Source organism: Enterobacter sp. RIT637, from assembly GCF_019718755.1.
GTDB lineage: Bacteria > Pseudomonadota > Gammaproteobacteria > Enterobacterales > Enterobacteriaceae > Enterobacter.
Genome location: NZ_JAIHAZ010000008.1, coordinates 115,343 through 159,146, shown reverse-complemented (window position 1 = coordinate 159,146; position 43,804 = coordinate 115,343). Strand labels below are relative to the sequence as shown.

Genomic DNA, 43,804 nt, shown 5'->3' with positions numbered 1-43,804 from the left:
AGGTCGCTTCTCTTTGTATGCGCCATTGTAGCACGTGTGTAGCCCTACTCGTAAGGGCCATGATGACTTGACGTCATCCCCACCTTCCTCCAGTTTATCACTGGCAGTCTCCTTTGAGTTCCCGGCCGGACCGCTGGCAACAAAGGATAAGGGTTGCGCTCGTTGCGGGACTTAACCCAACATTTCACAACACGAGCTGACGACAGCCATGCAGCACCTGTCTCAGAGTTCCCGAAGGCACCAATCCATCTCTGGAAAGTTCTCTGGATGTCAAGAGTAGGTAAGGTTCTTCGCGTTGCATCGAATTAAACCACATGCTCCACCGCTTGTGCGGGCCCCCGTCAATTCATTTGAGTTTTAACCTTGCGGCCGTACTCCCCAGGCGGTCGACTTAACGCGTTAGCTCCGGAAGCCACGCCTCAAGGGCACAACCTCCAAGTCGACATCGTTTACGGCGTGGACTACCAGGGTATCTAATCCTGTTTGCTCCCCACGCTTTCGCACCTGAGCGTCAGTCTTTGTCCAGGGGGCCGCCTTCGCCACCGGTATTCCTCCAGATCTCTACGCATTTCACCGCTACACCTGGAATTCTACCCCCCTCTACAAGACTCTAGCCTGCCAGTTTCGAATGCAGTTCCCAGGTTGAGCCCGGGGATTTCACATCCGACTTGACAGACCGCCTGCGTGCGCTTTACGCCCAGTAATTCCGATTAACGCTTGCACCCTCCGTATTACCGCGGCTGCTGGCACGGAGTTAGCCGGTGCTTCTTCTGCGGGTAACGTCAATCGACAAGGTTATTAACCTTATCGCCTTCCTCCCCGCTGAAAGTACTTTACAACCCGAAGGCCTTCTTCATACACGCGGCATGGCTGCATCAGGCTTGCGCCCATTGTGCAATATTCCCCACTGCTGCCTCCCGTAGGAGTCTGGACCGTGTCTCAGTTCCAGTGTGGCTGGTCATCCTCTCAGACCAGCTAGGGATCGTCGCCTAGGTGAGCCGTTACCCCACCTACTAGCTAATCCCATCTGGGCACATCTGATGGCAAGAGGCCCGAAGGTCCCCCTCTTTGGTCTTGCGACGTTATGCGGTATTAGCTACCGTTTCCAGTAGTTATCCCCCTCCATCAGGCAGTTTCCCAGACATTACTCACCCGTCCGCCGCTCGTCACCCGAGAGCAAGCTCTCTGTGTTACCGCTCGACTTGCATGTGTTAGGCCTGCCGCCAGCGTTCAATCTGAGCCATGATCAAACTCTTCAATTTAAGTTTGATGCTCGTGAATTAAACTTCGTAATGAATTACGTATGTTCACTCAGAGACTTGGTATTCATTTATTGTCCGAAGACATTAAGAATCCATGTCACTTTGAGTGCCCACACAGATTGTCTGATAAATTGTTAAAGAGCAGTGCAACGCGGCTTTCGCTCACCGTTGCGAGGTGGCGTATATTACGCTTTCCTCTTTCAGAGTCAACCCGTTATTTCAGGATTTTTCTCTTCAACCGAACCGCTTGTTGTGTGAAGTGATTCACATCCGCCGTGTCGATGGAGGCGCATTATAGGGAGCCGCCGAGGAATGACAAGCGGAAAAATGCATTTTTATTTCGACCGCTCACCTTTTCACCAAAAAGGCTATTTTTGGTGCTTTTTAATCTCTTCAGGCAGGTCTGCCAGACTATTAATTACCCAATCTGCTGCATTCTCTGCTTCTGGCGTCACTGGCTTACCGGTGCGAACTAATATTTTGGTCCCAACACCCGCAGCAGCAGCTGCCTGCATATCTTCCAGTTTATCGCCCACCATATAAGAGGCAGCCATATCAATGTGCAGAAATTCCTGCGCAGAGATGAACATCCCCGGATGCGGTTTACGGCAATCACAGGTCTGGCGATACTCTTCAACCGTTCCCTGCGGGTGATGCGGACAATAATAGATGCCGTCGAGATCCACACCGCGATCGGCCAGCGACCAGTCCATCCATTCCGTCAGCGTCTCGAACTGCGCTTCGGTGAATTTACCGCGTGCAATACCGGACTGGTTAGTCACGACCACCAGCGCATAACCCATCTCTTTCAGCTGGCGCATGGCATCTATTGCGCCCTCGATAAACTCGAACTCATCAATCTCATGGACGTAACCATGATCCACATTAATAGTGCCATCACGATCGAGAAAAATTGCGGGTACTGATTTTGCCACCGGTTTGCTCCTGAAAAAGGCATGTTCCGCTAGTATCTCATGAATCGCAGCGCAATAAAGTGCTCATCGCACAGAGTTGGATTGATTTAGACGTCTGGATGCCTTAACATCCGTTTTGTTTACGGTCATCACCCGTATCTGGCAGAAGAAAATGCCACGGCTAACTTACATACGATAAAAATAATCTAATGATTAAACTTTCCAATATCACCAAAGTGTTCCAGCAGGGGAACCGAACCATTCAGGCGCTGAACAACGTCAGCCTGCATGTTCCTGCTGGTCAAATTTATGGCGTCATTGGCGCATCGGGTGCTGGTAAAAGTACACTGATCCGTTGTGTTAACCTGCTAGAGCGTCCAACCCAGGGCAGCGTTGAAGTTGGCGGGCAAGAGCTTACCGCCCTCTCAGAGAAAGAACTCACTAAAGCACGCCGCCAGATTGGCATGATCTTCCAGCACTTCAACCTGCTGGCTTCCCGCACCGTGTTCGGTAACGTCGCATTGCCGCTGGAACTGGACAACACGCCGAAAGAAGAAGTTAAGCGTCGCGTCACCGAACTGCTCGACCTCGTGGGTCTGGGCGACAAACATGATAGCTACCCGGCGAATCTGTCCGGTGGGCAGAAACAGCGTGTGGCCATTGCCCGCGCGCTGGCAAGTAATCCTAAGGTACTGCTGTGTGATGAAGCCACCAGCGCACTGGATCCAGCAACCACGCGCTCGATTCTGGAACTGCTGAAAGACATTAACCGTCGCCTGGGCCTGACGATCCTCCTTATTACGCACGAGATGGATGTAGTGAAACGCATCTGTGACTGCGTGGCGGTCATCAGCAACGGTGAACTGATCGAGCAGGACACGGTAAGTGAAGTGTTCTCGCATCCGAAAACTCCGCTGGCGCAGCAGTTTATTCAGTCCACGCTGCATCTGGATATTCCGGAAGATTATCTGGAACGCCTGAAAACAGAACCAGCAGCAGACAGCGTCCCAATGCTGCGTATGGAATTCACCGGTCAGTCCGTTGACGCCCCGCTGCTTTCCGAAACTGCCCGTCGCTTTAACGTGAACAACAACATCATTAGCGCGCAGATGGATTACGCCGGTGGCGTGAAGTTCGGCATCATGCTGACGGAAATGCACGGCACACAAGAAGAAACCCAGGCGGCAATTGCCTGGCTGCAAGAACACCATGTAAAAGTAGAGGTACTGGGTTATGTCTGAGCCGATGATGTGGCTGCTGGTTCGCGGCGTTTGGGAAACGCTGGCAATGACCTTTGTATCGGGCTTCTTTGGTTTTGTGATTGGCCTGCCGGTCGGCGTGCTGCTGTACGTCACGCGTCCGGGTCAAATCATTGAGAACTCGAAGCTGTACCGTACGCTCTCTGCGCTGGTGAATATCTTCCGTTCCATCCCGTTCATTATTCTGCTGGTGTGGATGATTCCATTTACCCGCGTGATCGTCGGCACGTCTATCGGTCTGCAGGCGGCCATCGTTCCGCTGACCGTGGGTGCAGCGCCGTTTATCGCCCGTATGGTGGAAAACGCCCTGCTGGAGATCCCAACCGGTTTGATCGAAGCCTCACGAGCAATGGGCGCAACGCCAATGCAAATTGTACGCAAAGTGCTGCTGCCTGAAGCGTTGCCTGGCCTGGTGAACGCAGCGACCATTACGCTTATTACGCTGGTCGGCTATTCCGCGATGGGTGGCGCCGTGGGCGCTGGCGGTTTAGGCCAGATCGGCTATCAATATGGTTATATTGGTTATAACGCTACCGTAATGAATACCGTTCTGGTATTGCTGGTTGTGCTGGTTTACTTAATCCAATTCTCTGGCGATCGCATCGTCCGGGCTGTTACTCACAAATAACGTTACACACAACACAAACTCGACGAGTTAAGGATAAAACATGGCGTTTAAATTAAAGACCCTTGCAGCGGTAGGCGCGCTGATCGGCTCTCTGGCACTGGTGGGTTGCGGTCAGGACGAAAAAGATCCAAACCACATTAAAGTGGGCGTTATCGTGGGTGCTGAGCAGCAGGTTGCTGAAGTTGCGCAGAAAGTAGCGAAAGAAAAATATGGTCTGGACGTTGAGCTGGTGACCTTCAACGATTACGTGCTGCCGAACGAAGCGCTGAGCAAAGGCGATATCGACGCCAACGCCTTCCAGCACAAACCATACCTGGATCAGCAAATCAAAGATCGCGGCTATAAACTGGTTGCAGCCGGTAACACCTTCGTTTACCCGATTGCCGGTTACTCGAAAAAAATCAAATCGCTTGATGAACTGCAGCCTGGCTCCCAGGTCGCGATCCCTAACGACCCAACAAACCTTGGTCGCTCCCTGCTGCTGCTGCAGAAAGTGGGCCTGATTAAACTGAAAGACGGCGTGGGCCTGCTGCCGACTGCTCTGGACGTTATCGAGAATCCGAAAAATCTGAAACTGGTTGAACTGGAAGCGCCGCAGTTGCCGCGTTCACTGGACGATGCACAGATCGCGCTGGCGGTGATCAACACCACTTACGCCAGCCAGATCGGCCTGACCCCTGCGAAAGACGGCATCTTCGTTGAAGATAAAGACTCCCCGTACGTCAACCTGATCGTGACTCGCGAAGACAACAAAGACGCGGAAAACGTGAAGAAATTTGTTCAGGCTTATCAGTCTGACGAGGTTTACCAGGAAGCCAACAAGGTGTTTAACGGCGGTGCTGTTAAAGGCTGGTAATCTCCTCTCAGTGTAATATCATCAGGACGGGCTTATGCCCGTCTTGTCATTTATGCAGGCAACTGATTCAATATCTGTTGTTTTGATTATCCATTGAGGAACTATTATGCGTGCTTTACCGATCTGTCTCTTAGCACTCATGCTGAGCGGCTGTTCTATGCTAAGCAGATCTCCTGTTGAACCTGTTCAAAGCACAGCAACCCCGCCAAAAGCGGAGCCAGCAAAACCGAAAGCGCCTCGCCCTGCACCGGTACGCATTATTACTAAAGCCGACGATCTCGTGGGCAAGCCATTCCGTGAACTGGGTGAAGTGAGCGGCGAATCCTGCCAGGCGACCAATCAGGACTCTCCTCCAAACATTCCAACGGCCCGCAAGCGTATGCAGATTAACGCGTCAAAAATGAAAGCCAACGCGGTGCTGCTGCACAGCTGTGAAGTGACCAGCGGTACGCCAGGATGTTATCGTCAGGCAGTTTGTATCGGTTCTGCACTAAACATTACGGCGAAATGAGTGCATTTCAGTTTGAGCAAATAGGCGTTATCCACTCTCCTTATAAAGAGAAATTCGCCGTACCGCGCCAGCCAGGTCTGGTCACGCGGGGCGGCGGTGAGCTTCATCTGATCGCGCCCTACAATCAGGCCGATGCGGTACGCGGGCTCGACGCCTTCAGCCATCTGTGGGTTGTCTTTGTGTTTCACCAGACCATGGAAGGTGGCTGGCGCCCAACGGTGCGCCCTCCCCGTCTGGGAGGAAATGCCAGAATGGGCGTTTTCGCCACCCGTTCGACCTTTCGCCCCAACCCCATCGGCATGTCGCTGGTTGAACTGAAAGGTATACGCTGTCAGAAGGATCAGGTGATCCTCGAGTTAGGCAGCCTTGACCTGGTTGACGGCACGCCGGTTATTGACATCAAACCGTATTTGCCTTTCGCCGAAGCGCTGCCGGACGCCCGGGCAAGTTATGCTCAGGATGCACCACAGGCCGATATGCCGGTACACTTCACGCCTGAGCTCACCGTCCAGATGCATCAGCTCGAAAAGCGTTATCCCCATCTTCGGGACTTTATCGTTGAAGTGCTGGCGCAGGACCCTCGTCCCGCCTACCGTAAAGAAGAGGAAGCCGGGAAAACCTATGCCGTCTGGCTGTTGGATTTTAACGTGCGCTGGCGCGTTACCGGGGAAGGTTTTGAAGTGTTTGCCCTTGAACCCAGGTAATTTTAACCTCCTCTCTTTTGGCATCTTTGCCACACTGGTAAACTAAACCACTTTTTTTGTGTCAGGTTGGCCTTTCAGCCAGCCCTACTCGTCGAAACGGAACCGTAACAACATGCGTACTAGCCAATATCTGCTCTCCACTTTAAAGGAGACACCTGCCGACGCCGAGGTGATCAGCCACCAGCTGATGCTGCGCGCCGGGATGATCCGCAAGCTGGCCTCCGGGTTATACACCTGGCTGCCGACCGGCGTGCGCGTCCTGAAAAAAGTCGAAAACATCGTGCGTGAAGAGATGAACAACGCCGGTGCTATCGAGGTGTTAATGCCGGTCGTTCAGCCCTCTGAGCTGTGGCAGGAGAGCGGTCGCTGGGAGCAGTACGGTCCGGAGCTGCTGCGTATTGCCGATCGCGGCGATCGTCCGTTTGTTCTCGGCCCAACGCATGAAGAAGTCATTACCGATCTGATCCGTAATGAGCTGAGCTCATACAAACAGCTGCCGCTGAACTTCTTCCAGATCCAGACCAAGTTCCGTGACGAAGTGCGTCCACGCTTTGGCGTGATGCGCTCTCGCGAGTTCCTGATGAAAGATGCCTACTCTTTCCATACGTCTCAGGAATCGCTGCAAGAGACTTACGACGCCATGTACGCGGCATACAGCAAAATCTTCTCCCGCATGGGTCTGGATTTCCGTGCAGTGCAGGCTGATACCGGATCCATCGGCGGTAGCGCATCCCATGAGTTCCAGGTACTGGCGCAGAGCGGTGAAGACGATGTGATCTTCTCTGACTCTTCAGACTACGCGGCGAATATCGAATTTGCAGAAGCGCTGGCGCCAAAAGAGCCACGCGGTGCGGCAACGCAAGAGATGACGCTGGTTGATACGCCAAACGCGAAAACCATCGCCGAGCTGGTTGAGCAGTTCAACCTGCCGATTGAGAAAACGGTAAAAACCTTGCTGGTGAAATCCACCGAAGGTAGTGCATACCCGCTGGTTGCCCTGCTGGTCCGTGGCGATCACGAGCTGAACGAAGTGAAAGCCGAGAAGCTGCCGCAGGTTGCCAGCCCGCTGACCTTCGCCACGGAAGCGGAAATCCGCGCCGTTGTGAATGCGGGTCCAGGTTCTCTGGGTCCAGTTAATCTGCCGGTTCCGGTTGTTATTGACCGCACGGTTGCCGCGATGAGCGACTTCTCTGCTGGCGCAAACATCGACGGTAAGCACTACTTCGGCATCAACTGGGATCGCGACGTGGCGACGCCAGAAGTGGCAGACATCCGTAACGTGGTCGCAGGCGATCCAAGCCCGGACGGCCAGGGTACGCTGATGATCAAACGCGGTATCGAAGTGGGTCATATCTTCCAGTTGGGAGACAAATACTCCCGCGCGATGAACGCTGCCGTTCAGGGCGAAGATGGTCGTAACCAGGTTCTGACAATGGGCTGCTACGGTATCGGGGTAACGCGCGTGGTAGCTGCTGCTATCGAGCAAAACTACGACGAGCGCGGCATCGTCTGGCCTGACAACATCGCACCGTTCCAGGTTGCGATTCTGCCAATGAACATGCACAAGTCTTACCGCGTGCAGGAACTGGCCGAGAAGCTGTATGCCGAGCTGCGCGATCAGGGTATCGAAGTGCTGATGGATGACCGTAAAGAGCGTCCTGGCGTGATGTTTGCTGATATGGAACTGATCGGTATTCCGCACACCATTGTCATCGGCGACCGTAACCTCGACAGCGACGAGATTGAATACAAATACCGTCGCAGCGGCGAGAAACAGATGATCAAGACTGGCGACATTCTTGATTACCTGGTGAAAGCCATTAAAGGTTAAGAAACAAAAAACCCCGCTCCGGCGGGGTTTTTTAATGGCACTACGTCAGCTTATTTACTGTCGCAGTTTTTACCTGCAACAAATTTCGCGTCTTTATCGGCCACAAGCGTTTTCACCATCTCACCGCTGTCCGGATTCGGCTCCAGGGTAAAGTGACCATCCACCGTCAGCAGAACCGGCTTGCTGTCATTGCCGCGCGCCACGGCGTAATCACGCTCCAGCTGAGCGTTGTTTGCCACGCTGACTTTCTTACCGGTGGCGCAATCGGTGAAGATTGCCGCATCAGCCATATAGAAATACATACCCCGCATCGCCATAGGCGTGGCAGGCAGTGCCGCTTTTACCGGGGCGAGCGTGTAGTTGAACTGAGACTCAATCGGATTGCCTTCACGGTCAAGCATCTCCATGCTGTCACCTTTAGGGCGGAACCAGGTTTTCTCCCCGGTCGTATCCGTCAGGACCAGCTTCTCAGCCGTACGTGCCCAGGTTCCGTAAGTCGCAAACGAAGAAGGCTCTTTCGCGCCCTGATAGCGCTGGTTCATTACCCAGGTGCCATCTTTTTGCAGGAACAGGGATGTTTCGATGCCCTCGCAGTCTGCACAAGGCAATACGCCACGCCAGCTCTGCTGCATCGGCTTCAATTCTTCCGTTTGCGTAGGCTGTAGTACCTGCGTTTCCGAACGGTTGTTACACCCAAAAAGCGCAAACAGCGTACTCACTGCCAGCGCTGACCATAATGCTTTTTTCACAATGAATTCCTTATGAAAGGTGTGTTCCCTTTCGTCACTCTGTAGGGCGACGAACTTTACCGCGTAGTGCTTTCACTGTGGATTTCTGCGCCTTTGACGATAGCCGACGCTCTTTCGATGCACGCGTGGGCCGCGTTGCCCGGCGGCTTTTCTGCACGGTCGTTAATTCTTTAATCATCGCCACCAGCCTCGCTATCGCCGCTTCCCGGTTTAACTCCTGGCTGCGGTACTCCTGCGCTTTAATCACAATGACGCCATCGCTGGTGATCAGATGATGGCTGGCGGCAAGCAGGCTTTCTTTATAATACTCTGGCAGGCTGGAGGCCCGAATGTCAAAGCGCAAATGGATAGCCGTTGAGGCCTTGTTAACGTGCTGACCGCCCGCGCCCTGCGCCCGAATGGCGGTAATCTCCAGCTCGTTATCCGGAATGCTGACGTTTCGGGACAAAACAATCATGACGCCGGTTGCCACGCCACTAAATGGATTTCCAGATTATTCTGAGAATCAGAAAGCCAGATCGCACCGTCCTGAATCGTCGCCTGCAGGACCATCGTTCTGCCAGCAAACTCGCTCAGTTGCGCCAGCTGCTCATCATCCAGATACCAGACGGTGAGGTTTTTAAACTGTCCGCACTTGCTCTTGTTTTGCTGCCACCAGATCTCCGCAGCGCGTTGATTATACGCGAATAACGCCACCTCTGCGGACTGGGTGCATGCCTTTTTAATCCTGCGCTCATCCGGCAGGCCAAGCTCAATCCACAAATCGATACCGAGATGATCGTTGCGCAGCCAGGCTTCGGGTTCATCTTCCGCACTCAAACCACGCGTAAATTGCAAACGCTCGTCGGCGTATTTAATCCACGCCAGCAGGCGCAGCATCATGCGCTCCTGGGTTTCAGAGGGGTGACGCGCCAGCGTCAATGACGCATCGAGGAACTGGTTGCGGTCAAGATCCGCCACGTTGACCACAGCTTTATAAATTGTCGCTTTCAGCGCCATCAGAGAACTCCTTTCGATTCAGGCGGACATTGTAGCGAAAACCGCAGCAAAACGCTGTTACGAGGTGATGAATAGTGCGCTATCAAGGCGCTGATATTGCTTAAATGAGTATGGTATAGTCACCTTGCTAAACCGAGTTTATCTTCGTAGGCTTAATGATATCTCACAGTAAGTCAGTGCGCTGGCGGGAGGGGATGTGAATAATTATTGTGAGTTAATTCGCAAACGGTATGCGGAAATCGCCAGCGGCGATCTGGGATATGTCCCGGACGCGTTGGGCTGTGTATTGAAGGTGCTTAATGAAGTGGCCTCTGATGAGAGCCTTTCAGAGTCGGTCAGGGAAAAAGCAGCGTATGCTGCGGCGAATTTACTGGTGAGCGATTATGTCGATGAATGATACTTATCAACCCATCAATTGTGATGACTATGACAACCTCGAACTCGCCTGCCAGCATCATTTAATACTGACGCTGGAGCTAAAAGATGGCGAAGTGTTGAAGGCGAAAGCCAGCGATTTGGTTTCACGTAAGAATGTGGAATATCTGATAGTGGAAGATGCCGGCGCGACGCGCGAGCTTCGTCTGGACAAAATCGCCAGCTTCAGCCACCCGGAAATCGGTACTGTGGTGGTAAGCGAATCCTGATGAAATTCACGGGCAGCCCGGCTGCCCGTTACGCATTCCACTCAAACGAAACGCCCTTTTCTACCCACCCTTCTTCAGTGATGAACACGCCCACAGCGGCAATAAGCGTCTCACCATAAAACAGCAGCGGTGTGGTATCGCGCAGCCAGGGCGGCACATTGTTCTCCTGCCAGATTTTCTTCAGCTTTCGTCCGCCATTGCGCCCGACGATATGCAGCAAACCACAGGCTTTAAAACGCACCGTAACGGGCTCATCCGCTTCTGGCAGGCGTACGTGACCGGTATTCGTCAGGGATACGCTACCCGCGCCAGCGGGTAATGTCAGCGCTTCTCCCACGCAGGGCCAGTCGAGAACAACATCAGAAAGGGAAGAACGGGATTTTACCCACCACAGTTTGCCCTGATAGCGCCTGACCTCGAAGCCGTTCAGGTAGACGCTCGGTGTGGCATCTTCTCGCGCCTGCGCCACTTCATCCCATATTCTGCCGAGCATCGCTCGTGACGGCATGACGGCATGATGAGAGGCCAACCAGCGGCGTAAAACCGCAGCACGGCGTACTGCACTCATCGCTTCCAGCGGCGAAATTGCCAGCGCCCCCTCAGAGGAAATCAGCTCGGCCAGCTCTTCACTCAGCAACTCATCCAGCAGGCTCTCCTGCTCGGCACAGAGCGTGGCGCTCCTGGCCGTCGCTTCAGCAAAGTGCTCCCAGCGTTCGGTCAGCAGCGGCAAGACGCGCAGACGCAGGAAGTTACGATCGTAGCTGTCGTCTTGATTGCTCTCGTCCTCAATCCAGCTCAGCTGATGTTCATGCGCCCAGGATTCAAGAGAAGCACGTGTTTCACCCAGCAGCGGGCGGATTAATTCGGTTTCGGCAAAACGCGCGCGCTCAGGCATGGCCGATAACCCCGCCGGACCACTGCCCCGCTTTAGCGCGAGCAAAAAGGTTTCGCACTGATCGTCAAGATGCTGCGCCGTAACCAGCGCTTCACCGTTCTTAAGCGCGCGGGTAAAAGCGGCATAGCGGGCCTTGCGCGCCTGCGCCTCAATACCCAGCCCTTCGTCCTGGAGAGTCACGCGTTCAACTATCAACGGGATGTTCCACGCCTTACAGAGGGCTTCACAGTGCGCTACCCATGCATCAGCATGAGGACTTAACCCGTGATGGATATGCATCGCCCGGAGCTGGACGTCAGGCTCCTGGTCACGCCAGAGCTTAAGGCGATGGAGCAAAACGGTGGAATCCAGCCCACCGCTAAACCCCACCAGCAGTTGGCGGTACGGTGAAACGGCTTGTGCGATAGCGGGTAAGGTCATAGGAATTACACATAAAAAATGCCCGGACTAAGCGGGCATTATCACACATGACGGCGATTACTGCTGGTAAAGCTCCAGCGGCAGGCCATCAGGGTCATTGAAAAAGGTAAAACGCTTGTCGGTGAACGGATCGACGCGTATCGCTTCGCACATCACGCCGTGAGATTCCAGATGTTTGACCGCGCTATTCAGGTCATCAACGCTAAAGGCCAGATGGCGCAGGCCGCAGGCTTCCGGACGTGAAGGACGCGCAGGCGGAAAAGGAAATGAGAACAGCTCAATCACATATTGCCCGTTTAACGCCAGATCGCCCTTCCAGGAGTCGCGCTCCTCGCGGTAAGCCTCACTGAGCAGCGTAAAGCCAAGGATATCGCAGTAGAAGGACTTACTTTTCGCGTAATCGGTCGCAATAATCGCAATATGATGAACAGCTTTTAAACCCAGCATAGCTTCTCCTTTTTATGATGCCTGAACGTTACAACCGAAAACCCGAACCTTGCAAGCGGTCACCTTTATTTTAGGACTCGCACCCAGTACACGCCCTGCTCATCGCGCTTCGCACCGTGGATATCCGTCTCAAAACCGGGATAGTGACGCCCTACCGAACAGAGCATCAGCAGGAAATCGAGCACCGCCCGGCTCTCTTCGGTAATCATCTCTCCCGGCATCAGGAGCGGAACGCCCGGTGGATAAGGCAGGATCATGTTGGCCGACACCCGCCCGACCAAATTTTCCAACTCGATGGTTTCCACCTCACCTTTCACCTGCCTCTGCCACGCTTTGTGCGGCGTGAGTTTCATCTCCGGTAGGACATCAAACGCCTGCAGCATCAGGCGCGGCAGGTCGTGCTGGCGGATCAGCTTGTGGATCCCCTGAGCCAGATCCTGAATACGCATATTACGGTAGAAGTCAGGATCCTCTGCGTAGAGATCCGGGAGCATGTTCTTCACCCGCAGGTTGAGATCGTAGGCGCGCTTAAACTCCATCAGGCCGCGCAACAACCCCATCGCGCGGGTTTTGTCGATCCCGATGCTGAACAGGAACAGCAGGTTATACGGCCCGGTTTTCTCCACCACCACGCCGCGCTCGTCCAGGAACTTCGCCACCAGCGCGGCGGGGATCCCTTCATCACCCATAACGCCCTGCTCGTCCATGCCCGGCGTCAGGATCGTCACTTTGACCGGATCGAGGAACATGTGGTCGGCATCGGCATCCCGGAAACCATGCCAGCCTTCGCCGGGCAAGACGGGCCAGCATTCTGCTTCATCAATCTCTTCCGGCTGCCAGATATCAAAGAACCAGCCGTCGGCTTCATCTTTCAGCCGCTGAATTTCTTTGCGGAAATGCAGCGCGCGCTCCACCGAGCGGTTGATCAGGCGTTTGCCCGGATTGCCGCGCAGCATAGCTGCCGCCGTTTCAATCGAGGCAACCAGCGGATAGCTCGGCGAGGTGGTGGTGTGCATCATAAAGGCTTCGTTAAACGTATCTTCGTCATACTCACCTTTAATGTGGATCAACGAAGCCTGCGAAAACGCGGCCAGCATTTTATGCGTCGACTGCGTTTCGAAGAACACTTTGCCCGGCACGCGCTCACCGCTCATCCCACTTTTACCCGAATAAATCGGGTGGAAGTTGGTGTAGGGTACCCATGCGGAATCGAAGTGGATCGACGGCACGTCGAGCGTCTTTTTGATCCAGTTGGTGTTGTACAGCAGGCCGTCGTAGGTGGAGTTAGTGATCACCGCATGGACAGGCCAGCTTGCGCCAGGAATTGCCGCAACCTTACCTTCAATGGCTTCATGGGTGAACTCCCGGCGCGGAATGCCGCCAAGAATACCGAGCGCGTTGCGCGTGGGTGACAGCCAGAGCGGCACGACGTCGCTCATCATCAGCAGATGCGCCAGCGATTTATGGCAGTTACGGTCAATCAGCAAGGTACTGCCTGCAGGGGCTGCGTACATCCCGACGATTTTGTTCGAGGTCGAGGTGCCGTTGGTCACCATATAGCTCTGCTCTGCGCCAAAGGTACGGGCGATATACTCTTCAGCTTCAAGATGCGGGCCGGTGTGATCCAGCAGAGAGCCTAATTCGGTGACTGAAATCGACACGTCCGCTTTCAACGTGTTGCCGCCGAAGAAATCATAGAACAGACAGCCCACCGGGCTTTTTTGATAGGCCGTTCCCGCCATATGGCCGGGCGTACAGAAGGTATATTTGCCCTCTTTCACGTAGGTGAAGAGCGCGCGGGTAAACGGCGGCGTGATGTTATCAAGATATTCCCCCGTGTACTGCTGAATACGGGTTGCAATATCGTCCGCCACGCCGAGCGAATATTCGAAGAACCACAGCGCCATTCGCATATCATTGGCGCTAACGTCCATCGTTGAGTGGGTATTGATGAACGCATACAGCGGGAGATACTCGTTCAGCTTGTTGATATCGCTGCACAGTTCGAGGTCATATTCATCCCAGTCGAAGATCACGCCGCAGATACGCGGATTGTGCTCGATAAACTTCAGCAGGTCGGCACTGTTGTGCGGCCAGATCAGCTGATACCCGCGCGATTGCAGGGCTTGCTCCAGCTCCTTAATCGGCTCATCTTTATAAAAGACGCCATGTGGCCCCATAATGGCAATGATATTCATGGGCTTACTCCTTAAAAAACATTAGCTAAGCATAGATCGGCTAAACCGCAGGTATAAAAAAAGCCGCAACAGTGTGCGGCTTTTCAGATAATTGTGAAGCTTACGCGTAACCGTAGGTCATCAGACGCTGGTAGCGACGGTTGAGCAGATCGTCTTTGCTCAGCACGTCCAGATCCGCCAGGTCAGCCAGCAGCTGAGCTTTCAGGGAAGCGGCCATCACTTCCGGCTTACGATGCGCACCACCCAGCGGTTCCGGGATGATGGAGTCGATCAGCTTAAGCTCTTTCAGGCGCGGCGCAATGATGCCCATCGCTTCTGCAGCCAGCGGCGCTTTGTCGGCGCTTTTCCACAGAATGGACGCGCAGCCTTCCGGGGAGATAACGGAATAGGTGCTGTACTGCAGCATATTCACTTTATCGCCCACGCCAATCGCCAGCGCACCGCCGGAACCACCCTCGCCGATAACGGTACAGATGACCGGCACCTTCAGACGAGACATCTCGCGCAGGTTGCGCGCGATGGCTTCAGACTGACCGCGCTCTTCCGCGCCCACGCCAGGGTATGCACCTGGGGTGTCGATGAAGGTGATGATTGGCATGTTGAAACGCTCAGCCATCTCCATCAGACGCAGGGCCTTACGGTAGCCTTCTGGTGCTGGCATACCGAAGTTACGACGGATTTTCTCTTTGGTTTCACGGCCTTTCTGATGACCAATGATCATCACCGGACGTCCGTCCAGACGCGCGATACCGCCAACGATAGCTTTATCGTCAGCGTATGCGCGATCGCCTGCCAGTTCGTCAAATTCGTCAAACGCCAGGCGGACATAATCCAGGGTGTACGGACGCTGTGGATGGCGTGCCAGCTGGGCCACCTGCCATGCGCCGAGATCGGCAAAGATTTTGCGCGTCAGTTCTACGCTTTTCTCGCGGAGACGATGCACTTCTTCGTCGATGTTAATATCCAGTTTTTCATCCTGACGGCTTACCGCTGTCAGAGAATCGATTTTCGCTTCCAGCTCTGCAATCGGCTGTTCGAAATCAAGGAAATTCAGACTCATAGTATTCCTGTATTAGTCAAACTCCAGTTCCACCTGCTCCGAACCAATGAGGCCACGGAGATCGTTCAGTAAACGATCGCTCGGAGAGACACGCCACGTTGCACCAAAGCGCAACCGCGCACGTGCATCCGCCCTCTGATAGTAGAGATGTACTGGAATGGTCCCCGAGCGGTGGGGTTCCAGAGACTGACGGAGTCGGTTTAAAAGCTGGTCATCAATTTGCCTGTCCGTCAGCGAGATAGCAAGCCCGCGAGCATATTTTTCCCGGGCTTCGTCAATGTCCATCACTTCGCGGGCGGTCATTTTAAGCCCCCCGCTGAAGTCATCAAAGCTGACCTGTCCGCTGACGATAAGTATGCGGTCTTTTTCCAGCAATTGCTGGTATTTATCCAGCGCGTCGGTGAATAACATCACCTCCAGACGCCCGGAACGGTCATCCAGCGTACAGATGCCGATACGATTGCCGCGCTTGGTGACCATTACCCTTGCAGCAATCACAAGCCCCGCAGCCGTGGTGATTTTACCACGATCTGTCGGATGCATGTCTTTTAGCCTGTGGCCGCCGACATAGCGCTCAATTTCTTTGATGTACTGGTTGATCGGGTGCCCCGTCAGGTACAAGCCTAACGTTTCACGCTCCCCATCCAGTACCACCTGTTCTGGCCACGGCTGGCAGTTGGAATAAGACTGCTCGATCTGCTCTGGCTCTTCCGCCAGTACGCCAAACATATCCGCCTGACCAATGGCTTCCGCTTTTGCATGCTGGTCCGCCGCTTTCAGGGCGTCGCCCAGCGAGTTCATCAGCGCGGCGCGGTGCGGTCCCAGCCTGTCAAACGCCCCGGACATGATCAGTTTTTCCAGCACGCGGCGGTTCAGCTTTTTGGTATCGGTACGGGCGCAAAGATCGAACAGCTCGCGGAAATACCCGCCGTTGTTACGCGCTTCGATGATCGCCTCGATCGGGCCTTCACCCACGCCTTTGATCGCGCCGATCCCGTACACGATCTCCCCGTCGTCGTTGACGTGGAAATGGTAGAGCCCCGAGTTAATGTCCGGCGGCAGGATCTTCAGCCCCATGCGCCAGCATTCGTCCACCAGGCCAACCACCTTCTCGGTGTTGTCCATATCGGCCGTCATTACCGCCGCCATAAACTCAGCAGGATAGTGCGCTTTCAGCCACAGCGTTTGATACGACACCAAAGCATAGGCGGCGGAGTGGGATTTGTTAAATCCGTACCCGGCGAATTTCTCCACCAGGTCGAAGATTTTCATCGCCAGCTCGCCGTCTACGCCGTTTTTCTTCGCCCCGTCTTCAAAGATAGAGCGCTGCTTGGCCATCTCTTCCGGCTTTTTCTTACCCATCGCACGACGCAGCATGTCCGCGCCGCCGAGCGTATAGCCGGAAAGCACCTGGGCAATCTGCATCACCTGTTCCTGATACAGGATGATGCCGTAGGTTGGCTCCAGCACCGGCTTCAGGCTTTCGTGCTGCCACTGAACGTCCGGATAGGAAATCTCTTCGCGCCCGTGCTTACGGTCAATAAAGTTATCTACCATCCCCGACTGCAGCGGGCCCGGACGGAACAGGGCCACCAGTGCGATCATATCTTCGAAGCAGTCAGGCTGCAGACGTTTAATCAGATCTTTCATGCCGCGGGATTCAAGCTGGAAGACGGCGGTAGTCTCCGAGCGCTGCAGCATGTCGAAACTTTTTTTGTCATCCAGCGGGATGGCAGCGATGTCTATTGGCTCAAGGCCTTGCTTTTCCCGGCGCGGGTTGATCATCTTCAACGCCCAGTCGATGATCGTCAACGTACGCAGGCCAAGGAAGTCGAACTTCACCAGCCCGGCGTATTCTACGTCGTTCTTATCGAACTGGGTAACCGGGTGCTGGCCCGCTTCATCGCAGTAAAGCGGCGCGAAGTCGGTAATTTTGGTCGGGGCGATAACCACGCCCCCCGCATGCTTACCGGCGTTACGCGTGACGCCTTCCAGCTTGCGCGCCATGTCGATCAGGGCTTTGACTTCTTCGTCGGCTTCGTAAATCTCCGGCAACTGAGGCTCGGCCTCAAACGCTTTTGCCAGCGTCATGCCCGGATCGGGCGGCACCAGCTTAGAAATACGATCGACAAACCCGTACGGGTGGCCCAGCACGCGGCCGACGTCACGGATAACCGCTTTCGCCGCCATCGTACCGAAGGTAATAATCTGCGATACCGCATCACGGCCGTACATATCGGCGACGTGCTCGATCACCTGGTCACGTTTCTCCATGCAGAAGTCGACGTCAAAGTCGGGCATGGAAACACGTTCCGGGTTAAGGAAGCGTTCGAACAGCAGGTCAAATTCCAGAGGGTCGAGATCGGTAATTTTAAGCGCATAGGCCACAAGCGATCCCGCACCGGAACCACGGCCCGGGCCTACCGGCACGCCGTTATCCTTCGACCACTGGATAAACTCCATAACGATCAGGAAGTAGCCGGGGAAACCCATCTGGTTGATCACCTGGAGTTCAATATCCAGACGTTCATCGTACGGTGGGCGTTTCTCTTTGCGAACGGCTTCATCCGGGAACAGGAATTCCAGACGCTCTTCCAGACCTTCCTTCGATTTTACGACCAGGAAATCTTCCGTGGTCATATCACCCGTCGGGAACTGCGGCAGGAAGTACTCGCCGAGACGCACGGTGACGTTACAGCGCTTTGCTATTTCAACGCTGTTTTCCAGCGCTTCCGGGATGTCCGAGAAGAGCTCACACATCTCCTCTTCGTTGCGCATATACTGCTGAGAGGAGTAGTTACGCGGACGTTTAGGATCGTCGAGGGTGAAGCCATCATGGATTGCCACGCGAATTTCATGTGCGTCGAAATCGCCCGCTTCGAGGAAACGGACATCGTTGGTGGCCACCACAGGCAAACCACGCTCTTCGGCAAGCGCCACGGCGGCATGCAGATAGCTCTCTTCGTCCGCACGCCCGGTGCGGATCAGCTCGAGATAGTAGCGATCCGGGAAATACTCTTCGTAGAACGAGACGCACTGATCCACCAGCGCACTGTTGCCGCGCAGCAGACACTTGCCGACATCGCCCATGCGACCGCCGGAAATCAGCAGCAGGCCTTCGTTCAGCTCTGCCAGCCAGTCACGGTCGATCCACGGACCCATCGCACCATATCCACGCTGATAGGCTTTAGAGATAAGCAGGGTAAGGTTCTGATAACCGGTGTTGTTCATCGCCAACACGGAGATCTGCGTCATCTCATCGCCGAGCAGCTCGCTCTGGACATGAAAATCCGCGCCGACAATTGGCTTTAACCCGGCGCCATGCGCGGTTCCGTAGAACTTCACCAGGCCACACAGGTTGGTAAAATCGGTGATCGCCAGCGCAGGCATGCCAAGCGCGGCCGCCTTTTTTACCAGCGGTCCGGTCTTTGCCAGCCCATCGATCATGGAGTAGTCGCTATGCACCCGCAGGTGTACGAAACGTGGTTCAGCCATCTTCAGATTCCGCGTTACTTAATTGCTTGCGTATTGATTCAGGACACCCGTCCCAGCGCGCGTTTCACCGGGCCAAAGCTACGACGGTGGTGTTCGGTTGCGCCATGTTCAGCCAGCCTTTCCAGATGGAAAGGTGTGGGATACCCCTTATGCTGGGCAAAACCATACTGCGGGTAAGTGAGGTCCAGCGCGGCCATTTCGGCGTCGCGCGTCACTTTGGCAATAATAGAAGCTGCGCTAATTTCTGCGACCCGGCTATCGCCTTTGACGACCGCCATCGAAGGCATAGGCAATGCCGGACAGCGGTTGCCGTCAATCAGGACATATTCCGGGGAAATTTTCAGGCCCGCTACCGCACGCTGCATCGCCAGCATCGTGGCATGCAAAATATTCAGCTCGTCTATTTCATGCGGTTCAGCGCGCCCCAGGCTCCAGGCCAGCGCCTTCTCCTGAATCTCACTAAACAGCGCCAGCCGGCGCTTTTCAGACAATTTTTTAGAGTCGTTCAGTCCGATAATCGGACGAGCCGGATCGAGGATCACCGCGGCGGTCACCACAGCCCCCACTAACGGACCACGGCCCACTTCGTCGACGCCCGCCACAAGGCGAGTGTGAGGATAAACAAATTCCATCATTTTGCTAGCTCCAGCACCGCATCCGCCGCTTGCTCATCAGCATTACAGCGGATCAGTTGATGCAGTTCGCGGAAGGTATCGTGCATCTGGTGGCTGGTCTTGCCGTTTGCCAGCAGCGGCAGCAGTGCATCCGCGAGCGCCTGCGGCTGGCACTCATCCTGCAACAGCTCTTTCACCAGCTCGCGACCGGCAAGCAGGTTTGGCAGGGAGACATAATCCGTTTTCACCAGACGTTTTGCCAGCCAGAAGGTGAACGGCTTCATGCGATAACCGACCACCATCGGGCATTTCGCCAGCATACACTCCAGCGCCGCCGTACCGGAGGCCAGCAGCGCGGCATCGCTCGCATACATCGCTTCACGCCCTTTTCCGTCCAGAAGACGGACGTGAAGATCCGGGGCAACTTCCGCTTTGATGCGCTCAAACTGCTCGCGGCGTTTGGCATTCACCAGCGGCACGACCACTTCAAGATCGGGATAGGTATGGCGAAGAATTTGCGCTGTTTTGAGGAAATCGGCGCTCAGCATTTCAACTTCAGCGCCACGGCTACCCGGCAGCAGCGCCAGGCAGTGCACATCATGCGGGATGCCCAGCGCGTCGCGCGCCGCGTTTTTATCCGGATCCAATGGCATCGCATCCGCCATGGTATGACCGATAAAACGGCACGGAACATTAAATCTGTCGTAAAACGCTTTTTCGAAAGGCAGGAAAGCCAGCACCAGGTTGGTGGACCGTCCGATTTTGAAAACGCGTTTCTGTCGCCACGCCCAGACGGACGGACTGACGTAATGAATGGTTTTGATCCCCTGCTTTTTCAAATTCCCTTCAAGGGTTATGTTGAAATCAGGCGCATCGATACCGACAAACACATCAGGTTTGAGGTCGGTAAAACGGCGGGTGAGATCGGCACGAATATGCAGCAAACGGCGCAGACGCCCCAGGACCTCAACGATGCCCATCACGGCGAGCTCTTCCATCTCATACCAGGCTTCACAGCCTTCGGCCTGCATCAGTGGGCCAGCAACGCCGACAAAGCGCGCATTAGGTACACGAGCTTTTAGCGCGCGGATGAGACCGGCACCAAGAATATCGCCGGAGGTTTCTCCGGCGACCAGGGCTATCGTAAGCGGACGACTGTCGACCATTAACGAATCAGACCCCTTGTTGAACGGTCAAAGAATTCCATGAACGCGTTCACTTCCGGGTGCTTATTCGCCAGTTCGGCAATTTCCGGCTTCGCCTCTTCCAGCGTTTTCCCGCTACGGTACAGCAGTTTGTACGCGTTGCGGATGGCTGTAATCGCTTCGCGGCTAAAGCCACGACGCTTGAGGCCTTCGATGTTCACGCCAAACGGCGTGGCATGGTTACCCTGCGCAATAACGTAAGGTGGGACGTCTTGCGCCACACCTGAGCAGCCGCCGACCATCACGTGTGCACCAATGATGCAGAACTGATGAACTGCGGTCATGCCACCGATAATTGCGAAATCATCAACCGATACGTGTCCCGCCAGCGTTGCGTTGTTGGCGAGGATACAGCGGTCACCCACGGTACAGTCGTGCGCGATATGCGCATTAACCATAAACAGGTTGTCGCTGCCTACCTTCGTCAACCCACCGCCCTGTACTGTTCCACGATGAATGGTGACGCTTTCGCGAATACGGTTACGATCGCCAATTTCCAGACGGGTCGATTCACCAGCATATTTCAGATCCTGGTTAACTTCACCGATGGAAGCGAACTGATAAATCTCGTTATTGCAGCCGATGGTCGTGTGACCATTCACCACAACGTGAGATTTCAGTACTGTACCCTCACCAATTTCGACATGGGGTCCAACAATACAGAACGGGCCAACGTGGACGTTAGCACCAATGATGGCACCGGTTTCCACAATGGCAGTAGGATGAATAAAGGCAGATTTATCAATCACGTATCAGGACTCCCGGCTACGAGCACACATCATCGTCGCTTCGCAAACAACTTTGCCGTCAACCAGAGCTACGCCTTTGAAGCGAGTCAGGCCACGACGCGTTTTTTCAAAAGTGACTTCCATGATCATCTGATCACCAGGCACGACTGGACGCTTAAAGCGCGCTTCATCGATACCTGCGAAGTAATAGAGTTCACCCGGCTCCAGTTTACCTACGCTTTTAAACGCCAGAATACCGGTTGCCTGTGCCATTGCTTCCAGGATCAACACACCCGGGAAGATCGGCTTACCAGGGAAGTGTCCCTGGAAGAAAGGCTCGTTTACGGAGACATTTTTCACTGCGCGCAGAAAACGACCTTCTTCAAAATCCAGCACACGGTCTACCAGCAAAAACGGGTAGCGGTGCGGCAGAAGTTCTAAAATCTCTTCAATATGCAGAGTATGAGTGTCAGTAGTCAAAATACTCTTCCTGTCAAATGTACTAAGTAGCAATAATAACACGGCCTGCCGGTTTATAAAAAAGCCGACAGGCCGGGAAAATTAGCGTTAAACGGATGAACGCTTAGTCTTGTTGATCGATTTTGCGCTCAATCGCTTTGAGACGCTTGCTCATATCATCAATATTCATCACCAGAGCAGCTGTTTTACGCCAGACCTTGTTCGGTTGCAGCGGAATGCCTGAGGAATAGACGCCAGGTTCAGTGATAGGACGCATAACCATGCCCATACCTGTCACCGTCACTTTGTCGCATATTTCCATATGGCCGTTGATCACGCTGGCACCGCCAATCATGCAGTAACGGCCAATTTTGAGGCTGCCTGCCATGATCACGCCGCCTGCAACTGCGGTATTGTCGCCAATCACAACGTTATGTGCAATCTGGCACTGGTTATCAATGATAACACCATTGCCAATAATGGTGTCGTCAAGCGCACCGCGGTCAATAGTGGTACAGGCACCGATCTCAACACGATCGCCGATAATCACGCGACCCAACTGTGGGATCTTAACCCAGTTCCCCCGATCGTTGGCGTAACCAAAACCGTCGGAACCAATCACCGTACTGGATTGAACAAGGCAATTTTCGCCAATCTCAACCTCGTGGTAGACAGATACATTAGCCCATAAGCGGGACCCTGCACCAATCTTCGTATTTTTACCAACAAAGCAGCCTGGACCAATCACCACGTTGTCACCCAGCACAACGCCGGATTCAATGACAGCGTTTGCGCCAACTGCAACGTTGTTACCCAGCTGAGCCGTCGGATCAATTGAGGCGCTAGCCGCAATGTTCTGCGCCGGCTGCGGCGTGGTATCAAGAATTTGGGCCATGCGTGCATACGTCAGGTAGGGATTTTTCACTACCAGAGCAGCGCCTGTGGCAAACGGAAGATCGTCCTGCGTCAGAACAACGGCAGACGCCTGGCATTGAGCCAGGTGTTCACGGTACTTAGGACTTACCATGAAAGTGATGTTGCCAGCTTTAGCAGATTGCATGGACGCAACAGCGGTGATGACGATATCGCCATCACCGTGTAATTCTGCATCCAACTGCTGAGCTAAATCAGCCAGTCGAATTGAAGGCATTACTTATTTAACCTGTTTCAGAACATCAGCGGTGATGTCTTTAACATCGCTGCTGTTGAAAGCAACGGCATTCGCATCAACAACCAGATCGATGCTCTGATCGGCAGCAACAGCTTTAACTGCAGACTGAATGCGAGTAACCAGTTTACCGCGCTCTTCGTTAGAACGACGCTGGCGATCCTGCTCGAAAGCCTGCGCTTTCTGGGAGAAGGTCTGGCGCTGAGCCATTACGTCTTTTTCCAGCTTGCTGCGATCGCTTGCTTTCATGGTAGAACCATCGCGCTGCAGACGCTGCATTTTAGTCTGGAGGTCGCCTTCCATACGTTGCAGTTCGCTAGCACGGCCTTTGAATTCGTTCTCCAGCGTTGCAGAAACGCCCGTTTTCTGTGCAACTTGCTGGAACAAATTACCCATGTTGACGATTGCGATTTTGTCCGCTGCCTGAGCAGAAGTTGCCATCGCTAAACCGAGACCTGCAGCTAATAACCACTTTTTCACAATTAACTCCTTACCATCCCATTGGCACCTGAAGGTACCGTTCTTTGCGTGGCAAGGCGATCGTGTTACCGATCGCCAGTTGTCAGCGCTACACTGCCAACGCATTCCATTGCAGCGAATTATTACCAGGTTTTACCAATGTTAAACTGGAATTGCTCCGCTTTGTCTCCATCGTATTTCTTAAACGGCTGGGCGTAAGAGAAGACCAACGGCCCCAGCGGTGACATCCATTGTAATGCGATACCTGCGGACATGCGAATGTTGCCCGGATCGCTGTAGTCTGGAACACCTGCCGCACGCATCTGGGCGGTATTCTCCCAGTTGGTATCCCACACCGTACCCGCATCCATAAAGAAGGAGGTACGGACAGAGTTCGCGTACTTGTCGCTGATAAACGGCGTAGGCGTGATGAACTCAAGGCTCGCCACGGCCATAGCGTTACCGCCGACTGCATCATCAGAGCTACACACTTGTTTTGAATCACGGCTTGCGCAGTTATCTTCGTCATTACCGCCGTAGTAGACCGCTTTCGGACCAATGTTATTGGACTGGAAGCCACGCACGGTGCTGGAACCACCCGCATAGAAGTTCTCATAGAATGGCAGCTCTTTACTGCCAATCCCGTCACCGTAACCCCAACGCGTACGACCCAGGACAACCCACTTGTGGTCATCATCAATTGGGAAGTAAGACGCCGTGTCCAGCGTCAACTTGTAGAACTCGTTATCAGAGCCAGGAATGGTCACTTTACCGTTCAGGTTGACGCGAGAACCTTCCGTAGGGAAGTAGCCACGGTCAAGGCGGTTATATGTCCAGCCGTAGTTGAAGGTGAAGTCATCCGCCGCGAAGCCGTTGTCATCGCTGGACGTACTTGCCGACTGGCCAATGGAATCCAGATAACGCCACATCGCCACCTGCGGCTGCATGTTGGACAGGTCGTTATGCACATAACCTAAACCTGCACGCAGGGTGTTGTATTCGTTCACCGGGAAGCCGAGCGTACCGTCTACACCGTAACTCTTGTTGGTATAGGAGGACAGATCTGCGTCGTCTGCTTTAAAGTCGTTATAGAAGATACGACCGCCCAGGCTCACACCGTCAACGGTGAAGTATGGGTTTGTGACAGAAAACTCAGAGTAGGTCTGGTAGTCGTTTTTGGTACCGTTGATACCAACGGAGTACCCCGTGCCCAGCCAGTTATCCTGCTGAACACCGACCTGGAAGCTCACACCGCTTTCAGTACCGTAGCCCACACCGAAGTTGAAGCTACCGGTGTTACGCTCTTTTACTTTATAGACGACATCAACCTGATCCGGGCTGCCTGGTACACGCTGGGTATCCGTATCAACCGTCTCGAAGTAACCCAGACGATTCAGACGCTCTTTACCCTGGTCAACCAGGTCGCTACCCAACCACGCCCCTTCCATCTGGCGCATTTCGCGGCGCAGAACGGAATCTTTAGAAGTATCGTTACCTTCGAAGCGGATCTTACGCACGTAGAAACGGTTACCCGCATCAACGTTTACGTGCAGCTTAACGGTTTTCTCAGCGTCGTTGATTTCCGGCTGAGTTTGTACGCGCGGATAGGCGTAACCATAGCGGCCGAGCAGCTTTTTAATGCTGTCTTCCATTTTGGTGACTTTAGAACCGCTATACAGATCGCCCGGCTGAATTTTGGTCAGCGACTCGATCTCAGCAGAATGCCCCGCCAGGTTTCCACTTACTTCAACGCCAGAAAGCTTGTACTGATCGCCTTCTGTGATGTTAACCGTAATGTAGATCCCTTTCTTGTCCGGAGTCAGACTGACCTGAGTTGAATCAATGTTGAAACGGGCATAACCGCGATCCAGATAATAGCTGCGCAGGGTTTCAAGATCGCCTGCCAGTTTCTGTTTCTGGTATTTACGGTCACCCACCACGTTCCACCACGGCACTTCGTCACGCAGCTGGAACGTTGAGATCAGTTCGTCGGTGCTGAACGCGTGGTTGCCGACGATGTTGATCTGCTGGATCTTCGCAGAAACACCTTCCTGGAAGACCAGTTTCAGGTCAACACGGTTACGCGGCAGCGGCGTTACTACCGCTTTCACGCTGGCGCTGTATTTACCGACGCTGTAATAGAAATCTTCCAGACCTTTTTCAATGTCTGCAAGGGTTGTGCGGTCCAGGGACTCCCCCACACGAACACCGGATGCTTCAAGGTTTTGCTTGAGCATGTCATCTTTCACCGACTTGTTGCCGGAGAAGGTGATACTGGCGATCGTTGGACGTTCTTTTACCTGTACCAGCAGCGTATCACCATCGCGCAGGACGCGAACGTCCTCAAAGTTGCCGGTGGCAAACAGAGCACGGATGGTGTTACTGATATCATCATCATTAACCGTATCGCCGGGGCGTACAGGCATACTGAGGAGGGCCGCACCAACGGCGACACGCTGGAGGCCTTCGAAATGAATGTCTTTCACTACGAACCCGTCAGCACCGTATACGGTGGCGCTGCTAAACAGCAGCGACGCTATGAGCAACTTTTTCATCGCCATCGTTATTATGCGTTCTTCCTAACACTCTCTTACAACCGAGAGAAATCATTGAAAAGTGCAAGCCCCATTAACAGCACCAGCAAAATCGAGCCAATGCGATAACTAAAGTCTTGAACTCGCTCGGATACCGGTCCGCCTTTTAGCTTTTCAATGGCTAAAAACAGCAGATGGCCCCCGTCTAATACGGGAAGCGGGAACAGGTTGATTATCCCGAGGTTCACGCTAATGAGCGCGAGAAACATGAGATAGTAAATCACCCCGAACTCCGCTGACATCCCAGCCCCTTGGGCAATCGAAATAGGCCCACTGAGGTTGTTCAGTTTCACATCACCGGTTATCAATTTCCCCAACATGTTTACCGTTAGCTTCATCAGTTGCCATGTTTTATCCGTGGCTTCAAGGATGGCGCTGAACGGCCCATACTGGCGTATTGTCTTGTACTCATCTGGCAGTGGGATCACTTTCGGCACAACGCCTGCAAACCCTTCTGCCTTTCCGCTGCTCGATTTGGTATCCGGAATCAGCGTCAGTGAGAGCGGACTCCCCTGTCTTTCCACTTCCAGCGCGAGCGATGTACCCGGATTATCGCGTACCAGAGTAACAAAGGTCATCCATTGTGTTAATGGTTGACCATCGACTTTAACGATCCTGTCGCCCGCTTGCAAACCCGCTTTACTCGCTGCGGAGTTAGCCTGTACTTCGGCTAATACCGGTTCGATTTGCGCGCTGCGCGGCCGAATCCCCAGAGCGGAAACGGGATCTTCTTTGTCGGGCTCGAAACTCCAGTGGCGTAAATCCAGCACTTTTTCCTGCCGCTGGTCTGATCCAAAAGGCGACACGCTGACAGTCGTCTTCTTATCACCAATTTTCGCAACCAGCTGCAACCGCACGGCATCCCAATCAGGGGTTTCGATGCCATCAATCGCTTTAAGTTCCATCCCAGGTGCAATTTGCCCACTCGCCGCGATAGAGCCAGGGGCAATTTCACCGACAACCGGACGCACGCCAGGGACACCGATGATAAACACCAGCCAGTAAGCAAAGATAGCAAAGATGAAATTGGCTACCGGACCGGCAGCAATGATGGCAGCACGTTGCCCAACGGTTTTGTTGTTAAACGCGCTGTGTCTCAGTTCTGGCGCAACAGGCTCGACGCGTTCGTCGAGCATTTTGACATAGCCACCCAGCGGAATAAGGGCGATGACAAACTCGGTGCCATGGCGATCGGTACGCTTCCAGAGCGATTTACCAAACCCGATGGAGAATCTCTCCACCCGCACGCCACAGCGTCGAGCAACCCAGAAATGGCCAAATTCATGCACGGTAATCAGCACACCCAGTGCAACAATGAACGCCGCCAGATTCCAGAGAATGCTCAGCATAAAACCTTCCGTTAAATCGTCCCGAATACCAGTAAAAGCAAGCAAGCAAACACTGGAACAGCCGCCGTCAGGCTGTCAATACGATCCAGTATCCCGCCATGGCCTGGAATCAAGTGACCACTGTCTTTAATCCCTGCTTCACGCTTGAACATACTTTCGGTGAGATCACCCAGCACCGAGGCCAGCGCAGCGAAAATTGAGCACACCAGCAATGTTGACGGTGCCACCTCCAGATTCGCCCAGAGGCCATAACCCCAGGAGATGATCGCCGCCGTAAACAGGCCGCCGATGAATCCTTGCCAGGTTTTACCCGGGGAAACCTTCGGCGCCAGTTTATGTTTGCCGAACAGTTTACCAAACATATAGGCTCCAGAGTCAGCCCCCCAGACGAGAATCATCACATAAAGCAGCCAGAGGGCACCGCTATAGTGGTTTTCGTCATAGTGCCAGGCGCGCAGCGCGACCATACCCCAGAAAAATGGAACAATTGTGAGCAGACCAAAAATAAGGCGCAACACTTTAGAATTTCGCCACAGCGCCGCAGAACCTGGATAAAAAAGCACCAGCACAAGTGCAGCAACCCACCATGCCAGCGATATCCATAAGGATCCGGCAACCAGCGGTTGGTGAATATCGTGATGATATTCAGGCAACGTGAACAGCATCAGGGCCAGGATAAAGCCGCAAAGCACCGCCAGCCATACCCGCTGTGTGCGCGAGGTAAAGCCGCTAAACTGTCCCCATTCCCAGGCGGCAAGCATGCACACCACGAGCGTAACAATCGCGAATCCCACTGGGGGCAGTAAAAACAGCGCCGCAATGACAATGGGTATTAATACAAAAGCGGAAATCAGGCGATACTTCAGCAAAAGCTACCCCCATCAGGCTTTGTCGCCACCAGGCTCGGTGCCGCCGAAACGACGCTCTCGATTGGCAAAGGCATGCAGCGCACCTTCAAAGTCTTGTTCATCAAAATCGGGCCAAAGAACATCAGTAAAGTAAAGTTCGGCGTAGGCAATTTGCCAAAGCAAAAAGTTACTTATGCGGTGTTCTCCCCCTGTCCTTATTACCAAATCCACAGGCGCCAGTTCATTCATGCAGATTTGCCGACTGAGCGCCTCTTCATCAATTTGGTCGGGTCTCAACAGCCCTTCCTGAACCTGCTCGGCAAGATGCCGAACGCCCTGAATAATATCCCAGCGTCCGCCGTAATTCGCCGCGATATTGAGCGTCAGGCCGGTATTGTTTTCCGTCAGCGCTTCTGCTTTGCGAATCCGTTCCTGCAAACGTGAGTTAAAACGACTGGTTTCGCCAATAATACGCAGGCGGACGTTGTGGCGGTGCAGGCTTTTTACTTCGCTATCGAGCGCCCACACAAACAGTTCCATCAACGCAGTCACTTCCTGCGGTGGTCGATTCCAGTTCTCACTGCTAAAAGCATAGAGCGTTAACGCATCAATGCCGTTATTGGCGGCAAAAGAAACGGCGCGGCGAACGGATTTCGCCCCCGCTTTATGCCCAAAGGCTCGTATCTTCCCTTGTCTTTTCGCCCAGCGGCCGTTGCCATCCATGATGATTGCTACATGACGACAGCCATGCGCTGGCAAGTTTTCGCTCATTGGTTGATTCGCAGACAACATAACGCGTTTTTAGTCCCTGAAAAGGATTTAACGGTACACAGGAATACTGAAGCCTATACATAAAAAAGCCGTGTCAAACCACGGCTTACCTGACCACATAAAGTCAAATACCTGCGATCAGGTGGCGCAGACTATATCACTGAAGCACAACGCTAACAAATAGCACGACGACTAGTGGCTGCTTTATCACCAGCTTGCGAGACGTGTCACCTGTTTACGCGCAACAATGCGAGCCTCTGCATCGACCGCCAGCACCTCTTCCACGCTTTGTGGTTCGCGCAAATCCATCAATTCAAGCACTGAAAGATTCATTGCTGCGATATCGGTAAAGCGGATCTGCTGATTCAGAAATGCCTCAACGGTCACTTCATTCGCTGCATTCAGTGCCGTCGTCGCCGCCTGCCCCTGGTCAAAGGCCGTCATCGCGAGCTTCAGGCACGGGTAACGGTCGTAATCAGGCTCGCTAAAGGTCAGTGAACTCAGCTTGCAGAAATCGAGCGGTTTTGCCCCGGATGTTACGCGGTTTGGCCACGCCATGGCGTGAGCAATAGGCGTGCGCATATCCGGTTCGCCCAACTGAGCAAGCACGCTGCCATCCTGATAGCGCACCATAGAGTGAATCACCGATTGCGGGTGGATCAGCACTTCCATCTGTTTCGCTGACGCATTAAACAGCCAGCGCGCTTCAATGTATTCCAGACCTTTGTTCATCATGGTGGCTGAATCGACGGAGATCTTACGACCCATCGACCAGTTCGGATGACGGCACGCCTGATCCGGCGTCATTGCGCTCAGTTCAGACAGTGGCGTTTCACGGAACGGGCCACCAGACCCGGTGAGCAGAATCGACACGACGCCATTCTGCTCCAGGTCAGCGTACCCCAGGTTCTGTTGAAAAGGTTGCGGCAAACTCTGAAAAATGGCGTTGTGTTCGCTATCAACCGGTAAAAGACGCGCCCCGCGCTGCTTGACCGCCTCCATAAACAGGCGTCCGCAGGTCACCAGCGACTCTTTATTCGCCAGCAGGACATCTTTACCGGCATCAATAGCAGCAAGCGTTGGCAGAAGCCCAGCCGCCCCAACGATGGCGGCCATCACCTGATCGACCTCATCCAGCGCCGCCATCTCGCATGCCGCCTGCTGACCGCTGAGCACCTCAGTATGACTGCCCTTTTCCTGCAGCAGCGCTTTCACCTGGCGAGCACTCTCTTCGTCATCCATCACCGCAAAGCGGGGCGTAAACTCCAGACACTGCTCCACCATGCGCTGCACGTTTTTACCGGCCACGAGGGCGGTCACGGTGTAGCTTTCAGGATTATGGCGAACCACGTCAAGAGTGCTGCAACCGATTGAGCCGGTTGAGCCAAGGAGTGTTAAATGCTTCATGAGATGCCCGGAAAAAAGTTAGACCAGATAAAAGCAAAACGCCGCCAGTAAGACACAACGTCCCCTGAACGGCGTTTATCAGTGTACGACAGAAATCAGAACTGCATCAGTTCCGCTTCTTTATCTGCCAGCGCCGCATCAATTTTCTTGATAGCCGCGTCAGTCATCTTCTGCACGTCATCCTGGGAACGACGGTCATCATCTTCACTGATCTCTTTTTCTTTCAGCAGCGCTTTTACTTTATCGTTCGCGTCGCGACGTACGTTACGTACGGAAACACGACCTTGCTCAGCTTCACCGCGCACCACTTTGATCAGGTCTTTACGACGTTCTTCGGTCAGCGCAGGCAGCGGAACGCGGATGTCAGCACCCGCAGAGCTTGGGTTCAGACCGAGGTCAGACGCCATGATCGCTTTCTCAATAGCCGGGCTCATTGAACGATCGAATACGTTGATTTTCAGCGTACGGGTATCTTCTACGGTAACGCTCGCCAGCTGACGCAGTGGAGTTGGCGTACCGTAGTATTCTACGATGATGCCATCCAGCAGGCTTGGAGAAGCACGGCCAGTACGGATTTTGCTGATTTGGTTTTTGAACGCTTCTACGCATTTATCCATGCGTACTTCAGCATCTTTTCTGATGTCGTTAATCACGTTACGGATCCTTGAAAACTTGTCTCAGGCAGACTAACCGCCAGCACAGCGCTACAGGTGTGCTAAGTATAGTCGCGTTTAATTCATGACAACGCCAAAGGCGCGTCCGGGTAAGATACCACTACAAAGTAAAGCGGAATCTTACCTGTATTTATCGCCGACGGAAATTATTCCGTGATCAAAGTGCCTTCTTTTTCGCCCATAACAACGCGGCGCAGTGCGCCCGGCTTGTTCATGTTGAAGACACGGATCGGCAGTTTGTGGTCACGAGCCAGCGTGAAGGCGGCAAGATCCATAACTTTCAGCTCTTTATCCAGCACTTCGCTGTAGCTCAGCTGATCGTACATGGTCGCAGACGGATCTTTTGCCGGATCGGCAGTAAACACGCCATCCACTTTGGTGGCTTTCAGCACCACATCGGCTTCGATTTCGATACCACGCAGGCAGGCAGCGGAATCGGTGGTAAAGAACGGGTTACCCGTACCGGCGGAGAGGATCACCACGCGGTTGTTGCGCAGCAGGCTGATGGCTTCTGCCCAGCTGTAGTTATCGCACACGCCGTTCAGGGGAATAGCGGACATCAGGCGGGCGTTCACATAGGCGCGATGGAGCGCATCACGCATGGCCAGGCCATTCATCACGGTTGCCAGCATACCCATGTGGTCGCCCACAACGCGGTTCATCCCCGCTTTCGCCAGACCAGCACCACGGAAAAGGTTGCCACCGCCAATGACCACGCCAACCTGAATACCCAGTTCGACCAGTTCTTTGATTTCCTGTGCCATGCGGTCAAGGATGCTTGCGTCAATACCGAAGCCTTCCGTTCCCTGCAGCGCTTCGCCACTCAGCTTAAGCAGAATGCGTTTGTACACGGGTTTTGCATTGGTAGCCATGTTTCTTTCCTGAGACTGTCAACGATTAAGATGGGGTTAATTCTGGCGACATGTTATGCCGCAAACCAGCGCAGGGATACAGTAACCTGTCTGATTTTGTATGACGGGTGACAAAAAGAAGCCGCCCTCAGGCGGCTCCTTTTCAATCATTAAGACTGCTTGGACATTGCAGCAACTTCTGCTGCGAAGTCAGTCTCAACTTTCTCGATGCCTTCGCCCACTTCGAAGCGGATGAAGCCAGTTACGTCAGCGTTGTGCTCTTTCAGCAGCTGAGCAACAGACTTGCTTGGATCCATAACGAAAGGCTGGCCAGTCAGAGAAACTTCGCCGGTGAATTTCTTCATGCGGCCTTCAACCATTTTCTCTGCGATTTCTTTAGGCTTACCAGACTGCATCGCGATGTCCAGCTGAACCTGGTACTCTTTCTCTACCACTTCAGCAGACACGTCTTCTGGCTTAACGAATTCAGGCTTGCTTGCAGCGATGTGCATTGCCAGCTGTTTAACCAGCTCTTCATCAGCGCCTTTAGCCGCAACCAGAACACCGATACGTGCGCCGTGCTGGTAAGAACCCAGAACGTCACCTTCCAGGGAAGATACGCGACGGATGTTGATGTTCTCACCGATTTTAGCAACCAGCGCAACACGCTCTTCTTCGAACTGTGCTTTCAGAACTTCAACGTCGGTGATTTTGCCCGCTACAGCTGCGTCCAGTACTTTGTTCGCAAATGCCTGGAAACCGCCATCTTTAGCAACGAAGTCAGTCTGGCAGTTAACTTCCAGAATGATACCGTAGGTGCCGTCGATTTTAGTGATGATCACGCCGTCAGCAGCAACGTTGCCTGCTTTCTTAGCTGCTTTGATCGCACCGGATTTACGCATGTTTTCGATTGCCAGCTCAATGTCGCCGTTCGCTTCAGTCAGCGCTTTTTTGCAATCCATCATGCCTGCGCCAGTACGCTCGCGCAGCTCTTTTACCAGGGATGCGGTAATTTCAGCCATTCTTAAATCCTCGGGAGATGTGAACTGCCCGGCCATAAGCCAAACAGTATAAATTGAAAAAAGGGGCCGATAATTGGCCCCTATTCATACACGGTACTAATAAGGGGTAAAACCTTATTATTCAGCTTCTACGAAGCTTTCTTCCGCCTGAGAAGCCAGATCCTGGGAACGGCCTTCACGAACGGTAGCAGCTACAGCGCTCAGGTACAGGCTAACAGCACGGATTGCGTCGTCGTTACCCGGGATAACGAAGTCAACACCGTCCGGATCGGAGTTGGTATCAACGATAGCGAATACCGGGATACCCAGGTTGTTAGCTTCTTTGATTGCGATGTGCTCGTGGTCTGCATCGATTACGAACAGCGCGTCTGGCAGGCCGCCCATATCTTTGATACCGCCCAGGCTGTTTTCCAGCTTGTCCAGTTCACGAGTGCGCATCAGCGCTTCTTTCTTAGTCAGCTTGTCGAAAGTACCGTCCTGAGACTGGGTTTCCAGATCTTTCAGGCGTTTGATGGACTGACGAACAGTTTTCCAGTTGGTCAGCATGCCGCCCAACCAGCGATGGTTCACGAAGAACTGGTCGCAGCTGTTAGCAGCATCTTTCACAGCTTCGCTTGCAGCGCGCTTAGTACCAACGAACAGAATCTTACCTTTACGGGAAGAGATCTTGTTCAGCTCAGCCAGGGCTTCGTTGAACATTGGTACAGTTTTCTCAAGGTTGATGATGTGAACTTTGTTACGTGCGCCGAAGATGAAAGGCTTCATTTTCGGGTTCCAGTAACGGGTCTGGTGACCAAAGTGAACACCAGCCTTGAGCATGTCGCGCATGGAAACAGTTGCCATGTTTAAAACCTCTATAGTAAAAGTTGGGGTTATGCCTCCACGTATCCCATATTACCGACCCCTAAGGGCACCCCGGAATATGTGCCGATACGTGTGTGTTGTTACACAAAGTGAGATTTGTCGCTTCCGTCCAGCCTGTGTATCTAAATGGATCGGAAGTCCGGCGCGCTTTATACCACAAAACACGGCCAGAAACCAATAATTGTTGACGGTGTGTGCTGTTAATGATTCTCAATTTGGCACTGGGTGCGCCGGACTGTTACCATTGACGACACTTGAACTAGTATTGTCGAAAAAATCGACACCGATGGACAGATTACATGGCTATCTCTATTAAGACTCCTGAAGAAATTGAAAAGATGCGCGTCGCCGGTCGTCTGGCCGCGGAAGTGCTGGAAATGATCGAACCGTTCGTGAAACCGGGCGTCAGCACCGGTGAACTGGACCGTATCTGTAGCGACTATATCGTGAACGAGCAGCACGCGGTCTCCGCCTGCCTCGGCTACCACGGTTTTCCAAAATCCGTGTGCATCTCTATAAATGAAGTGGTTTGTCACGGTATTCCGGACGATGCAAAACTGCTGAAAGATGGCGACATCGTTAACATCGACGTGACCGTTATTAAAGACGAATACCACGGCGACACCTCTAAGATGTTCATCGTGGGCAAACCGACCATCCTCGGCGAGCGCCTGTGTAAAGTGACGCAAGAGAGCCTCTACCTGGCCCTGAAGATGGTGAAACCAGGCATCCGTCTGCGCACTATCGGTGCGGCTATCCAGAAGTTCGTGGAAGCGGAAGGTTTCTCCGTGGTGCGTGAATACTGCGGGCACGGCATTGGTCGCGTCTTCCACGAAGAGCCGCAGGTTCTGCACTACGATGCGGATGACGGCGGCGTGGTGCTGCAGAAAGGCATGACCTTCACCATTGAGCCAATGGTGAACTCTGGCGATTACCGCATCCGCACCATGAAAGACGGCTGGACGGTGAAAACCAAAGACAGAAGCTTGTCTGCACAGTACGAGCATACTATTGTGGTAACAGACAACGGCTGCGAAATTATGACGTTGCGCAAGGATGACACCATCCCGGCGATACTGACGAACATTGAGTGATAAAAGAGCCGGCGAATGCCGGCTTTTTTAATGGCGATAGCTTTTTCTTATGGGTGGCGCACGATGAGTAATCTTTTACCCGAACAGTATGCTAACACAGCCCTTCCCACCCTCCCCGACCAGCCCGACAACCCGGGCGTCTGGCCGCCGCACGAGCTAAAGGGTGCCGACATCAAAGCGCATATGGACGTCTTCCAGCGCTGGCTGGGAAGCGCGTTTGACGCCGGCATTTCCGCCGAGCAGCTCATCGAAGCACGCACCGAGTTTATCGACCAACTGCTGCAACGCCTGTGGATCGATTACGGCTTCGGGCAGATTAGCGACGTGGCGCTGGTTGCCGTCGGGGGCTATGGCCGCGGCGAACTGCATCCGCTTTCCGATATCGACCTGCTGATCTTAAGCCGCAAAAAGCTACCAGACGAACAGGCGCAAAAAATTGGCGAACTGCTGACTCTGCTCTGGGACGTGAAGCTGGAAGTCGGCCACAGCGTGCGCACCCTGGAAGAGTGTCTGCTGGAGGGGTTATCTGACCTGACCGTCGCCACCAACCTGATTGAAACCCGCCTGCTGATTGGTGACGTCGCCCTGTTCCTGGAGCTGCAAAAACATATCTTCAGCGACGGCTTCTGGCCGTCAGAAAAGTTCTTCGCCGCGAAGGTCGAGGAGCAAAACCAGCGCCACCAGCGTTACCACGGCACCAGCTATAATCTTGAACCCGATATTAAAAGCAGCCCCGGCGGCCTGCGCGACATTCATACCCTGCAGTGGGTCGCCCGCCGCCATTTTGGCGCCACCTCGATGGACGAGATGGTCGGCTTCGGCTTTTTAACCGAGGCCGAGCGTAACGAGCTAAACGAGTGCCTGCACCTGCTGTGGCGCATCCGGTTTGCCCTGCATCTGGAAGTCACCCGCTACGATAACCGCCTGCTGTTTGATCGCCAGCTCAGCGTGGCTCAGCGCCTGAATTATCAGGGAGAAGGCAACGAGCCGGTTGAGCACATGATGAAGGATTTCTTCCGCGTCACCCGCCGCGTCACCGAGCTGAACCAGATGCTGCTGCAGCTGTTCGACGAGGCCATTCTTGCCCTGACAGCAGACGAGAAACCGCGCCCGATTGATGATGAATTCCAGCTGCGCGGGACGCTTATCGATCTGCGCGACGAAACGCTGTTCATCCGCGAGCCGGAAGCGATTCTGCGGATGTTCTATACCATGGTGCGCAACAGCACCATCACCGGGATCTACTCCACCACCCTGCGCCATCTGCGCCATGCGCGCCGCCACCTGACGCAGCCTTTGTGCTACATCCCGGAAGCACGCGCCCTGTTCCTGAGCATGCTGCGCCACCCGGGCGCCGTCAGCCGCGGTCTGCTGCCGATGCACCGCCACAGCGTGCTGTGGGCGTACATGCCCCAGTGGTCGCACATTGTCGGCCAGATGCAGTTCGATCTTTTCCACGCTTACACGGTGGATGAACACACGATCCGCGTGATGCTCAAGCTGGAAAGCTTTGCGAAAGAAGAGACGCGATCCCGCCATCCGCTGTGCGTCGAACTGTGGCCACGTCTTTCCCATCCTGAACTGATCCTGATCGCCGCCCTGTTCCACGATATCGCCAAAGGTCGCGGCGGCGACCACTCGGTGCTGGGGGCGCAGGACGTGCTGAAGTTTGCCGAGCTGCACGGGCTTAACTCACGCGAAACGCAGCTGGTGGCCTGGCTGGTCCGTCATCACCTGCTGATGTCGGTCACCGCACAGCGTCGTGACATTCAGGATCCTGAAGTGATCAAGCAGTTCGCCGAAGAGGTGCAAACGGAAAACCGCCTGCGCTATCTGGTCTGCCTGACGGTGGCGGATATCTGCGCCACCAACGAAACCCTGTGGAACAGCTGGAAGCAGAGCCTGTTGCGCGAGCTGTACTTCGCCACCGAAAAACAGCTGCGTCGCGGCATGCAGAACACCCCGGACATGCGCGAACGCGTGCGCCACCATCAGCTGCAGGCGCTGGCGCTGCTGCGAATGGACAATATTGATGAAGAGGCGCTGCATCAGATCTGGGCGCGCTGCCGCGCCAACTACTTTGTGCGCCACAGCCCAAACCAGCTCGCCTGGCACGCGCGGCATCTGCTGAAGCACGACCTGTCGAAGCCGATGATCCTGCTCAGCCCACAGGCCACGCGCGGGGGCACGGAGATCTTCATCTGGAGCCCGGACCGACCCTACCTGTTTGCCGCCGTCTGCGCCGAACTGGACAGGCGTAATCTGAGCGTTCACGACGCGCAGATTTTCACCACCCGCGACGGCATGGCGATGGACACCTTTATCGTGCTTGAGCCGGACGGCAGCCCACTGTCGTCGGACAGGCATGAAGGGATTCGTTTTGGTCTGGAGCAGGCCATTACCCAGCGCAGCTGGCAGCCTCCGCAGCCGCGTCGCCAGCCTGCAAAATTGCGCCACTTTACCGTCGATACCGAGGTCAATTTCCTGCCGACCCACACCGACCGTAAATCGTTCCTGGAGCTGATCGCGCTCGACCAGCCTGGGCTGCTCGCCCGCGTCGGTCAGGTTTTTGCCGATCTGGGAATTTCGCTTCATGGCGCCCGAATTACAACCATTGGCGAGCGAGTAGAAGATTTATTTATAATCGCCACAGCGGACCGGCGTGCCCTTAATAATGACCTGCAGCTTGAAGTGCAACAACGGTTGACAGCAGCCCTCAATCCAAACGATAAAGGGTGACGTGTTTTTTAGTGAAATGGAAAGAGTAAACAATGCAGCAGTTACAGAACGTTATTGAGTCCGCTTTTGAGCGTCGCGCCGAGATCACTCCGGCAAATGTGGATACCGTGACCCGTGAAGCGGTAAACCAGGTTATTTCCCTGCTGGATTCCGGCGCGCTGCGCGTGGCAGAAAAAATCGACGGTCAGTGGGTCACTCATCAATGGCTGAAGAAAGCCGTGCTGCTCTCTTTCCGCATCAACGATAACCAGGTTATCGACGGAGCAGAAAGCCGCTACTTCGATAAAGTGCCAATGAAATTCGCGGATTACGACGAAGCGCGTTTCCAGAAAGAAGGTTTCCGCGTGGTACCACCGGCAGCAGTACGTCAGGGTGCATTCATCGCACGTAACACCGTGCTGATGCCATCCTATGTGAACATCGGTGCGTACGTTGACGAAGGCACCATGGTCGATACCTGGGCAACCGTCGGTTCCTGCGCGCAGATCGGTAAAAACGTCCACCTGTCCGGCGGCGTCGGCATCGGTGGCGTTCTGGAGCCACTGCAGGCCAACCCAACCATCATTGAAGACAACTGCTTCATCGGCGCGCGTTCAGAAGTGGTAGAAGGCGTGATCGTGGAAGAAGGCTCCGTGATCTCCATGGGCGTTTACATCGGTCAGAGCACCCGTATTTACGACCGTGAAACCGGCGAAGTGCACTACGGTCGCGTTCCTGCGGGCTCCGTGGTGGTTTCCGGTAACCTGCCGTCAAAAGACGGTAAATACAGCCTGTACTGTGCGGTTATCGTGAAGAAAGTGGATGCGAAAACCCGCGGTAAAGTAGGCATCAACGAGTTGCTGCGCACCATCGATTAATCGGGTATAACAAAAAGCGGGGGCAACCCCGCTTTTTTTATATCTGAGGGTGGCGAAAATAGATTTTTTCGTTAATTATTCAAAGGTTATGTTGAGATCAAGGGTACCGCTATGTACGATAATCTGAAAAGTCTGGGCATTACCAATCCTGATGAAATTGATCGTTACAGCCTCCGCCAGGAAGCCAATAACGATATTCTTAAAATCTATTTTCACAAGGACAAAGGTGAGTTTTTCGCCAAAAGCGTGAAGTTTAAATATCCACGCCAGCGCAAAACCGTGGTGGCTGACGGCATCGGTCAGGGTTACAAAGAAGTACAGGAAATCAGCCCTAACCTGCGCTATGTGATCGATGAACTCGATCAGATCTGCCAGCGCGACCGCACCGAAGTCGATCTCAAGCGTAAGATCCTTGACGATCTGCGTCACCTTGAAAGCGTTGTAACGAATAAGATCAGCGAGATTGAAGCGGATCTTGAGAAATTAACTCGCAACAAATAAGTTGGGTGCGGCCTGATGCCCTCACCCCGGCCCTCTCCCACAGGGAGAGGGAGAAAACCATCATGTAGGCCGGGTAAGGCGAAGCCGCCACCCGGCAAACAACATCATCGCTGCTCATCCAGCTGCAGCGCCACATACAGCAGCAGCCTGTCGTCAAAATTCCCCAGGTCCAGCCCCGTCAGCTCCGAAATCCGGTTTAACCGATACTCCAGGGTATTGCGGTGAATAAACAGCGCCTTCGAGGTCGCCAGCGGCTGCACGTTATGCCGGAACCACGCCTGCAGCGTCCGGCGCAGCAGGCCGTTATTGTCCATGGCTTTCAGGCGCGCTAATGGCCGCGCCAGCTCATTGGCCTGCCAGCCCCCGCGCAGGCTGTCGAGCAACACCGGCAGCATCAGATCCTGATAGAAATAACTGCGGCTTTCCGGCATACGCTGTTTACCCACCATCATGGTGGTGCGCGCGGTACGCCAGGAGCGGGCGATACTGCCCGGCCCGGTAAAGTAGTTACCCAGCGCAACGCGAAAACGCAGCTGGCCGTTCTCCTGCATGCGTGCTATCAGCTGATCCACACGGCGCCGATGGTCTTCCGCATCCCAGCGGCCAAACTGATTGAGCGCGGGCTTAAGCACCACCATTTCAGTCAGAGACACAATCGCCACCAGGTTATTGCGTTCCGGCGTTGCAAGCGCGTTTTGCAGCTGCTGCAGCTCTGCCATGGCGCTGTCCACGCCAAGCTGGCCGCTATCGACCTCAATCACCGCCACCACGCGCGGCTGGTTCAGGTCGATCCCCAGACGCTGCGCCCATTCGCTGAGTGCAGGCGTATGCTCATCCGCCTGTATAAGGTTCATGACCAGCTCTTCACGCAGGCGGCTGTCCTGGGCGAGCAGATGCATCAGGCGCGACTGCTCCAGCATCATCTCTGCCGTCATACAGACCAGCTCACCGTATTTGCGCAGCGACTCAGGCTCGCCGGTCAGGCCGATAACGCCAACAATTTCCCCTTCGAGGCGCAGCGGTAAATTGATGCCCTGACGAACGCCGTGCAGGTGTTTTGCTACCGCATCGTCGATATCTACCACGCGGCCCTGGGAGAGCACCAGCAGTGCACCTTCGTGCAATTCCCCAATACGCTCGCGATCGCCGCTGCCAATAATGCGCCCGCGGGCATCCATCACGTTGATATTGGTATCAATGATGCGCATGGTGCGCGCCACGATATCCTGCGCCATTTTGGTATCAAGATGCCAGCCAGCCATAGAACCCTCCCGTGAGCAGAGCTCAAGCATAGGGAAGTTCAGCTGCGGCTGCATTGTGCGAATGCACAAAGAGAGAGGGAGAAGTATGGAGTTGTGGCAAGAATCACAGAAACGAGAAAGCCCCTGCGAACAGGGGCTTAAGGGGATTACTGCATCAGCAGATAAAGAGAGGTATCACCACGCTGGATATTCAGCGCCAGCACGGAAGGCTTGCTGTCGAGAATTTTGCGAAGTTCAGCGATGTTTTTGACCGGCTGCTGGTTAGCGCCCATGATCACATCGCCTTTTTTCAGGCCGATACGGGCTGCCGGTGAATTCGCTTTCACGTTGTTAACCACCACGCCTTTGTCTGCGCCTTTATTGCTCATCTCGGCACCTTCAATACCGCTGAAGATGGTGCTGGAATCCACCTGATTCTGGCTGCTCTGCTGCAGTTCCAGGCTCACGTTAACCGGCTTACCGTCGCGCAGCAGGCCGAGGGTGACTTTGCTACCAATCGGCATTGAGCCCACTTCGGCACGCAGGGCGGCAAAGCTGCTGATCGGTTTACCGTTCAGGGAGGTGATCACATCCCCGGCTTTAATGCCCGCCTTCGCCGCAGAGGAGTTCGGCATCACCTGGCTGACGAATGCCCCGCGCTGGGCGTCAACTTTCATCGCTTTCGCCAGCTCGGAGTTCAGCTCAGTCCCGAGGATACCCAGCTCGCCGCGTTTCACCTGGCCATACTGCACCATCTGCGCGGTCAGGTTTTTCACCATATTGCTCGGGATAGCAAAGCCGATCCCGATGTTGCCGCCGTCCGGTGCCAGGATCGCGGTGTTGATACCGATCAGCTCACCGTTCAGGTTCACCAGCGCACCGCCGGAGTTACCGCGGTTGATCGCCGCATCCGTCTGGATGAAGTTTTCGTAGTTTTCCGCGTTCAGGCCGCTACGACCCAGCGCAGAAACGATACCTGAAGTCACGGTTTCGCCCAGACCAAACGGGTTACCGATTGCCACGGTGTAGTCACCCACGCGCAGCGCGTCAGAGTCGGCAATTTTAATCGCCGTCAGGTTTTTCGGATCCTGAATCTGGATCAGCGCAATGTCGGAGCGCGGATCTTTACCCACGACTTTGGCATCGAATTTACGCCCGTCGCTCAGTTGAACTTTAATTGTGCTGGCGTTATCCACAACGTGGTTGTTCGTCACCACGTAGCCTTTTGCGGCGTCAATAATGACACCCGAGCCAAGCGCCATGAATTTCTGCTGCTGGCCGCCGCCCTGGCTGTCATCCCCGGCACCGCCGCCCTGACAGAACGGAGAGCTCTGGAATGGCGAACCGTCCTGGCAGAACGGCGAGTTGTCGCCGAAGAACTGCTGGAAGTTACGCGGCATACGCGGCGTATTGACGGTCGTGCTGCCCTCAACGTTAATACTCACCACCGATGGCATCACTTTTTCGAGCATCGGTGCCAGGCTTGGCATCTGCTGCGCGGTTGCTGCTGACGACGCGGTCTCGGCTGCAGTAGCAGTCAGAGGAGACAGCGCTAAACCTAAACTCAGAGCCAGTGCACTCATTGCTAATGTGGTTTTTTTCATGTTTCTCAATCTCGATTTACCAGATGACGCAAAATTGCTGTGTAACTCAGATTCGTTTTATACCGCTTAGTTCCGGGATTAAGTTTATGGAAAAAGTAAAAATTTATTGGTCGTCTTTACAAAACTCAGCGCTTATTCCACGGCCATCAGCTTGCGGTATTCATCCCAGGCATACAAATCTGTCATGCCGCTGATATAGTCCTGGATAAGTCGACAGCGATAATAATATTCCATTACTGGCCATTCAGGGGAGTGGCGCTCCAGCTTACCAATCGCTTCGACATACGCCAGACGATGGCGGGTAGAAAGTTTCTGATAAAGCCGGGATTCGATAGGTATTCGCCGCACGCGCTCGTGTTCCACCAGCTCACTGAATTCATCCACCGATAAGTGAAGCAACGGGGAGTAAATTTCCAGTAACCCACTGATCACCCGGTATCCCTGCAACTCTAGCTGCTCCACGTCCGGATGGCTGAACACATGGCGCATCGCCACGTGTTTATAAAGCTCAAGGAGTTGACTGAAACTGCTGTCATCTTCCAGCAGCGCGTGATTGAATTCCCCGCTGAAAATCAGCGGCAAATTATCAATAAAGCGCGACGCCGCGTAAGGCACCAGCTTATTTAATGTATTGACCCGCAAATACATAAAGAACTGATCTTCGGTACTGCGGCTGAGGGAATTCGAGCGCGATTTTTCCCAGGCATTTTCGACGACCTGAGAAAACAGCGACCCTTTTTCATGTTTACCCCAGGCATCATAAAGATGCTGATAAAGCTCCTCGACGCTGAATATTCTTTTCTCAACGGCGTCTTCCAGGTCGGCCACGCAATAGGAAATGTCATCGGCGGCTTCCATAATCCACGTCAATGGGAAACGCCCCTTTGCCGTTAATGAGAGTTCTTTACGCAGCCGCTCAATATAGGCCTCTTCGGAAAGATAGTAGCCCGGCTTTTTCATCAGGTAGCTATGCGTGGCAGGCGTTTCTCCCATCCACCAGGCCGGGCGCGTGTATTTGAGTATGCAGCCCACCTGGGCCCACGTCAGGTTCATGCGCATCAGGGAGTGCACCAGGCGGATCCCCTGCGCGTTACCCTCAAAATGGCAGAGATCCTGACGGACTTTGCGACGCAGATCGTTAAGGCCCTCTTCACCCTCACGCAGGCGTAAATCCCTCACCACGCAGCGATCGTCGCTCAGCGGCTGGCTTTTCGCGTCCAAAGGGTAAAGCCGCTGCTTAAACCAGTCGTTGATCGCCGCCTCGCCGAAATGCCCAAAGGGCGGGTTGCCGATGTCATGCATCAGGCAGGCCATCTCAACGATGCTTTCAAACGGCCCGGTCAGTTCATCCAGACCATAAGTTTCCAGCAGCCGTTGCTCTTTCAGGCGGCTCAAAATCTCTTTGGCAATGTAGCGCCCAACCTGCTGAACTTCCATGGAGTGGGTTAAGCGCGTGCGCACCGCGGCGTTACGCTCCAGCGGGAACACCTGGGTCTTTTGCTGCAAGCGCCGGATAGCGGGCGAGTTAATGATCCTCCCGCGATCGCTCTCGAAGATACGCAGGATCTCATGTTCGCTCTTTTCGCCCTGCGGCGAACGGAAACGTCGGTGCCAGTTAATTTTGGTGCGAAAATCGATTGGTGCCATGTGCTCCCCCGCGTGAGAATGCGTTTCCCCTTAACCGCATGATAGACTATGCATCTTAACAAGGCACATCGCGAGTAAATCTATGAAAATCGGCATTATTGGTGCAATGGAAGAAGAAGTTACGCTGCTGCGTGACAAAATTGAGAACCGTCAGACTCTCTCTCTGGGTGGTTGTGAGATCTACACCGGCCAGCTGAACGGTGTTGACGTTGCTCTGCTGAAATCTGGCATCGGTA

General features: G+C 54.1%; 40 protein-coding genes and 1 rRNA gene (1 of these 41 only partly in view). 13 read left to right on the top strand and 28 right to left on the bottom strand.

What is annotated here, in order from left to right; all coding sequences use genetic code 11:
* Both K5E19_RS14185 and gmhB read right to left on the bottom strand, forming a co-directional pair.
* A 16S ribosomal RNA gene (locus tag K5E19_RS14185) occupies positions 1-1,262 on the bottom strand; the annotation flags it as partial.
* A gap of 368 nt (positions 1,263-1,630) precedes the next feature.
* Entirely contained in the window at positions 1,631-2,197 is a 567-nt protein-coding gene (gene gmhB / locus K5E19_RS14180; RefSeq protein ID WP_218308585.1) for a D-glycero-beta-D-manno-heptose 1,7-bisphosphate 7-phosphatase, read from the bottom strand.
* Positions 2,198-2,385: 188 nt separating this feature from the next.
* Here gmhB and metN point away from each other — a divergent pair, with 188 nt between their 5' ends.
* The 6 genes from metN to proS all read left to right on the top strand — a co-directional run bounded on the left by metN (position 2,386) and on the right by proS (position 7,965).
* The gene (gene metN, locus K5E19_RS14175; RefSeq protein WP_023310475.1) at positions 2,386-3,417 is read left to right on the top strand and encodes a methionine ABC transporter ATP-binding protein MetN; all 1,032 of its coding nucleotides are present in this window, start codon (positions 2,386-2,388) and stop codon (positions 3,415-3,417) included.
* Positions 3,410-4,063 carry a methionine ABC transporter permease MetI gene (locus tag K5E19_RS14170; RefSeq protein ID WP_221551783.1) on the top strand — a complete coding sequence of 218 codons (654 nt, stop codon included), beginning with the start codon at positions 3,410-3,412 and terminating at the stop codon, positions 4,061-4,063. Before metN ends, K5E19_RS14170 begins: the two co-directional genes overlap by 8 nt.
* Before the next feature lie 40 nt (positions 4,064-4,103).
* Complete coding sequence (gene metQ, locus K5E19_RS14165; RefSeq protein ID WP_010426661.1) at positions 4,104-4,919, top strand: methionine ABC transporter substrate-binding lipoprotein MetQ; 816 nt, start codon at positions 4,104-4,106, stop codon at positions 4,917-4,919.
* Positions 4,920-5,025: 106 nt separating this feature from the next.
* Positions 5,026-5,430 (top strand): Rcs stress response system protein RcsF, encoded by a 405-nt coding sequence (gene rcsF, locus K5E19_RS14160; protein ID WP_010426664.1) that lies wholly within the window; start codon positions 5,026-5,028, stop codon positions 5,428-5,430.
* Positions 5,427-6,134, top strand: coding sequence for a tRNA (N6-threonylcarbamoyladenosine(37)-N6)-methyltransferase TrmO (tsaA, locus tag K5E19_RS14155; protein ID WP_221551782.1), 708 nt, complete (start codon positions 5,427-5,429; stop codon positions 6,132-6,134). Before rcsF ends, tsaA begins: the two co-directional genes overlap by 4 nt.
* 112 nt (positions 6,135-6,246) lie before the next feature.
* Entirely contained in the window at positions 6,247-7,965 is a 1,719-nt protein-coding gene (gene proS / locus K5E19_RS14150) for a proline--tRNA ligase (RefSeq protein WP_221551780.1), read from the top strand.
* 50 nt (positions 7,966-8,015) lie between these two features.
* Here proS and nlpE read toward each other — a convergent pair whose 3' ends face one another.
* Genes nlpE through K5E19_RS14135 form a run of 3 tightly spaced genes read right to left on the bottom strand, consistent with a single transcriptional unit; the run spans position 8,016 to position 9,713 of the window.
* Complete coding sequence (gene nlpE, locus K5E19_RS14145; RefSeq protein WP_221551778.1) at positions 8,016-8,714, bottom strand: envelope stress response activation lipoprotein NlpE; 699 nt, start codon at positions 8,712-8,714, stop codon at positions 8,016-8,018.
* Positions 8,715-8,748: 34 nt separating this feature from the next.
* Positions 8,749-9,171, bottom strand: a complete 423-nt coding sequence (gene arfB, locus K5E19_RS14140; protein WP_089599130.1) for an alternative ribosome rescue aminoacyl-tRNA hydrolase ArfB — start codon at positions 9,169-9,171, stop codon at positions 8,749-8,751.
* Positions 9,168-9,713, bottom strand: a complete 546-nt coding sequence (locus tag K5E19_RS14135) for a YaeQ family protein (protein WP_221551776.1) — start codon at positions 9,711-9,713, stop codon at positions 9,168-9,170. The genes arfB and K5E19_RS14135 overlap by 4 nt, the downstream gene beginning before the upstream one ends.
* Positions 9,714-9,909: 196 nt before the next feature.
* On the opposite strand from K5E19_RS14135, the gene K5E19_RS14130 reads away from it, so the two are divergent.
* Together K5E19_RS14130 and rof are read left to right on the top strand one after the other, a co-directional pair.
* Positions 9,910-10,110 carry a YaeP family protein gene (locus K5E19_RS14130; protein ID WP_008501889.1) on the top strand — a complete coding sequence of 67 codons (201 nt, stop codon included), beginning with the start codon at positions 9,910-9,912 and terminating at the stop codon, positions 10,108-10,110.
* Positions 10,097-10,357, top strand: coding sequence for a Rho-binding antiterminator (rof, locus tag K5E19_RS14125; protein WP_010426685.1), 261 nt, complete (start codon positions 10,097-10,099; stop codon positions 10,355-10,357). Before K5E19_RS14130 ends, rof begins: the two co-directional genes overlap by 14 nt.
* Positions 10,358-10,385: 28 nt before the next feature.
* On the opposite strand, the gene tilS is transcribed toward rof, so the two are convergent.
* From tilS to rpsB, 20 genes are all read right to left on the bottom strand, one after another.
* On the bottom strand, positions 10,386-11,672 hold the full coding sequence (tilS, locus tag K5E19_RS14120) for a tRNA lysidine(34) synthetase TilS (RefSeq protein WP_221551774.1): 1,287 nt from the start codon (positions 11,670-11,672) through the stop codon (positions 10,386-10,388).
* A gap of 57 nt (positions 11,673-11,729) precedes the next feature.
* Positions 11,730-12,119: a VOC family protein gene (locus K5E19_RS14115; RefSeq protein ID WP_214594861.1), complete on the bottom strand. Its 390-nt coding sequence runs from the start codon at positions 12,117-12,119 to the stop codon at positions 11,730-11,732.
* A gap of 65 nt (positions 12,120-12,184) precedes the next feature.
* Positions 12,185-14,317 (bottom strand): lysine decarboxylase LdcC, encoded by a 2,133-nt coding sequence (locus K5E19_RS14110; RefSeq protein WP_221551772.1) that lies wholly within the window; start codon positions 14,315-14,317, stop codon positions 12,185-12,187.
* 100 nt (positions 14,318-14,417) lie between these two features.
* A complete protein-coding gene (gene accA, locus K5E19_RS14105) occupies positions 14,418-15,377 on the bottom strand; it encodes an acetyl-CoA carboxylase carboxyl transferase subunit alpha (protein ID WP_023310466.1) in 960 nt (319 codons plus the stop codon).
* Positions 15,378-15,389: 12 nt separating this feature from the next.
* Entirely contained in the window at positions 15,390-18,872 is a 3,483-nt protein-coding gene (dnaE, locus tag K5E19_RS14100; RefSeq protein WP_221551770.1) for a DNA polymerase III subunit alpha, read from the bottom strand.
* A 38-nt stretch (positions 18,873-18,910) separates the two neighbouring features.
* The gene (rnhB, locus tag K5E19_RS14095) at positions 18,911-19,507 is read right to left on the bottom strand and encodes a ribonuclease HII (RefSeq protein ID WP_024907528.1); all 597 of its coding nucleotides are present in this window, start codon (positions 19,505-19,507) and stop codon (positions 18,911-18,913) included.
* Positions 19,504-20,652 carry a lipid-A-disaccharide synthase gene (gene lpxB / locus K5E19_RS14090; RefSeq protein ID WP_221551768.1) on the bottom strand — a complete coding sequence of 383 codons (1,149 nt, stop codon included), beginning with the start codon at positions 20,650-20,652 and terminating at the stop codon, positions 19,504-19,506. The genes rnhB and lpxB overlap by 4 nt, the downstream gene beginning before the upstream one ends.
* The gene (gene lpxA, locus K5E19_RS14085; RefSeq protein ID WP_029741198.1) at positions 20,652-21,440 is read right to left on the bottom strand and encodes an acyl-ACP--UDP-N-acetylglucosamine O-acyltransferase; all 789 of its coding nucleotides are present in this window, start codon (positions 21,438-21,440) and stop codon (positions 20,652-20,654) included. Before lpxA ends, lpxB begins: the two co-directional genes overlap by 1 nt.
* A gap of 3 nt (positions 21,441-21,443) precedes the next feature.
* Complete coding sequence (gene fabZ / locus K5E19_RS14080; RefSeq protein ID WP_010426706.1) at positions 21,444-21,899, bottom strand: 3-hydroxyacyl-ACP dehydratase FabZ; 456 nt, start codon at positions 21,897-21,899, stop codon at positions 21,444-21,446.
* Between the two features lie 103 nt (positions 21,900-22,002).
* On the bottom strand, positions 22,003-23,028 hold the full coding sequence (lpxD, locus tag K5E19_RS14075) for a UDP-3-O-(3-hydroxymyristoyl)glucosamine N-acyltransferase (RefSeq protein ID WP_221551766.1): 1,026 nt from the start codon (positions 23,026-23,028) through the stop codon (positions 22,003-22,005).
* A 3-nt stretch (positions 23,029-23,031) separates the two neighbouring features.
* Positions 23,032-23,526 carry a molecular chaperone Skp gene (gene skp, locus K5E19_RS14070; RefSeq protein ID WP_010426710.1) on the bottom strand — a complete coding sequence of 165 codons (495 nt, stop codon included), beginning with the start codon at positions 23,524-23,526 and terminating at the stop codon, positions 23,032-23,034.
* Positions 23,527-23,648: 122 nt separating this feature from the next.
* The gene (bamA, locus tag K5E19_RS14065) at positions 23,649-26,066 is read right to left on the bottom strand and encodes an outer membrane protein assembly factor BamA (protein WP_221551764.1); all 2,418 of its coding nucleotides are present in this window, start codon (positions 26,064-26,066) and stop codon (positions 23,649-23,651) included.
* Positions 26,067-26,095: 29 nt separating this feature from the next.
* Positions 26,096-27,448 (bottom strand): sigma E protease regulator RseP, encoded by a 1,353-nt coding sequence (gene rseP, locus K5E19_RS14060; RefSeq protein WP_221551762.1) that lies wholly within the window; start codon positions 27,446-27,448, stop codon positions 26,096-26,098.
* 11 nt (positions 27,449-27,459) lie between these two features.
* Entirely contained in the window at positions 27,460-28,317 is an 858-nt protein-coding gene (cdsA, locus tag K5E19_RS14055; RefSeq protein ID WP_010426717.1) for a phosphatidate cytidylyltransferase, read from the bottom strand.
* Positions 28,318-28,329: 12 nt separating this feature from the next.
* Positions 28,330-29,088, bottom strand: a complete 759-nt coding sequence (gene ispU / locus K5E19_RS14050) for a (2E,6E)-farnesyl-diphosphate-specific ditrans,polycis-undecaprenyl-diphosphate synthase (RefSeq protein WP_089599138.1) — start codon at positions 29,086-29,088, stop codon at positions 28,330-28,332.
* A 186-nt stretch (positions 29,089-29,274) separates the two neighbouring features.
* Positions 29,275-30,474 (bottom strand): 1-deoxy-D-xylulose-5-phosphate reductoisomerase, encoded by a 1,200-nt coding sequence (ispC, locus tag K5E19_RS14045; RefSeq protein ID WP_221551760.1) that lies wholly within the window; start codon positions 30,472-30,474, stop codon positions 29,275-29,277.
* 95 nt (positions 30,475-30,569) lie between these two features.
* Positions 30,570-31,127: a ribosome recycling factor gene (frr, locus tag K5E19_RS14040; RefSeq protein ID WP_006173607.1), complete on the bottom strand. Its 558-nt coding sequence runs from the start codon at positions 31,125-31,127 to the stop codon at positions 30,570-30,572.
* A 167-nt stretch (positions 31,128-31,294) separates the two neighbouring features.
* On the bottom strand, positions 31,295-32,020 hold the full coding sequence (gene pyrH / locus K5E19_RS14035; RefSeq protein WP_006173609.1) for a UMP kinase: 726 nt from the start codon (positions 32,018-32,020) through the stop codon (positions 31,295-31,297).
* A 149-nt stretch (positions 32,021-32,169) separates the two neighbouring features.
* Positions 32,170-33,021, bottom strand: a complete 852-nt coding sequence (gene tsf, locus K5E19_RS14030; protein ID WP_006173611.1) for a translation elongation factor Ts — start codon at positions 33,019-33,021, stop codon at positions 32,170-32,172.
* Between the two features lie 117 nt (positions 33,022-33,138).
* Positions 33,139-33,864, bottom strand: a complete 726-nt coding sequence (gene rpsB / locus K5E19_RS14025) for a 30S ribosomal protein S2 (protein WP_003856207.1) — start codon at positions 33,862-33,864, stop codon at positions 33,139-33,141.
* Positions 33,865-34,184: 320 nt separating this feature from the next.
* On the opposite strand from rpsB, the gene map reads away from it, so the two are divergent.
* The 4 genes from map to K5E19_RS14005 all read left to right on the top strand — a co-directional run bounded on the left by map (position 34,185) and on the right by K5E19_RS14005 (position 39,076).
* Positions 34,185-34,979, top strand: coding sequence for a type I methionyl aminopeptidase (gene map / locus K5E19_RS14020; protein WP_221551758.1), 795 nt, complete (start codon positions 34,185-34,187; stop codon positions 34,977-34,979).
* Between the two features lie 63 nt (positions 34,980-35,042).
* A complete protein-coding gene (gene glnD, locus K5E19_RS14015; protein ID WP_221551757.1) occupies positions 35,043-37,718 on the top strand; it encodes a bifunctional uridylyltransferase/uridylyl-removing protein GlnD in 2,676 nt (891 codons plus the stop codon).
* 32 nt (positions 37,719-37,750) lie between these two features.
* On the top strand, positions 37,751-38,575 hold the full coding sequence (dapD, locus tag K5E19_RS14010) for a 2,3,4,5-tetrahydropyridine-2,6-dicarboxylate N-succinyltransferase (protein WP_008501915.1): 825 nt from the start codon (positions 37,751-37,753) through the stop codon (positions 38,573-38,575).
* Between the two features lie 111 nt (positions 38,576-38,686).
* Complete coding sequence (locus K5E19_RS14005) at positions 38,687-39,076, top strand: DUF3461 family protein (protein WP_010426739.1); 390 nt, start codon at positions 38,687-38,689, stop codon at positions 39,074-39,076.
* A 104-nt stretch (positions 39,077-39,180) separates the two neighbouring features.
* Here K5E19_RS14005 and cdaR read toward each other — a convergent pair whose 3' ends face one another.
* The 3 genes from cdaR to dgt form a co-directional block, all read right to left on the bottom strand.
* Complete coding sequence (gene cdaR / locus K5E19_RS14000; protein WP_221551756.1) at positions 39,181-40,338, bottom strand: DNA-binding transcriptional regulator CdaR; 1,158 nt, start codon at positions 40,336-40,338, stop codon at positions 39,181-39,183.
* A gap of 146 nt (positions 40,339-40,484) precedes the next feature.
* Positions 40,485-41,921, bottom strand: a complete 1,437-nt coding sequence (gene degP, locus K5E19_RS13995) for a serine endoprotease DegP (RefSeq protein ID WP_114979144.1) — start codon at positions 41,919-41,921, stop codon at positions 40,485-40,487.
* Between the two features lie 132 nt (positions 41,922-42,053).
* Positions 42,054-43,568: a dGTPase gene (dgt, locus tag K5E19_RS13990; RefSeq protein ID WP_221551755.1), complete on the bottom strand. Its 1,515-nt coding sequence runs from the start codon at positions 43,566-43,568 to the stop codon at positions 42,054-42,056.
* Between the two features lie 82 nt (positions 43,569-43,650).
* On the opposite strand from dgt, the gene mtnN reads away from it, so the two are divergent.
* Positions 43,651-43,804, top strand: the start of a protein-coding gene (mtnN, locus tag K5E19_RS13985) for a 5'-methylthioadenosine/S-adenosylhomocysteine nucleosidase (RefSeq protein ID WP_221551754.1). It continues 545 nt past the right edge of the window; only the first 154 of its 699 coding nucleotides appear in the window; its start codon is at positions 43,651-43,653; the stop codon falls past the right edge of the window.

What these genes read in the sequence shown, in the direction of transcription:
- metN (WP_023310475.1), top strand. Translation starts at nt 2,386, where the DNA reads ATGATTAAACTTTCCAATATCACCAAAGTGTTCCAGCAGGGGAACCGA.
- K5E19_RS14170 (WP_221551783.1), top strand. Translation starts at nt 3,410, where the DNA reads ATGTCTGAGCCGATGATGTGGCTGCTGGTTCGCGGCGTTTGGGAAACG.
- metQ (WP_010426661.1), top strand. Translation starts at nt 4,104, where the DNA reads ATGGCGTTTAAATTAAAGACCCTTGCAGCGGTAGGCGCGCTGATCGGC.
- rcsF (WP_010426664.1), top strand. Translation starts at nt 5,026, where the DNA reads ATGCGTGCTTTACCGATCTGTCTCTTAGCACTCATGCTGAGCGGCTGT.
- tsaA (WP_221551782.1), top strand. Translation starts at nt 5,427, where the DNA reads ATGAGTGCATTTCAGTTTGAGCAAATAGGCGTTATCCACTCTCCTTAT.
- proS (WP_221551780.1), top strand. Translation starts at nt 6,247, where the DNA reads ATGCGTACTAGCCAATATCTGCTCTCCACTTTAAAGGAGACACCTGCC.
- arfB (WP_089599130.1), bottom strand. Translation starts at nt 9,171, where the DNA reads ATGATTGTTTTGTCCCGAAACGTCAGCATTCCGGATAACGAGCTGGAG.
- K5E19_RS14135 (WP_221551776.1), bottom strand. Translation starts at nt 9,713, where the DNA reads ATGGCGCTGAAAGCGACAATTTATAAAGCTGTGGTCAACGTGGCGGAT.
- rof (WP_010426685.1), top strand. Translation starts at nt 10,097, where the DNA reads ATGTCGATGAATGATACTTATCAACCCATCAATTGTGATGACTATGAC.
- tilS (WP_221551774.1), bottom strand. Translation starts at nt 11,672, where the DNA reads ATGACCTTACCCGCTATCGCACAAGCCGTTTCACCGTACCGCCAACTG.
- K5E19_RS14115 (WP_214594861.1), bottom strand. Translation starts at nt 12,119, where the DNA reads ATGCTGGGTTTAAAAGCTGTTCATCATATTGCGATTATTGCGACCGAT.
- K5E19_RS14110 (WP_221551772.1), bottom strand. Translation starts at nt 14,317, where the DNA reads ATGAATATCATTGCCATTATGGGGCCACATGGCGTCTTTTATAAAGAT.
- accA (WP_023310466.1), bottom strand. Translation starts at nt 15,377, where the DNA reads ATGAGTCTGAATTTCCTTGATTTCGAACAGCCGATTGCAGAGCTGGAA.
- dnaE (WP_221551770.1), bottom strand. Translation starts at nt 18,872, where the DNA reads ATGGCTGAACCACGTTTCGTACACCTGCGGGTGCATAGCGACTACTCC.
- rnhB (WP_024907528.1), bottom strand. Translation starts at nt 19,507, where the DNA reads ATGATGGAATTTGTTTATCCTCACACTCGCCTTGTGGCGGGCGTCGAC.
- lpxB (WP_221551768.1), bottom strand. Translation starts at nt 20,652, where the DNA reads ATGGTCGACAGTCGTCCGCTTACGATAGCCCTGGTCGCCGGAGAAACC.
- lpxD (WP_221551766.1), bottom strand. Translation starts at nt 23,028, where the DNA reads ATGCCTTCAATTCGACTGGCTGATTTAGCTCAGCAGTTGGATGCAGAA.
- bamA (WP_221551764.1), bottom strand. Translation starts at nt 26,066, where the DNA reads ATGGCGATGAAAAAGTTGCTCATAGCGTCGCTGCTGTTTAGCAGCGCC.
- rseP (WP_221551762.1), bottom strand. Translation starts at nt 27,448, where the DNA reads ATGCTGAGCATTCTCTGGAATCTGGCGGCGTTCATTGTTGCACTGGGT.
- ispU (WP_089599138.1), bottom strand. Translation starts at nt 29,088, where the DNA reads ATGTTGTCTGCGAATCAACCAATGAGCGAAAACTTGCCAGCGCATGGC.
- ispC (WP_221551760.1), bottom strand. Translation starts at nt 30,474, where the DNA reads ATGAAGCATTTAACACTCCTTGGCTCAACCGGCTCAATCGGTTGCAGC.
- pyrH (WP_006173609.1), bottom strand. Translation starts at nt 32,020, where the DNA reads ATGGCTACCAATGCAAAACCCGTGTACAAACGCATTCTGCTTAAGCTG.
- tsf (WP_006173611.1), bottom strand. Translation starts at nt 33,021, where the DNA reads ATGGCTGAAATTACCGCATCCCTGGTAAAAGAGCTGCGCGAGCGTACT.
- rpsB (WP_003856207.1), bottom strand. Translation starts at nt 33,864, where the DNA reads ATGGCAACTGTTTCCATGCGCGACATGCTCAAGGCTGGTGTTCACTTT.
- map (WP_221551758.1), top strand. Translation starts at nt 34,185, where the DNA reads ATGGCTATCTCTATTAAGACTCCTGAAGAAATTGAAAAGATGCGCGTC.
- glnD (WP_221551757.1), top strand. Translation starts at nt 35,043, where the DNA reads ATGAGTAATCTTTTACCCGAACAGTATGCTAACACAGCCCTTCCCACC.
- dapD (WP_008501915.1), top strand. Translation starts at nt 37,751, where the DNA reads ATGCAGCAGTTACAGAACGTTATTGAGTCCGCTTTTGAGCGTCGCGCC.
- K5E19_RS14005 (WP_010426739.1), top strand. Translation starts at nt 38,687, where the DNA reads ATGTACGATAATCTGAAAAGTCTGGGCATTACCAATCCTGATGAAATT.
- cdaR (WP_221551756.1), bottom strand. Translation starts at nt 40,338, where the DNA reads ATGGCTGGCTGGCATCTTGATACCAAAATGGCGCAGGATATCGTGGCG.
- degP (WP_114979144.1), bottom strand. Translation starts at nt 41,921, where the DNA reads ATGAAAAAAACCACATTAGCAATGAGTGCACTGGCTCTGAGTTTAGGT.
- dgt (WP_221551755.1), bottom strand. Translation starts at nt 43,568, where the DNA reads ATGGCACCAATCGATTTTCGCACCAAAATTAACTGGCACCGACGTTTC.